This window comes from Bacillus sp. FSL K6-3200, assembly GCF_038630485.1.
Taxonomy (GTDB): Bacteria; Bacillota; Bacilli; order Bacillales; family Bacillaceae; genus Bacillus; species Bacillus safensis.
This window is the reverse complement of sequence record NZ_CP152032.1, coordinates 3226230-3283900: the sequence shown is the minus strand read 5'-3', so window position 1 is coordinate 3283900 and position 57671 is coordinate 3226230. Positions and strand designations below refer to the sequence as shown.

Sequence of the window (57671 nt, the reverse complement as noted above, 5' to 3'; positions counted from 1 at the left end):
GCACGATTTCATCTTGTAACAAGTCACTCTTACGTGCGAGTTCATCTGATGCATAATTCACAACGCCAAGCCCTATTTCTCTTCCATCTTGATCTAAAATACGGACAACATCGCCTTTTTTAAACGAACCTTTCACATTGACAATCCCATCAGAATCAAGGCTTCCCTCACGGTGCATGAGGAATTCCTGTGTTTTCTCTTGAACCACGATCTCACCCTTTGGTCCAGAATGAAAGGCAATCCACTGCTTCTTATAGTTGAGCGGCGCTACATTTTCGTCAGCGGTAAAATAAGTGCCGTCCTCTGTCCCATTGATCGCTTTGTCTAAAATGTGAGGCGTATCGGCTTTTCCTAAAAAGCCGTTAATACCTGCGGCCATTGATATTTTAAACGCATCGAGCTTTGATTTCATTCCGCCTGTACCTACGCTGCTGCCTGCGTCTCCAGCAGCTGCTTCGATGTCTTCTGTGATGTCTGCCACTTCGAGAATTCTCTTCGCATTTGGATTAGTATGAGGATTATCTTCATACAAGCCATCGATATCAGATAAAATAACAAGGAAATCCGCATCAATGAGTCCAGCTACTTTTGCAGACAATGTATCGTTGTCTCCAAACTTCAACCGATCGATCGTCACTGTATCATTTTCATTAATAATTGGGATGATGCCTCGATCCAATAACACGTTCATTGTGTTACGCACATTTTGATAGCGCGTTTCATCAGAAAAATCACTTCTTGTGATTAAGAGCTGTGAGGCAATATAACCGTGTGATAAAAATAAAGTAGAATATGATTCCATTAAAAGCCCTTGCCCAATTGAGGCAGATGCCTGCTTTTCCGGCAGTGTTTTGGGTCTATCGATAAATCCTAGTTTTCGGTAACCAGCTGCAACCGCACCAGATGAAACCAAAATGACTTCGTGTCCTTCATCTTTAAGTTTCACAATTTGATTGACGAGGTTTTCTAGTTTTTTCAAACTAATCTCACCTTGAAAGCTAGTAAGAGAGCTGCTTCCAATTTTCACAACAATTCGTTTTCTCTCTTTATCTGCGTACACCTTATCACTCCTGTACCTGAGCTCTATTTATATAGATACTTTTTGTTTTTGCTGATTGCTTATCTCTTTTGATCGATTGGCAGCATGTTTGACAGCTTGCTTGATCGCTTCTCCCCCGCCAAAATCATCTAATGCATTCAGTCCTGCAGCAGTTGTTCCATTTGGTGACGTAATTTTCTCTCTTAAGACTGAAGGATTTTCCTCTGTTTCTTGCAACATTTTTGCCGCACCGAGGAGTGTCTGCGCGCCAATTTGGCGAGACAATTCCTTTGATAAACCTGCCTCTTCTCCTGCTTCTTCGATTCTTTCCATTAAGAAATAAAAGTAGGCAGGCCCGCTTCCAGCTATTCCAGTGAAGATATCCATTTGCTCTTCCTGAATGGTATAGACTTCGCCCATTTCAGATAAAAGAGACTGACTTATGCTCATATGATCGTTTTTCACATAACGTCCAGCAGATAAAGCAGTCGCTGACGCCCCGATCGTACTTGATGTATTTGGCATGACCCTCATAACAGGCTGGCCTTCGTGCAGCATGTCTTCAATATACGATAGCTTCACACCTGCAAGGACAGACATGATGAGCTGATCTGGCCGAATATGAGGTTTTAATGATTCAAGTGCTGCTTCAGCATCCTTTGGCTTCATGGCCAGGATCAACATATCCATTTCTTCAAAAGGAAATGAATCCATTGCGGCTGTTTGGATTCCGTATCGTTTCGTTAGTTCATTCAATCGAAGTTGATTTTGTCTGTTTGTTGCGTAAATTTGGCCTAGCGGCATCTGTCCTGATCGTACAATCCCTGCGATCATTCCTTCCGCCATAGAACCTGCTCCAATGAAAGCAACTTTCTTTTGATCAATGATATTGATCCTCTCCCTTGTTCGCTTTTTGTTCGTGTTTTTCACACGTTAGTTATCGTAACATGATGAGAAATCGTGTCAAGAAAGAGCCAGCGCTTTTCAAAAGTCCCGAATGCATGGCGGACAGCTTGCTGCAAGTATGTTAGCCGTGTTTTTCAAATACAGTAATTTAGATCAAAAGAACTATGATCATTTGAATCATAGGACCCTTTCGTTCGACTGAATTCACCATTTTATTTTTGGTTTCGGTGACTTCAATTCTATTTTTTAGAAAGCGCTCTCATTTTAATGACTTTCTATTTTCCTATATGGTGAATGTGCTTGAATCTTTCGATTAGACTATTGACATATTTTAGAAAACATGTCCGTTGAAATGATATTTTTCTGGTGATACCGTGAAAGAGAAATCATGTGAAAAAGGAGCGTTCATAATGAAAGTGAAAGAAAACTATGTCAATGTGATTCCAATGAAAGAAATCCGTTCTACCAATGACCTTCTTTTCCCATTCTCTATTTACAATGAGCTGCGTGCAGAGAGTGATATTAGATATGATGAGACAAGAAAGTGCTGGGATCTCTTTCGATATGCAGATATCCAGTCTGTTCTAAAGCAGCCTAAAGTGTTTTCTTCACAGCGAGGAAGAAGCACGTCTAAAACAAGTATTTTAACGATGGATCCTCCAAAACATACAAAGATGAGAGCGCTTGTGAATAAGGCATTTACCCCAAAAGCGATCAAGCAATTAGAAGATAAGATCAAAGACCTGACACATGATCTATTAAATCAAGTCAAGGATCAACGTACGTTTGATATTGTGCAAGATTTAGCAGCTCCCCTGCCAGTGATGATCATCGCTGAGCTTCTCGGTGCAGAGGTGCAGGACAGAGAGCTGATTAAAAAACATTCTGATGCTCTTGTGGCTGGTGCTAAGGATGAATCAAAAGAAGCCATTCAGGCTGTTGTAGATATGCAGAAACGCGCTGAAGAGGAGCTGTCCGTTTATTTTGCTCATTTGATCAAAAAACGAAAAGAAACGCCTGCCGATGACTTGATCTCACTTCTCATTCAAGCGGAAATCGATGGAGAGCGTTTAACCGAGAATGAACTGCTTGGCTTTTGTATTCTATTACTCGTTGCAGGCAATGAGACAACAACTAATTTAATAACCAATGCCGTACGACTGCTGACAGAGCAGCCGCATATCGCTGAAACAGTTCGACAGGACCCCTCTCTTATTCCTCAATTGACTGAGGAAACGCTGCGGTATTATCCGCCTGTCCAAGCCATTGGCCGAATCGCCGCAGAGGATGTTGAAATTGCAGGCGCACGCATTGAAAAAGGAGACTACCTCATCAGCTGGGTTGCTTCAGCAAATCGGGATGAACTGAAGTTTGAAGATCCAGATACGTTCCGGCTTGACCGGAAATCAAATCCGCATATGAGTTTTGGATTTGGCATTCATTTTTGTCTCGGTGCACCGCTTGCCCGGCTTGAAAGCAACATTGCGCTTGACGTTTTACTCCATACGTTTCAAGACATCACCTGTATTGCAGATCAGCTAAAACCTATTCAAAGCACGTTTGTTTTTGGGGTAAAAGAATTTCCTGTACAAGTCACCCGTTTTTAAAAGTCCCTTTTCAGGGGCTTTTTTTTCATTTTCTTCAATTCATCATCTCTTTCTTACCTTCCTCCTCCGAACATGCTAAAATAAAGTCCATACAAAGTGATAACGGAATGCAGAAAGGAAGCCGAAAACCCATGACCGATTATACAGCGATGAAAGACGGAATATTCAAATCAGTTTGTTCGTTAGATTGCCCGGATCAGTGCGGTCTTTTAATACATAAAGAAAATGGAAAGATCGTGAAAGTGCAAGGAGATCCGGATCACCCTGTCACACAAGGAAACATATGTAACAAAGTGCGTAATGTCACAGCCCGTTTATATGATGAAAAAAGGCTGACCACTCCTTTAAAACGTGTTGGGCAAAAAGGCGAAGGTCAGTTTGCGCCGATTACGTGGGAAGAAGCCATTGAAACCATTCGTCAAAAATGGACAAAGCTGATCGAAGAAAAAGGGTCAGAAAGCATTCTGCCTTACAGCTTCTATGGAAACATGGGCAACCTCAACGCAGAAGGTATGGACCGCCGCTTTTTTTACCGTCTTGGTTCAAGTCAGTTAGACCGGACGATCTGTCAGTCAGCGGGAACGACTGGCTATAAATATACAATGGGTGCGAGCATTGGGACAGATCCTGAAGACACCATTCATACGAAACTATTTATCTTTTGGGGCATCAACGCCGTGTCGACAAATATGCACCAAATTACCTTGGCACAAAAAGCGCGAAAACAAGGAGCGAAGATTGTCGTAATTGATGTTCACAAGAACCAAACCGGCCGGATGGCAGATTGGTTTATTCCGCTTCGGCCTGGTACTGACAGTGCGCTTGCCCTTGGCATCATGCATGTCCTTTTTAAAGAGGAACGTATAAATGAAGCATTTTTAGAGACTTACACGGTCGGCCATAAAGAGCTGCGCGAGCATGTAAAGCAGTATGATCCAGACACAGTTGAGCGCATCACGGGTGTGCCTAAGGATGACATCATCACACTTGCGAGAATGTACGCTGAGACATCACCCTCTCTTATTCGCATTGGGAATGGTTTACAGCATCATGATAATGGCGGGATGAGTATTAGAACCATTTCCTGCCTCCCTGCCCTGACTGGTCAATGGCTGCACAAGGGCGGCGGAGCGATGAAATCAAACTCTTCTTTTCTCAGCTATAATGAAACAGCTCTTCAGCGGCCGGATTTATTAAAAGAACGCACGCCTAGATCATTTAATATGAATCAGCTGGGCAGCGTGCTGACAAGCGCAGAGCCTTCCGTTGATTCTCTCTTTATCTATTCGTGCAACCCAGCGGTTGTAACACCAGAAGCGAATAAAGTAAGAGAAGGCTTGCTGAGAGAGGATTTATTTACAGTGGTTCATGATTTATTCCTGACAGAAACAGCGGCGTATGCAGACATTGTCCTGCCGGCGACATCAGCCTTTGAAAACGAGGATTTCTATACGTCATACTGGCATCATTATATTCAAATTCAGGAGCCCGTAATTGAACGCTACGGAGAAAGCAAATCCAATACTGAAGTATTCCGCCTGTTAGCCCATGCGATGGGCTTTGAAGATGAAGCCTTCCGCGAGACAGATGCTGAACTGATGGAACAAGCCCTTCATCATCCAGAAAATCCGCATTATGAGGACATTTCATACGAGGCATTAAAAGAAAAGAAATGGATCAAAGCGAAACGTGGACCTTTCGAGGAATTAAAGCTTCAAACCCCAAGCGGGAAAATTGAGCTTTATTCTGAACAAATGAAGAAAGACGGGTATCCAGCACTTCCAACCTATGTGCCCCTTTATCAGGAAAGCGATTATCCGCTTACCTTTATACCGGGACCGAACCATAACTTTCTGAATTCTACCTTCTCACTTCATGAAAAGCATCAAAAGCTTGAGAAATTTCCGAAGCTTCACATGAATGAACAAGATGCAAAGGAAAGAAAGATTGAAGATGGTGACATGGTGCGTGTGCTGAACGATCGAGGAGAGTGTGAGCTTGTCGTGTCAGTCGGTCAAAATGTATTATCTGGTGTTGTGGTCAGTCAAGGATTATGGGCAGATCAAAAAGGCAAAAAGCATTTAGTGAATGGGTTAACGCCTGATCGATTGGCAGATATGGGCGGCGGCGCGACGTTCTTTTCTGGCAGAGTGGAAGTTGAAAAATTATCATAGAAAAAGTAAAAGCCAGCAAAAAACTGCTGGCTTTTTTATAAGCTTTTATCGTCCAATAAACAGCTGATTGGTCATCACATTCGCACTTCCGCTGCTTTGGTAGCCTTCTACAGTAAATGCCGTTTCATACATTTTACCCATTGGCATGCCTAAGCTTTCCCATTTATTAAAATGCGCACTGACGGAGACCGTTCCGCTTGTACGTTTTGTTTGCCGTACACTCCAGTATTGCTTGAAGGTCGCGATCCCGATAATGGAAGGCTGATTGACGCGGGTCGTTTCATAAATGTCATATGTGCCTCCATCAGCATAAAATGATCCTTTATACGCTCCTGTTGGACGATACGTGCCCCATGAATCAACAATGTAGTATTCTGCTAGTGGAGATTGTGTCCAGCCATAGACACATAAGTAGGAATTCCCACCTGGGTTAAAGGCTGCGTTGTAATTGATGGAGATGTTGCCAAGCTGATGATGAGTTTTAGTGGAATCAAACTTCTTTCCTTTCCGAAATAAAGCATTTCCGATATTGTTCCAGCCTGCACTAAATGCGCCGCCGTTATTGAGTGTCATCGAGGTGTTTCCGTGATCCTTCCATAATTCATAATCGTACCCGCTATGTGTACCCATTTCATTATTATAAATCGTTCTCGCATGAGCTGGCACAGCAGTCAATATCATCACAAATCCAATACACATCACAAACAACAGCCTCAATCTTTTCAAATTCATTTTCCATCCCTCTCCTTTTTTCATCCATATTGTTCTGTCATCCCTAAGGTGAAAAACCCATCACCTCCTTTCATGCAGACCTTTCTGCTAGATGGAACGATACTGCTTTAACCCGGCATGGATGTCTCTTGTTTGTGTATAAATCCTTTGATACAAATGAAATAGATCGGCATATACTTCCGCATGCTGCTGCTCTGGCTCATAAACAGCAGCTTGATGAATCAACTGATTAGCACATGCTTCAAGTGACGGATACCATCCGCAGCCAACCGCGGCAAGCATAGCTGCACCTAAAGCAGGCCCTTGTTCGTTGTCTAACTGGATGACTTCAGCCTGAAAAATGTCTGCTTGCATTTGAAGCCATGTCCGGCTTCTCGCACCGCCGCCAATGGACACAATAGAATCTATGTTTTTTCCTGCCTGCCGGAATAATGCGATAGATTCATTCAGCGAAAAGGTAATTCCCTCTAACACAGCCCTGACAACATGTGCCCTTTCATGCCTGCTGTCTAATCCAATCAAACTGCCGCGAATGGTCGAATCCGCATGAGGTGTTCTTTCCCCGACTAAATAGGGTGTAAAGAGCAATCCTTTCGCTCCTGGCGCTACATGAGCCGCACCTTCTAAAAGTGATTGAAACGATTCCTCAGGAGCCAGTAAGTGTTTTGCCCAGTTAAGGCTATATCCTGCTGAAAGAGTGACACCCATTGTGTAAAAAGCGTCTTTTTTTGCATGATGAAACAAATGCAAATTCCCTTGAAGCTCCCTTTCATGATCCTCTTCGTAGGAGAGGATGACTCCAGATGTGCCGATACTGCATAATGTGCGGTCAGAGGATAAAATACCAGCACCAATTGCTCCGCAGGCATTATCTGCCCCGCCGGCAAAAACCTTCGCGCCTTCTTTCATCCCAACATCACGTGCAATGTGCGGCAGAAGTGTACCAACCTCCGCCTCTGATGTGACAAGCGGCGGGCAAATATGAAGAGGAATATCAAATGCCTGACAAATCTCCTCACTCCACGTCTGTTCACCGATATTTAACAGCAAGGTGCCAGCCGCATCAGAATAATCGATATGGACAGCGCCTGTTAAACGAAATCTGACATAATCTTTTGGAAGTAAAAACATGTCGATTTGCTGATCAATATGTGGTTCATGTTCCTTTACCCATAATAATTTAGGCAGTGTGAATCCTTCTAACGCCTGGTTTTTTGTGATCTTTTGCAGCCGGTCTCCCAGCTTTTTTGTGATATGCGTACATTGTGCTGTCGTTCGTGTATCATTCCATAAAATTGCAGGGCGGAGCACTTCGCGAGATTCATTTAATAGAACTAAACCATGCATCTGTCCGGAAAAACTGATGCCTTCGACTTGTCTTGAATGGACAGGCTGCTTTGCCAACAGTTCTTTCATCACAGCGATTGTCTGCTCTACCCAATCCTCCGGGTGCTGCTCACAATACCCTGGTTTTTCTTGAATGAGGCGGTAAGGCATAGAGGCTTCGCAGCACACCTTTCCGCTCTCATCGACTAATATCGCTTTAACCCCGCTCGTTCCAAGATCAATTCCCATTACATACTTCATGTTTTCACTCCTTCAAAACAGGGCCGCCCCTTCAATTAATCTTCTAACAAGTATTGATTTAAACGAGCTTTCAGCTGTTCCTCTCTTCCCGATTCGTTTCTGATCAAAGGATGTTTCAGCGCATATTCTTCTAATGTATGAAAGTTTGCCTTCCCTTCTGAAATGTCACGTCCAATTCCTTCAGAAAAGCTGCGATACCGGTGCTTTATAACATCCTCAAACACACGATCTTCTATGAGTCTATGAGCGACCCGCAGTCCTTTTGCGAATGCATCCATCCCAGCAATATGGGCATATAAAATATCTTCAAGTTCAAAGGAAGCTCTTCTCACTTTTGCATCAAAATTGAGACCGCCAGCCCCTAGCCCGCCATTTTGCAAAATTTCATACATGGCAAGAGTTGTAGCATACAGATCGGTTGGAAATTCATCTGTATCCCACCCAAGAAGCGAATTTCCTTGGTTCGCATCAACAGAACCAAGTAGCCCATGAATTCTTGCGACACGTAATTCATGCTCAAACGTATGACCTGCCAGCGTCGCATGATTGGCCTCGATATTTAATTTAAAATGTGTATCTAATCCGTATTGCTTTAAAAAGGCGATAGATGTCGCTGCATCTGTGTCGTATTGATGAGTTGTTGGCTCCTTTGGCTTTGGCTCGATTAAAAATTGGCCAGTGTACCCAATTTCTTTTGCATAATCAACAGCCATGTGCAAGAAAGACGCCATGTGATCAAGCTCTCTTTTCATATCTGTATTGAGCAGCGTATCGTACCCTTCTCGTCCACCCCAGAAAACATAATTTTCTGCACCGAGTTCTTTGGCGGTTTCGATGCCTTTTTTAACCTGTGCGGCTGCATAGGCAAAGACATCTGCATGACAAGATGTCGCAGCGCCGTGTACAAATCTAGGGTGCTTGAACATATTGGCCGTGTTCCACAGCAGCTTTACTCCGCTTTGCTTCATGTATTCTTTCATTCTTTCTAAAATGATGTCTAATTGTTGATTGGTTTCTTGAAGCGTCTCTCCCTCTGGCGCGATGTCACGATCATGGAATGAAAAATACGGAACATCCAATAGGTCAAAAAGCTGAAAAGCGACTTCCAATCTAGCTTTTGCTAAATCCATTCCGCTATAGGAGTCCCATGCTCTTTGCATCGTCCCAGTTCCAAACATGTCTGTTCCATCAGCAGTCAATGTATGCCAATAAGCAACTGAAAAGCGCAGGTGGTCTTTCATTGTTTTTCCGCCAATCACTTCGCTTGGATTATAGTATTGAAAAGCGAGTGGATTTTTTGATTGTTTCCCTTCATATTGAATTTTGCCGATTCCTTCTAGACTGTATAATGTCTTCATATTTGATTTAGCCATTCTTCATTCCTCCTGAGTACACTTTGTAAGTTGATACAACAAACTAATGATCAATCTATGAAAAAATCACTTTGAATTTTCCATATTTTTTAGTTTTTTAGAAATATTTTCGTTATAATAAAGTTAAAATCATCTTTCTTATCGAATACATGCGAAAAAAGCAGCTCTTCTCAACTTAATCTAAAGACGAAACAAATGGAGTGGATAACGTGGATATCGCTGATCAGAACTTTGTCAAAAAAATAAATCAAAAACTTTTATTAAAAGAAATTCTCCAGCATGCGCCCATTTCGAGAGCAAAATTATCTGAACGCACTGGATTAAATAAATCGACTGTTTCTTCTCAAGTAAGTACGTTAATGAAAGAACATCTCGTCTATGAGATCGGTCAAGGTGAGTCTAGCGGCGGAAGAAGACCGGTTTTATTAATGTTTAATAAACGTGCTGGCTGCTCTATTGGGATTGATGTCGGCGTTGATTATGTCAATGGCATATTAACAGACCTTGAAGGGTCCATTCTTTACGAAGAACAGATCATGCTCCCATCCAGCTCTCCTGATGTGACGATACGTAAATTAATTGAATTAATACAGCAGCTCATCACACAAATGCCCTCTTCCCCATACGGGCTCGTTGGCATTGGCCTATGCATACATGGGTTAGTGGATGCAGATGAACAAATCGTGTTTACACCCCATTCTAAATGGAAAAATGTTGATCTGAAAAAGACGCTCCAAGACAAGTTCCAAGTACCGATCTTCATTGAAAATGAAGCAAATGCCGGTGCATATGGTGAAAAAATCTTTGGTGCCGCTAAACATTATGACCATTTGATCTATGCAAGCATTGGCACTGGCATCGGGATCGGAATCATCATCAATCATCATTTATACAGAGGGGCGTACGGCTTTTCTGGTGAAATGGGACATATGACGATCGATTTTAATGGCCCAACATGCAGCTGTGGGAACCGTGGGTGCTGGGAATTGTATGCTTCTGAAAAAGCTTTGTTTCAGTCTCTTCAAACAGATGATCAGCACATCTCCCATCAAGATCTGGAACAGCTGGCCAAGTTAAATGATATGAAAACGCTCAATGCCCTGCGCAACTTTGGTTTTTACCTTGGCGTTGGTCTCACAAACGTCCTGCACACTTTTAACCCGCAAGCCATTATTTTAAGAAACAAAGTGATCGAATCACATCAGACAGTTCTACGCGTGATTGGGGAGGAAGTATCCTCGCGAATGGATACGCAATTCAGCTCACATGTAGAGCTGCTCCCTTCATCATTAGGACACAATGCACCAGTATTGGGGATGACATCTCTTGTCATAGAAGCTTTTCTGCAAGATGCCACCCTCACAACATGATCTATAGAATTTTCAAAAAGAGGCAGCCCGTAGCGAGTTGTCTTTTTTATTCGTCTGTTTCTTCATAGCGAAAATAGTGAAAATCAGCAGGAAGACGCTCGCCGCTTGTATCTTGGCACTGCATACCGACAAATGCCCCTGTAAAAAACCCTCCACCTCGAATGAAATCATCGGATAAATGGATGGATTCAAGCGGTACATCAATTTCCTTCCACTCTTTCTGATCAAATGAATAAGAATATTTATATGTCTCTTTCCGAACGGTCACTTTTAAATAGACATAAGTGACCTCGTCAGGAATGATGATTTTATGTGCCAATGGCTGAGAAAAGGCAAGATTTTTACAGACAGATAGTTCAAGCGTGCGGCCAAGTTCCTCATCATATGTCACCTGGAGTGCTGTCCAGTTTTCCGTATTATAATAATTCACAAGACCTGCGGCTTGCTGAAAGTTTTCTGGGAAGAACGAAACAGCAGTCTCTGCCTCAAAATAAAAGCTTTGCCAGCGCCTTGCAACGAAAGCTTGGGTGAATTTAGACGTTAAGGATTCGTGACCGAATAACCTTAAATGCTGTGGTTTCTCCGTTAACGAACCAATCTGATCGGTAAACGGAATTCTTAATGTTTGAAAGTGTCTATTTAGTGTTGATTCTTTAAATTCATCGACTGTATGATAAGTTGGTGCAAAAACCTTTTCGTCGATCTCTGGCGCTTCAACCTCAAGCGTCCCCTCTTTTCCGCCTACAACATAAGGCCAGCCATCCTTCCATTCAAGCTTTTGAATCGCTGTTTCTCTTCCTAAAGGACACCACCCTCTCTGTTGAAAAATAGATTCCTTGCTTGATTGAATCGGGCGGCCAGTGAGATGAGCGAGATACCATTCATTTGTATGCGTTTGAACGATTGAAGCATGCCCGCATTTTTGAAGCGGATGTTCAGGCGTATGGAAGGCACTTAAAATCGGGTTATCAGGATGAACCTCATAAGGCCCTTCAATATGCGGGGACCGGGCGATTGTTGCTGCATGCTCATACCTAGTACCTCCTTCTGCCGTTAATAAGTAGTAGTAGTCACCGATATGATACAGATGCGGCGCTTCTGTCAGTTTAATCGGTGTGCCTTTAAAAATAACCTTCCGTTGACCGATGAGCTTCTTTTCAGCCACACTATATTCCTGCAAGGCAATACCTGCAAAGGAATGATGCTTTTCCCTATGATCCCACAGCATATTTAAAACGTATTTCTTTCCGCTGTGATCATGGAATAAAGATGGATCAAAGCCGGAGCTGTTGAGCCGGATCGGTTCACTCCAATCGCCGTCCACTTCGCTTGCCGTGACCAAATAATTATGACCGTCTTTAAATGGACCATCCACGACTTTGATATCTGAATAAATAAGCCAAAACTGCCCATCCGCATAGCTTAAACACGGCGCCCATACTCCGCCAGAATCAGGATTTCCCTTCATATCCAGCTGCGACGTTTTTTGCAAAGGACGCGCAGCAAGTCGCCAATGGACGAGATCCTTTGAATGGTAAATTTGCACCCCTGGAAACCATTCAAATGTAGAGACGGCCATAAAATAATCTTCTCCTACACGGCAAATACTTGGGTCGGGGTTAAACCCTTTGAGCACTGGATTGGTAATCTTCATTGAACTTCCTCCTCTTTCAGAGACCTACATTTTAAAATCGTCCATATGATCGATATATACCTTGTCTCTATTCTCAAGCTCCCGTACGACTTTTTTATGTTTTTCTTCATCTAGGTTATAAAAATTAATATCAATCATCGCTAAAATCAGTAAGCATACAGGAATCACCGTTGTCGTGATTAAAATGCCCAGTAATGCTTCTGGTGTTTGCATTTGATTCGCAATGTAGCCAAAGCGATCGAGTACAAGCCCTGGCACAATCCCGCCTAATGCCATCCCAAATTTAAAGAAGAATCCGATGATGGCATAGATGAGTCCGCCCATCCTTTTCCCTGTTTTATATTCGCCATATTCAACGGTTTCAGGAATGAGCGCCCACATGTAAGCACCGGCTGTAATACTCCCTGCAGCTGCGACGAGCCTGAAAACAAGTATTAAAGTGATTTGACTCGGCGGTATCACAAGTAATGCAAGAAGACCTACTATATTCAGCAATAATGAATAATTCAGCAGCTTTTTCTTTCCTAACAGCTTGTGCAGTTTTGGAATAAACGGCAGCACCATTAAAGCTGGCAGACTGCCAATGAGTCCGTACCATTTCACTAAATCTTCTCTGCCAAGGTTATACGTCACATAATAGATCCCGACAGAGTTACTGATCGAGTTCACGCCAAAAATAATAATAAAGAAAATGCTTAATACAACAAGCGGACGATTGACACGTAACTGAACAAAGATATCACTGAACTTAATTTTTTCCTCCGGCTTTTGAAGCGTGACACGTTCATTTGTGCTTTTAAAACAGAAAATAAGTAATGCACCGCCAAGAACGCCGAGTAAAGCCATCGTCATCTGCCAGCCGAGTGCTGTATTTCCTGTTGTATCACTCAAAAAAGTCGCAAGAAAAGGAACAAAAAAAGCAACAACTAGACCTCCGAGATTAGCAAAAAGCATACGAACCGACGTAATACTGACAACCTCTTGGTTATTTCTTGTCATCGCGGAAGTTAAAGCACCATAAGGAACATTGATAAATGTGTATGTAAGCGATAAACCAACATACGTGATGTAGGCATAAACGAGTTTACCCATTTCAGAAAAATCAGGTGTTGTAAAGCAAAGGATGGCGAGTACCACAAAAGGAAACGCACCGAATAGCAAGTAAGGTCTGAACCTGCCAAAACGGCTGTTCGTTCGATCCACCATTGCACCAATAAACGGATCTGCAAGCGCATCAATGGCGCGAACAACTAAAAACATCGTCCCTGCTGCCGCCGCTGATAAACCATACACATCTGTATAAAAAAATAATAGATACGTAGAGACAGTTGCATAAATCAAATTACATGCGAAATCTCCTGAAGCATATCCCACTTTTTCAGACATACGAATCTTTTTTAAATTCTCACTTACCATGAGCTTTCTCCCTTCTTCTCTTAGCCTCTTCTAACGAACAGATGATGGAGGGCAGCAGCAGTCAATGCAAAGAATATAAAGCGCTTTCAATTTGTTGTAAAAATGAAGCTGAATATCTAATCTTTTCAGCTTAGCCCACATACGCAGCAAATGATTTGAATGACAGAATCATCCCCTTTAATGGTCGGATCATCACTTGGAAACCATCTTAGTTTATCGACTAAACAAACTAAGATGAATTCATTTTATAAAATCTGATCTGACTTTTCAATATTTTTTGAAAAAATAATCCAAATAATTGATTTCTTGTCATTTTTCCGGCTGAAATGACGTGAAAAACTGAAGTGAATCATTTAATGGTTGCAATTCAGCTCACCCCATGCTATATTTATCAAGCGATGAGCTGAATTGTGTAAGTCGGGTAACATGTCTCCTTGAGACACACACGAATGTGGCGTGTGGTTATTCCGCCTCAATACGCAAAAGACATCTTCTCAGGAAGATGTCTTTTTTCTTATCCTATTTTTGTCCCATTTTCAACAGGCTCATCTGTGGCTAGTAAAACCACGTCTTCTTTTGACGGCATGCCCCCTAAGACAAGCACTTCTGATTTGAACCCTGCAATTCTTCTAGGCGGAAAATTGACGACTGCTACGATTTGTCTGCCAGTGAGACTCTCAGCCGTATAACGTTTTGTGAGCTGAGCACTGGATTGCTTTAGACCAATCTCTTCACCAAAATCAATCTTGAGTTTTAATGCAGGTACTCTTGCCTCTGCAAAAAATTCTGCTTCTATGATCGTCCCAACACGTATATCTAACGCCAAAAACTGTTCAATATCTGCCATCTGATTCTCTCCTCTTCTTTCAAGGGTAAGTTTATTTACTAGAGTCATCTATTGTTTTTTCATTGTAGCACATTCATCTCGTAAAAAAGTGAGTCAAAAAGCCGATTCATTGCAAAAGCTTTTTAGTTTACATAATAAATTTATTGTCGTGTATTAAATGTTTGCATCCTGAAAATGAATTCAGTAAAATGGCAAATAATCCTACTGCTTCCTCCCAAATATATCAGGGAGGGGTTAACACTTGTTTACATTATCGGATATGTGGACGTTTTGCTGGTCGTTTTTCGTCATTCTTCCTATCGTTGCCATCCTGCATCAGCTTGGCCATATTATGGTCGCATGGATGTTTGGCGCAAAGGTTTCTTTTGCTCTTGGCAGAGGCAAAAAAGTATTGAAAGTAGGCGTTGTTGAAATTAGACGAATCTATTTTCTAGATGCATTTTGCCACTATGAAGAAATGAGGAAAAATAACCGGTTCTCGCACATTCTTGTCTACCTAGGCGGATCATTATGCAACCTGCTCAGTGTTCTCATACTGAATACAATGATCGCCAATGATATCCTGCCAGAACATCAATTTTTCTATCAGTTTGCTTACTTCTCAGTCTACTATGTATTTTTTGCACTGCTGCCAGTCCAGTATGCAGATCATCATCCGAGTGATGGGCAAGCGATTGTGAACATCATTCGGCACGGTGAACCATGTGACATCATTGACTAACAGGATGGCTTCCCGCTGTCAATTTGATAACGAATCGTTAAAAAGAGAATACCGAATAGCTTCATTTGATGAACGGCTGTGAGACTTTTATCTGTCTCCGGCTTCATATGAAAGCTTTCTTCCATTGGCAGTTTCATGGTGATAAAAGGCGTATGCAAATACAATCCTTCGTCACCGGTACTGCCTTTTGGACATGCACTTTTTAATAGAAAGTCCTCCTTTTCATTAAAAGGTTTTAAAATGGCGGTCATCTGAGAATATGGCAGCGGCAGTGCAATATTCATATAGCCCTCAGCTGCATCGTGATGATGAGCATAAAGTGCAAAAAAGACCTGCTCCCCTTTTTCGTTGTGACGAATCCACGCCCTGACATTATTTCGCTCTTCTTTCGGATGTTGAAATGTAGTCAGACGTCCCTTCATTTCATACGGCATACGAGATGTTCCCAAATAGAGCTGCCCTATTTTCTTAAAAATTGGCTGAAGTAAAAAAACAAACGGCCTCACCCACCAATGAAAACAGATTGCTGCTTTTAACGTAAATGCAGTCGGATTTTCATAAAACCTTCGAATCACAGGTGACACCCTTTCAGCTGAAAACGTCGTTCCATTTAAATCATCAAGTGAATCGACTAAACCGAGCTTCTCTTGATCATACATTCTTTCCTTTTGAAAAGAGATCAAATGAAAACGGCCATGCACTCTTGATATCGGAAAATCCTTCTGCTTCAATTGATCCTTTGGCGCTTCGATCAGCCATCCAATCAGACCTGGTAAAATAACAAAAAAGGCATTGATACTGCCATGAAACCAAATCATCTGATCAATGCTGATGTAGGTCACGCGCATAAGCATGCCAGCGGAATAAAGAAGAGATAGCACGATCGTCCCCATTAACACGCAGCTAGAAAACACAATCAGCACTTTTGCCACTTTCGTTCGAAACCTTGTTTTCATACAAAGAATACCGTACAAATAGAGGGCAATGACATATAGCGTGACGCTGAACGTATCAAACAGACGGGAGAAGCTAATCCCAACAGCAATCATCAAAGGCGACAGCAAAATCACCCAGCCTGCCGCTTTGTATAAAGCTGTCTCTTTTTCTCTCTGTCTCCCTAAAAATCCATAGAAAAGCGGGATAAAAAAAGCAGAGTAATGAAAATGAATAGCGGTCAAAAGCACGATGATTGGTGAAAAGGTCATGACCTGTATATCTGCTGTGTACAGCCAAAACCAAAGCCCTCCTAAAGCGATATACATCCATGCACCATCGATCATCAATTCATGAAGCGGAAAGATACCCCTTTTCAGCAAACGAGTAAAACCGTATAACGCCAAAATGATCGTATACAAAAACCAGCCCGATGCAAACAAGGCAGAATGATAGATGAATGCAGCCGTTGCACAAAGAGCAGCTAATGGAAAGGCTTTCATTAAAATGCCGATCAGTACTCCCGGCTTTCTCTCCCGCTCTTCCTTCGCAAAAAAGAATAAAACTGCAGGAAGGAAAAACAGAATCGCTATCAGTACAAACAACTCTGCTACCGGACCTGTCATTAAACGGGTGGCGATAAACCAGCACATGAAGAGGAGGCTTGATATCAAATGCCATTTATTCATCAAAAGACACCACCCTTTCAGTAAACCGGCCTTTATATGTAAAAAGGGTCCCAAACAGTTGATTTTTCACATGCACATGAATGGTATACTCACCTGTATGCTCCTCGTAGCCTTCTACGACATCTGACACACCATAAAGCCATGAAGGCAGCGGCCATTCACGTCCTAACATGAGCAGCTTCTGCCGGCCGGATTGAATGTGAAGGAACCCATGCTTTGTTACTGTAAAATGAAGCTCTGACATAAGAAGTCTAGGCTTTCCAAAATAATCTAGTACTTTATGACTCTTCTGATCAATGATCATATCTGCATCAAAGTGCCGTTCCTTCTTTGGGAAATAAAACGTACGAAACCAGTGCATACCCTCCTCTCCCTTATTGGTCATAAAGGGTTTATTGACAATTCGAAAGGGAATGTTTTTTCCTCTCTCAGGGAAAAAACAGCGAAACAGTGGACCAATTTTGAATAAAAATCGAATGAGCCACGTCCCGCCGCCTATTTCCTCCATGGTGCCTTCAGCGGTAAACGCACGGTTGTATCTCTCTTTTAATTTTGGGTGCAGCTTATCGTAATCCTTTACTTGATGACGATGAACGACCATGTCTACCTCCCCTTTTTCGTTTGATCGAAAATACATCTAGACAATCTTTTAAATTAATCATCCCTGCAATAGATAGAATCAAAAATGCACTCATCACAAGCGGCTCATGAAGTGTGGTTTGTGGGGATAAGATCCCGATACAAAGCATCATCAGCAGAAACACGCTTTGAAGAATGAACAGATATTTCTTTGATAGCTTAGGTATGAGCCATGATACGCCTATAAGGGCATAAAACAATCGGAATCCGGTGCTATGATCAAAAGCAGAATGTGAAAAAGGGATGATCGCTTGGCATAACCAGACGATGGCAAACAGCAAACAAATTCCATAATGGGCAAGTGTTCTCTCCAGTAACAACCGAGGGTGCGTACCCTTTTCAAGCCACGTCTTTAGTGCGCCAAAACTAAAGGCTGTCATAAACCCTATCATCGGGCGAAAAAGAAATCGATCTGCCCACGCCCATCCTTTTCCTTCTTTCGGTTCATAATCAAATTGCGTTTGAAACACAATATGATCGTTCGTTTTCACATATTTCCAATAGCCGCCGCCTTCTTTGATAAAAGACAACGGGTGTGACGATTTGAATTTTAGCGAGGATGCCCGTTCATTCCGTTCATCCATCATTCTAGTTCGATATGCTCCTGTCCCTGTGACACTTACACCAAATCCAAGATGCTTTTCATACAAAAAGGTTTGGGGCTGTTTATCTTGAGGTTCATTTAATGAAATGGTTGAAAAACGCAAATCCCACTGTTCATGAAGCTTTGGATTTTGCGTATATTCCCATACTTTCTCTAAAGGTGCATGAATGGTTGTTTCCACATAAACAGGCTTTCTTTTCATCTGCCTCTACTCCTCTATGTGAATTATTTCACATAATAAGCATACCATGTTTCACAAAACTGTCAAATCTTTATTCGTTTTCTCTCAAAAAAATTATTCCAGAAGGATTCTTCTCAATGATATCGGTTCGCTGTAAAAAAAAGACCTGTCAAATAGACAGATCTTCTTTTTGCAATACACCCGTGATATAGAGCCGGACCGCATAGCTCACACTTTCTTCAAGCTGTTCTTTTCGTTGAAATCCCTTTTTATTAGAAATATCACCGAAGCCGTGCAGTAAGCTTCTCAGTCCTCTGACGACATGCGTCATTTCCTCTTCTTTTACACCAAAGCGTGACATAATGGATTGAACAAACTGAACAAGGCGCTCTGCTGCAATACGTACTTCTTTTTCATTCATATGTGAAAAGGCAGCTTCATAAAGACCGGGGTGTGTTCGGACAAATTGCACATATTGTCTGGCAAAGGCCAAAACAGCTTCTTCTTTTTCTAGCCCCTCTGTGACTTGCATCCCTTCCTCACAAAGCATGGACAGCCCCTTTACTGCGAGCGCTGCCTGAATCTCATGAAGGCCGGATACGTGATTGTAAAGAGAAGGCGGCCTGATATTCAGCCTTTTAGACAATGTAGCAATGCTCAAAGCGGAGAAGCCCTCTTCATCAACAAATGCAGCCGCTGTATCCATAATTTTTTCTTGTGTAATTCCCATTCTTGGAGACACGGTTTACTGCCCTCCTTTTTTTAGCTGGTGCTGTCTTTTTTTAACGGCAGCTTGAAGCTTTTCATGAGGCTCTATGATAAGGTCACCATGTCCTGCAGCAAGACAGGATATGCGCAGCGCTAGTAATTTTTCAGCGCTTTTTAATGCGGTTTCTGCATCCCATGTGGCAAATGCCGGGAACGGGAAGCTCCACCGAAACTCACCCGTAACCGATAAGCCGCCTTTTGTCACAAGTGCATCCCCTGCAATGACAACTCCTGACCTTTCATCGTATAAAGAAATGCTGCCGGGTGTATGCCCTGGTGTTGCAATCACTTTGAGCGGCCCAATCTCATCTCCTTCTTCGACAAGTACATCTGGTTTTGTATGAATATTTTTAATAAAACTGCCTTTAATTTTTTGCTGAGGTTCATCAGGGAGCAAGGAAAAGTCACCTTCAAAAAGACGTGCATCACGTTTTGATAAATAGACGACTGCCTCTGGAAAAGCCTTCTTCACCTCATCTAATGCGCCGATATGATCCATATGACTATGAGTGAGAATAATCTTATGAATTGGTTTGTTCTTTTTACGGGCAAATTCGATGATCGAGTTCGCCGCCATTTTTAAAGCAGCATCAATTAAGATGAGTCCTTCTTCTTCCTCAAATACATAGCAATTTACCGGAAATAATCGCGGCATCAATGTAAGCTGATGCAGACGGTCAAAAGTTGTCATTCTCATGATTGTCCTCCTAAAACTAATGTCGTTAGTTTTATATTAACTAATACCATTAGTTTTAGCAATCATTTTTTCATCAACCGCAATATAAATGTCAATTTGCGCTTCTTTTGGATCAATAGATCTTTCATCATACCATTCAAAATCACCTGTATAAGTGCGGTATTGACGCTGATCCCACGTCCAAATCTTGTGCCATGTTTCAAGCACGACCTCTTCAATCGGTCCCTTTCTCGTTCGAAATCTTGCATAGGTAGACGCAGGAATCTCTTTTACATGTTCGATCTGCTGATCCGCGAACTGCCCTGCTGTAAATAAATAAGAACCATGTTCATCTTTTTCATAATCTGAATACAGCCCTATGACTGGGGCTTGTCCTCCATGAAGCTGCTGCGTAAAAAATTCCTGCCAGAGCGGTGCAATCTTCCGCTCTTTTGTTTGCTCTATTTCGTTTGTTGTTCGAACAGACAACCCTTTGATCCATTGTTTCTCTAATGTGACGATATCGTACATACATTCTCATCTCCTTTTTTCCCATCATATAAAAAGAAACCTGACAACTGTGTGTCAAGTTCCTAATCGCTTCATAAATTGTTTTAATTGGAGATTAAATGCTTCCTTGATATGCTGCGGTGAAAGAATGTCAACATCCGGTCCTAAATGAAATAGGAAACTATGCAGCCAATCGTCTTGCGGCACGGTCATTGCTGCAAGATACGTTCCATCTGAACAGACAATCAATTCGTTCTCATCCACCCATTCCTTCACTTTACCAACTGATGCTTCCGTTAACCTAAGCGTGAGTGTTGTGACTGATGGTTCTTCATGCCAAGAATCATTCCAGGGCTTCTCTTCATTTTTAATTTTTTTCGGCCTGAAATATCCCGAAATGGTGATGAGGTCTGTCATTCTTGTCAGCTTGAACAGACGAAAAGCTTTTTTCACACAACAAAACGCATATAAATACCAATGCCTTCCTTTTAAGACAAGCGTATAAGGCTCCACTTTACGTGGAAGTGTTTCACCTTTTGCGTTGCGATAAGTAAACTGAATGAATTGATGCGCGGAGGCAGCTGTATGGATCAGCTGAAGCTTCTTTTCTGCCTGGCTGTCTTTCCCCCATGAGCTTAAATCAATAAAGACATGGTGCTGTTTCTCGCTTTCATCGCTTTGTGGCGGAATGAGAGATTTGATTTTTTTCAGTACATGTTCACTTTCTTTAAAGGAGTATGCACTTGTCATGCTTTCTAGGGCTGCTAAAATAAGCTCAATGTCATCATCGGTAAATAATTTTTTCTCTAAACGATAGTCGTCAACAAGTGAAATGCCCCCGCCTGCTCCTTGTGTTGTCACAACAGGAATCCCGGCTTGATTGATGGTCTCAATATCGCGATAAATCGTCCTCACACTCACTTCGTGAAGTTCAGCGAGGTCCTTCGCTTGCACTTGCTTCTTGCTAATGAGCAGCATCACAATAGACAAAATACGATCGATTTTCATGCCTTTTCCTCTTTTTCATAAATGTAGGTTTTGATTTGATAAAAAAAGAAAGAATGGTAAAGATAAGGAACAGCCAGCATCGTTTACATCCCTGCACATGCAGGAGGAGGTTGCATCATGACACATCACGTGTGGCAGTTATTCATAATTGGGAGCATTATGCTGATCTGCATCATCTTTCGAATGAATCGAATGAGACGCTATCAGCGTGTACGCCCGATCAGTCTTTTGATGAGAATGTATGTATTTGGACTCACTGCCCTTATTCTTCTATCAGAAGGCTGGCAAAACCACAGTATTTTCATCTATGCCGCTATTGGTATGCTCTTTGGAAGCAGTCTGGCCGTTCATGCCTATGAGACGATCCGTATGAAAGAAGAAAATGGCCGTCTTTATGTGAAAACGAGTAAATGGATTGAAAGCTTCATTTTATGCTTATTTTTATCTAGACTTAGTTTTAAGCTGAGTGAGCTGACGAACCATTCGCTCACAAAAATTGGTGTCGTTGAACTGTATCAGCATATTGTGAGTGATGATGCCCTGACCATGCTCAGCTTTTTTCTGTTAGCTGCTTACTATGTTGTGTTTTCTTATCAAATGATGAAAGCAGGTAAACGATCAGCACATATGCATCATGCGTAAAAACCTTCCTATATGAGTAGGAAGGTTTTTATTAGTCATGCTGCGCATGATGAATCATTTGTTCAAGTACTTCCATCACATGCTGATCTTCAGGGCTGTAAAAAATCGATGTCCCTGCTCGTCTAGATTTCACGAGACGAAGGTTTTTTAAAAAACGCAGCTGATGAGAAACTGTTGATTGCATGAGATTCAGCGTTTCCGCGATATCATTTACCGAGTATTCACCTTGAGACAACAGGTGCAGAATACGAATACGTGTCGGATCAGATAAGGCTTTAAAAGTTTGGGAGACAAGAAATAAACTTTCTTCATCCAGCTCCATCCGTTCCTGTTCTTGATTTGTATTCAGTTCTTCCTTCATTTCGCTTCACCTTTCTTGTTAGTCAAATCACGACTTATTCTATGTATCATCATATACTAAAACGTGCGGCGTGCAAAGCGGGCACACTTTAGAAAAAAGATTTATTCAAATAGCATTGACACTTGGTAGCATTCTTTTTAAAATGAGCATTATTTATTCATTTTTTTAGAGGAGCTGATAGGCAAATTGACTGAAGAGCCAAGACTAAAACGCAGCCTGACTGTCTTTCCACTTGTTGTGATCGGGCTTGCTTATATGGATCCACTTGTCGTATTTGATTCATACGGCATTGTTGCTCAGCTGACGAAAGGACACGTAGCTGCAGCTTATATATTTACGCTACTTGCATTACTATTGACAGCGCTTAGCTATGGGAATATGGTGAAGGCTTTTCCAAAAGCAGGATCTGCTTATACATATGCGCAAAAAAGTATTCATCCTCATGTCGGCTTCCTTGTGGGCTGGACACTTTTACTGGATTATTTATTTCTGCCTATGGTGAATTTTGCGATCGGAAGTGCTTATTTAACCGCAGCCTTTCCTGATGTACCTCATTACATTTGGATCATCATACTTGCTATCGCCATAACGACTGTCAATGTAATCGGTATTCGGCTTACAGCCAACATTACGGCGCTATTTGTGACGTTTCAGGTCATTGTCGCCGTCACCTTTGTTGGGTTTGTTATTTATGGACTCACGCAAAACGCTGGCAGTGGAGAATTATTGTCAGCCCGGCCTTTTTATTCAGCGAGCTTAGATCCAGCGCTTATTTTTTCAGGAGCGACCATTTTATGTTTCTCCTTTCTAGGATTTGATGCGATTTCGACGATGTCTGAGGAAACCATTAAACCCAAAAAGACGATTCCGCTTGCCATTTTCTTAACAGTTGCGATTGGAGGCGTACTGTTTACTTTGACGTCTTATTTTTTGCAGCAGGTGTTTCCAAATTTTCAGCAGTTCAAACATCCTGATGCAGCCTCACTTGAAATTGCAGAATTTGTGGGCGGCGCATTTCTCCACTCGTTCTTTTTAGCTGGCACAATGGTCGCTGTCATTTCTTCCTCCTTATCGTCACATGCGAGTGCAGCAAGGCTTTTATATGCAATGGGAAGAGATCAATCGTTACCGAAGCGTTTCTTCGGGTATATTCATCCGAGATTAAAAACCCCTGTTTTTAATATTTTATTAATCGGAGCTTTCTCCTTAACCGCAGTCGTTGGCGAACTTGAAGTCATTTATTCCTTTATCAGCTTCGGCGCGTTAATTGGATTTACCTTTGTGAATTTGTCTGTTTTTGCATACTTTTTCGTCAGACAAAAACAAAGAGGTGTACTGAATACATTGAGATATGCAGTGATCCCTCTATGCGGGACGGCGTTTTGTATTTGGCTGTTAACAAGCATTAGTACAAATGCATTAATCATTGGCATGATTTGGCTGATTATCGGTTTTGTTTATTTTTGCTTCAGGCTGAAAACACGACCTGAATTTACGTTTGGGTATGATAGATTATAAGGTTTTCACTTGGTATCCTGCACAGGATATGGCATAATAAAAAGGCTGTACTTCCCTTTTAAAAGCGGGGCAAAACAGGGGTGAACTGACCTTGAAAAAGAAAAAAACAGGATGTTTTGCCATTTCAGGCTGTTTCACGATTTTTCTCTTTGTTTTCGTATTAGCAGCCATTGCCATCTCCTTTAATCAAAAGGAGTTAAAAAAGCTGCCGATTGATACGGAATCAATTGTTTTGTCGAGATTGGATGATTACAAACCGCTTGTAGAAACAGAGTTAAGAGATCAAGATTTAGATCAGTATACCGCGTTAATCCTCGGTATGATGTATCAAGAATCAAAAGGCAGAGGCGGAGATCCAATGCAGTCCTCTGAATCTCTTGGTTTGAAACGAAATGAAATCAATGACCCTCAGAAAAGCATTAAACAAGGAGTCCATCATTTTTCGACTATGTACAAGCATGGAAAGAAAAAAGGCGTTGATTTGGAAACCATTATTCAAAGCTATAACATGGGAATCGGCTATATTGATTTTGTTGCAAAAAACGGGGGAAAACATTCCGAGAAATTGGCAAAGCAATACTCCAAAAAGCAAGTGAAACGAAACCCCAAGGTCTATACGTGCGGTGGCAACAAAGATAACTTCCGCTATCCGTATTGCTTCGGTGATTTCACTTACGCTGAAAAAGTAAAAGAAAAAACGAAAACAGTTGAAGAAAAGATGAAATTGGCTTCATCATCCTCACCATCATCGTAAAAAAAGCACTTCCGTAAAGGAAGTGCTTTTCATTTTATCGCTGTTCTTTCCCAATTTCCGGGAGGATCGTTTTTGCTAAATGCTGGTCCATTTCCTCATATTCATCATAATGAATCGTTTCATAGAGCTCTTTTCTCGTTTGCATATCCCCAAGTATCCCCTGCTGTGTTCCCTTTTCCTTGATTTCTGTAAATAAACGCTCATACGCTTTTGCAGCGACTCTAAGTGATGACACAGGGTAAATGACCATTTGAAAACCAAACATAGAAAATTCGTCTGCATGATAATAAGGCGTCTTGCCAAACTCCGTCATGTTTGCAAGGAGCGGACCATTAATATGGTTTGACGCATGCGTGAAGTCCTCTGCTGTGATGAGTGCCTCAGGAAAAATAGCATCAGCTCCTGCTTCCACGTAAAGATTGGCGCGGCGCGTGACATCCTCCATCCCATTTACGGACTTTGCATCAGTTCTCGCAATGACCAAAAGCGTTGGTGCCGCTTGTTTAATGGCTTTAATTTTTGCGACCATTTCTTCTACTGGGACAAGTGATTTTCCGTTTAAATGCCCGCATTTTTTCGGCATTTGCTGATCTTCAATTTGAACAGCTGCCACCTTGCTCTCAACCATTTCTTTTGCCGCTCTTGCTGCATTTAAAACCCCGCCATAACCTGTGTCCATATCCACCAAAAGCGGCAGCTGGGAAGCTCGAATAATCTCCTTCGCTTTTTCAGCCATTTCTGTTGAATGGATCATGCCGAGGTCTGGCAGTCCTTTGCTGGCACAAAAAGCGGCACCTGATAAATAGAGCCCTTGAAAGCCCATTTTTTTCGCATAGAGCGCAGACATTCCATCGTGAACGCCTGGAATTTGAAATAAAGCTGATTTGTTCATTTGTTCTTTAAAGGCTGCGGCTAAATCAGCCTGACTTCTTTCTTCATTCACGATCCACACGCTAGCTCCCCCTTATATGACGAATAAGTCCATAAATGCTGGCACTGTTGTTGTTTTTAATTGATTTGGATTTTGGCAGAGTGACACAATTTGATCCACTTGCTTTTCTGGAAATCTTGTCTTTAAATGATAGACCCATTTCTTTTCAAGCAGCGGAATGCCTTCCTCTCTTCTTCTGCGGTGACCGAGCGGGTATTCAATTTCAATTCGGTCTGTCATCGTCCCGTCTTTAAAGAAAATTTGTACACAGTTGGCAATCGATCTCTTTTTCGGATCTAAATAATCCTCTGTGTAACGTTTATCCTCTTTCACAATCATTCGATCACGAAGACGATCAATGGCTGGATTTTGCGCCGTTTCTTCTTCATAATGGTCAGCTGTTAGTTCACCATAGATCAGTCCAATGGCTGTAATATACTGCAAGCAATGATCACGGTCTGCCGGATTATAAAGCGGCCCTTTCTTATCAATAATCCGAATCGCTGACTCATGTGTCGTAATCTCTACCCGGTCAATGTCATCTAAACGATCTTTTACAGCGTCATGCAGCATCACAGCCGCCTCTGCAGCTGTCTGCGCATGAAACTCAGCAGGGTAAGCAATTTTGAAAAGAACATTTTCTATGACGTATGATCCAAGGGGCTGAGCGAGCGTAAGCGATTTTCCTTTCATGAGAACATCTTCAAATCCCCACTTCTCTGCACTAAGCGGCGTTTGATAGCCCATTTCTCCTTTACGAGTCATCATTGCCAGTCTCACTCCGCGGCTTGTTGCATCCCCTGCTGCCCATGATTTCCTCGACCCTGTGTTTGGGGCGTGGCGATATGTCCTAAGCGGGGAATTATCAACAAACGCTTGGGATAAAACATGCTGGACCTCTTCCTTTGTTCCGCCAAGCATTGCACATACAACTGCACTTGTTGCCACTTTGACAAATAACACATGATCCAATCCATTTCGATTCAGACAATTTTCTAAAGCGAGCACACCTTGAATTTCATGTGCCTTGACGATTGCATGCAGTACGTCATTCATCGTTAGCGGCTCTTCTCCGTTTGCAAGGCGTGTTCTGCTGATATAATCACTTACAGCTAATATTCCGCCTAAGTTATCTGACGGATGCCCCCACTCCTGTGCAAGCCACGTGTCATTATAATCTAACCAGCGGATCATACAGCCAATATCAAAAGCCGCTTGAACAGGATCTAGCACAAACGAAGTACCGGGAACTCTTGCTCCGTTTGGCACGACTGTTCCAGGTACGATGGGTCCAAGGTGCTTCGTACATTCTGGAAAATTGAGCGCCAGCATTCCGCACCCAAGTGTGTCTATGAGCACATACCGCGCCGTTTCAATGGCTTCTTTACTCGTAATTTCTCCGTCTACTGCATAGGCTGCGATTTCTTCTAATAGCTGATCTGTTTGATTGGCGACTGCTGTTTTGTTCATGTTCATTCCCCCGTTTTTCCATCATCATTTGAAACCTTTAATCCTCTTGGCCCTAAATACCGGACTCTCGGTCTAAAAATGCGATTATGCAAATGCTGTTCAATAACATGTGCGGCTAATCCGCTAGCTCTTGCAGCAAAGAAAATGGGTGTATAAAGTGAAATAGGAATTCCGAGCACGTAATAAATCGGTGCGGCGTAATAATCAAGATTCGGATAGAGGTTTTTCTGCTCTTTCATGTATGCCTCTCCTGCTACACACATGTCATATAGTGTTGTATCGCCTTTTGATTCCGTAAGCGTTTTCAATGAACGTTTTAAAAGAGCCGCTCGCGGGTCCATTTTTCTCATGTATACCCTATGTCCAAAGCCCATCATTTTTTCTTTTGCGGCTAATTTTCGTTCAATGAGCGCAAGAAATCCTTCTGTTGTTTTTCCTTCTAGAAGCATGTGCATGACAGCTTCATTCGCTCCTCCGTGCAGGTCACCTTTTAATGAAGAGATCGCTCCAGTAAAAGCACCATACATGTCAGAATGCGTGGATGCAATGACTCTAGCCGCAAACGTTGAGTTCGGCAGCTCATGTTCACTATATAATGTAAGTGTTTGGTCAAAAGCGGTGATTTCGTCTTGTGTCGGGGTGCGTCCAGTTAGCATGGATAAAAAGTTTTCAGTGTAGGATTTGGTCTGATCTGGAGAAATAGCGGCGTCTTTTGTGAGAATATAATAGCTCCCAGCAACAATGGCCGGCAGCTGGCCTAGTAATCGAACTGCACGCCTCTTTTGGCACGCTTCAGATCGATCATGTAATGCGTCATCATACCCTGCAAGAGCAGATAAGCACGTTCTCATCGCATCCATAGGGTGAGTGGATTTTGGCAGCTTGGTTAAAATGGTTTGAATGGTTGGATGTAAGCTGGTTTGTGAGGATATATCTTGCTGAAATTGATGATATTCCATCTTATCTGGTAATCTTCCATAAATAAGCAGATAGGCTGTTTCTAAATATGTCTTGTTTTGTGCTAGTTCAATGAGGTCGTACCCGCGAATCACAATTTCCTCTTGCTCCACATCTAAGTATGATATGGACGTTTCGCTTGCCACAATGTCTTCAAGCCCCGGTTTATACTGCAATTGTTCAGTCATCATATAACCCCCGTTTCGTCCAATTGTTGATCTCCAAACGAGCAAACGGCCAGAAATGATGCGAATCTATAGATGGGAAGATACCGTGCAAGTCGGATACCCAATTCCCATTTTATCCAAAGCACTTCATCTTGTAAATAAAAGAACGTATGTCCAGTTGGACATACGTTAGCTGTAATATGGAGAAATCATGATATATACAATGACACCAGTGAGACTAACATAGAGCCAAAGCGGCATCGTCCAGCGGGCAATTTTACGGTGACGCTCGACCTGCATCTGTGCGCCTCTAAATAGTGTAATCAGTGCAAGCGGTACAATAATAGCTGAGAGCACAATATGTGTAATCAAAATAAAGAAGTAAATTGGACGGATGATCCCTTCTCCTCCGAAGTGTGTATCAGCTGCCATTGAATGATACGTCACATACGAAATTAAAAAGACAAGTGTTGTTGAAAATGCAGCAAAGATAAATCGTCTATGCGCTTTAATGTTCTTTTGTTTAATCATAATGAGTGCTGAAAGTAAGAAGATAAACGTAAAGCTGTTCATCACGGCATTCAGTAACGGCAGAAATGTAATATCCAGATGACTAAATTTATCTGTTTTTGGCATTAAAAATAATAAAGCGATTAATCCGTTTATGGCAATTGTTAAAATGACAACAATGCCGGTGAAATTTTTCGGTTTTTGATTCTGTTCGTTCATGTTTGAAAACCTCTCTTTATTAGTTCCGACTAAGAGTATGTTATTTAACTTTCTCTATAAAGTCAATGAATTCGCTGTCTTCGTCGAATTTTAGACAAACTTGCCGAAGATCGGCATTCTAACGGCTTGAAAGATCCATCCACTTCCTTTAAAATTGGAATTTATGTGATTTTTATCATTTCTTATATGAAAGGAGTAATGGACTTGTCAATCTTACAGGAAACACCCAAAGATGTGAAGACGTTAGAGCAAGAATTACAGCAATTGCAGTTCCAAATGTATCGAATGCAAGAAAATATGAAAGATATTTCGAAAAAGGCAAAGATCATTGGCATTGATCAGGCGAAAGAAGATGAATGGATGATTGTCTCTGCCATTGAAAATGCTGATACATGTAAAATCATGCTGACCGATTGTGAAAAAGCTTTTCGCGGACAATCTGATTTTTCCTTAATTGCTGAATATCCTGAAGAAGGAAAGATTCATATTGCTGATATTAAAGGCCCTCCCGATAATGGATACGGCTCAATCTGTATGAAGCATTTAAAAGAAATCGCAAGAGAGCAGAACATTCCAGTTATTACAGGTGATCTCGTCAAAAGAGATTGGAATCACGTGGACCGCTTGATTCACTTTTATGAAAAGCACCAATTTGATGTCCAAATTAATTGGAAAGAACAAAGCGGAGAAATTTATTGGGTGGACAGCTAACGACAAAAAACCAGCGTGTATGACGGAATATACGCTGGTTTTTGTCGAAAATGCAAATTTTTCTGAAAAATATGTGTTTTTTTGACCAAAAAAAGGGTACAATAAAAGCATCAGGCCGCCACCTGATGCTTTCTTCCAAAAAACAATAAGTTACTAGTTAAGTACTTTCACTTTGACTGATTTTACGCCCCAATTTTTTGCTTGGGATTTGCTTGGTACATGTACATCAATTTTGTTACCTTTAATTGCGCCGCCAGTATCTGCTGCGATGGCTTCACCGTAGCCTTCAACATAAACCTTACTTCCTAATGGAATGACACTTGGATCTACTGCAATTACTTTTGCATTTGGGTTTTTGTTTAAGTTTACCCCTGTTGCAGTGATACCTGAGATGCCACCATCATTTGCTGTATAAGCCGTAGCCGTTACAGTCATTTCTTTTTGTACACTTTGACTAGCAGAAGATGATTCTGCTTTAGCTGTTTCCTTTTTAGGAGCAACTTTTTTCGTTGTTTCCTGCTTAGGAGCAGCTTTTTGTGTTGTTTGCTCTTTTTGGACAGGCTCCTGTTTTTGTACAGGCTCTGAGCTTACCGGAGCTGAGCTTTGACCAGCAACACTTAGTGTTGAACCAATCATAATTATATCTGAGTTTAAGTTATTCCAAGACTTAATATCGCTAATTGACACATTGAATTTTTGAGCGATTTTCCAGAGGCTGTCCCCCTTCTGGACTTTATACTGCTCCTGAGTTTTCTCTTTTGAAGAGATTGTCAATTTATCACCTACATAAATCATGTCAGTAGATAAATTGTTCCAACCCTTTAGGTCCTTTAGAGACACATCATTTTTTTGAGAGATTCCCCAAAGTGTATCACCTTTCTTCACAGTGATTTCCTTTGCAGAAGCTTGCTGTGCTCCAAATGCTGTTGTTGAGATTGCTGCAACAGCAACCAAGGACATAATAGTCTTCTTCATAAAGTAAATCCTCCCTTGTTAGCTTTTTATGGCGGCTAACGAGTGCTATCGTAACATATGTAAATGTCAATTCAATAACAAAACGATATGTTTTAGATTACAGTTCCTTTACATGAAACATCTCTCTCCATTGGTAAATCAGACCACAAAACAGCTCAATTACCCGCCATATCAAGGTTTTGAAAGGATCAGAAATGTCCTGATGAAAACGTGTCCAAACGCAGCGAAAAAAATTTATTTTTCTTCTTCAATCTCTTTATTTTTCTCTTTTTCTATAAATAAACGGATTTCTTCTAAAAAAACATCCCCGTATTTCTCTCTTTTTTGAGCGCCTATTCCCTTAATATGGAGAAGTTCTTCTTCTGTTTTAGGCTGAACGGCTGACATTTCCTTCAAGGTTTGATCAGAAAATACAACAAATGGCGGAACGCCCTGCTCTCTCGCCAGCTTCATTCTCACCGCTCTCAGCTGTTCAAATAATGCATCGTTTTCTTGAAGCGCCTCTCTTTTAACTGCCTGCTTTTTATACACAGCCTCTTGTCCGACTAACACTTTCTTTCCTTTATGTGTCACTTTTAATGTTGGATAAGCTCCTTCAGACATGTGCAAATACTCTTCTGTAATTAAAAATTCGATGAAATCACTGATTTGCTGGGCTGATTGCTGCTTCATTAAAGCATATGTAGGAAGACGGTCGAAACCGAGGTCAAGCACTTTTTTATTTTTAGAGCCTGCCAGTACTTGCGCAATCATCATTTTTCCAAATCGCTCATTCATTCTAACCGTACACGATAAAACCATTTGTGCTTCTCGAGTGACCTCTTCACGCTCTCTCTCATCAAGGCAATTGCTGCATTTTTGGCAAGGGGTACTTGCTGTTTGATCAAAGTAGTCCATCACAAATTGCTGCAGGCATTGCTCAGTGTGACAGTAATCGACCATTTGTCTAAGTTTAAGCAGTTCATGCTGATAACGCACTTCATCCTCTGTTGACTGTTCAATGAGGAAGCGCTGCATTCGTACGCCCTGCGGCGAAAACAGTAAAATGCATTCACTTTGGAGCCCGTCTCTGCCGGCGCGTCCAGCTTCTTGATAGTAGCTTTCAATATCCCTCGGTATTTGATGATGAATCACAAAACGGACATTTGACTTATTAATTCCCATGCCAAATGCAGAGGTAGCGACCATAACCTGGATGTCATCGTTTAAAAACAGGTTTTGCTGCTCTTCTCTCACATCATCATCTAACCCGCCATGATAAATGCCCGCTTTGATCTTTTGTTTCTTGAGCCGATTGTAAATATTTTCAGCTTCTTTTCTTGTAGCAGTATAAATAATGCCGGACTCAAGCTTATTTTTCTTCATATAATGTGTGATAAAGCGGTCACTATTTTCTCCTTTGACCACCTGAAAAGATAAATTCTCTCTAGCAAACCCAGTAAAAATGGTTTCTTCTTCGTTCATGCCAAGTTGTTCACATATATCCCGGTGGACCTTTTTCGTGGCTGTAGCCGTTAATGCGACAATCACTGGCCTTTTTGTCAGCTGATTTAAGCATTCTTGAATAAAGCGATAGCTTGGCCTAAAATCATGCCCCCACTCAGATATACAGTGTGCTTCATCAATTGCAATTAAAGGGATCGTTAACCGATCAAGCAGCTGAAAAAAGCGTTCATTTTGTAAACGTTCAGGTGTAATATAAAGCAGCTGATATTCCCCATTTTCACATTTTTTCAGCCTTTTATTCATTTCAGCTGCGGAAAGTGTGCTGTTTAAGAAGGACGATCGTATGCCCATCTCATTTAGCGCATCGACTTGATCTTTCATTAGAGAAATTAGCGGGGATACTACGATTGTTGTTCCTTCCATCATCAAGGCAGGAATCTGGTAGCAAACCGATTTCCCTCCGCCTGTCGGCATAATGCAGACGGTATCCTTCTGTTTGTTTACAATCGATTCAATGGCTTGCTTCTGTCCCTCTCTAAAGGCGTCAAAGCCAAAGTATTGTTTCAGGAGTGCTTCTGCTTGTTCTAACATCCAATTCCCTCTCCGTCTTTTGTTTTGTCTATTTTAACATACATTCATGCCTCTTCCGGCTGTCTATTCAATTTCGTTTTTTCACAAAATAAAAAGCCATTTTCCAAAATGGAAAATGGCTTGAATGATCATAGGAAAAGCTGCGGATGCCGTAATCTAAGTAAGAAAGTTTTAAACCACCACTCCTCAAAGTGGGTGTTTGCAGAAACGTTCCTGTCTTCCTCGCTAAGGAGGCATGACATTCCGGCTTCAATATAAAACTCCCTATTACAGCTTAAAGGTTAAAACTTAATTAACATTACGCACATCGCAGCCTTTAAACTATATTACACGAAAGTTTATTAAATTTCAAGAGATCTTTTTTCTACGAAAGACTCATGTATACAAGTTATTTGTTTATGTGTACATAAGAAAAAATTATTCTGAAAAAATGTAACCTTCACTTATGATCCTATTTTTCCTCATCTACATCCACATCTTGCTCTTCCTCTAATCTTTCATACGTATCTGAATGCATCTGATCCATTGTTTCTCTATTCGTTAAATCGCGCATTTGATCGGAGAATGAACGGTCAAACTCGTTTGGATCTTGAGTGTTTTCTTCATTTTTCTCTGCATCGATTGAATAACGTGTATATGGAACTGCTTTTAAACGCTCGTATGGGATCTCTTTCCCTGTTTTCTCACATATCCCATATGTTCCGTCTTCCATTCGTTTCAATGCTGCATCGATTTCACCTTCAAGCTGATCATCAACTTGATCCAGCGTTTGTTCTGTCATGCGGTCTAAATAGATGCTCCCATGATCAGCGATATGATTCCCAACACCATTTGAAATCTCACTCGATTCAACGAGCATCGATTCTTCTTTCTTTTTTGATCCCTTCACATCTTCTTTTAACTGAATCAATCTTTCGTATAAATCAGCTTGTTGTTCTTTCGTTAAGCCCACGGTCAATCACTCCTTTCTCATTACCTTCCCGCTGAATGGGAAAAGAAAACATCAAAAAAGCCGCCGCCTATTTGGCAGCAGCTTTCTTCTCTTACAGATGGCGAAGTGCTTCTTCTACTGATTTATCGCCTTTCATCAAGTCAAAGGACTTATTTTTCACATTGGATTCTGTTAAGCTTTCCACAAGAACAATGGCTACGTCCTCTCTTGAAATCTCAATGTTTTGATCATCTGGAATATGTTCGGCAGCTTCAATCTTTCCTGTCTTCCCCTCATGCAGCAAGGCACCTGGACGGACAATCGTATAGGAAAGACCAGACTGTTTTAAGTGCTCGTCTGCTTTTCTTTTCGCTTCATAATAAGTTTCCATACTTCCTTGCCCTTTTCCTTGGTTCGGATCATCAGCATTATAAGCACTAAGCATAACAAAATGCTGGATGTTTTCTTTTTTCGCTGTATCAACGAGGCGTTTTGCACCTTCTTGATCCACCGCAATGGTCTTATCTGCGCCTGTTTTTGAGCCTGAACCAGCTGCAAAGATGACAGCGTCTGCTTGTTTCACAGCATCTGTCACATCGTTTTCAAGATCACCGATGACAGGTGCTGCACCAAGTTCTTTTAGCGCATCAGCTTGTTTTTCATCTCGAATGAGAGCAAGCGGCTCATGTCCTTTTTCTTTTAAATAACGAATGACAAGTCTACCTGTATGTCCATTTGCTCCTGCAACCAACACTTTCATTGTTCATTCTCCTTTCTGTATCTGTTTCATCTTTATCCTTTTTTTCTATCATTCAAACACTTAAGCAGAAAAAAGCCCTTCCCATCAGATGGGAAAGGCTTAGCAATGTGCGATCTATAAAAATAAGAACGAAGAATGAGAAAAGTGCATATGATCTATGTAATCGCAAGATTGATCAGCAAAGATGTTTTGTCAAAATGGCTTGCACATCACTCAAATCCGTCTCTTTAGAAAAGTCGAGTTCAAATACTTTTGAGCTTGTGACAATCAGCATACCTGTGTCCTGATCAAACACGCCAGCTTCTTGTATGGCAAAACTTTCAATTGATCGATACGGCAAGGAGACCCTGACTTTCTTCTTAGAAAATACGCGGTTATCGCCAAAGATCAGTCGTTTATTAGTAAAGCAAATTTGGTCGTGACGCAGTCTGTAAACAGCCTCAATTCTTTCCCCTTCAATCAATAAGGATTCGAATTTCTTATCATTTTGTTTACTGACAGAAAAAATACCCACGTAAACCCCCTCTTCCTGCATCAAATTCCTTTATGACAAAACGGCCACACGGCTCTGTGGGTACGTTTTATTCTCACTTATAGAATACGCTATAAATGGTTGTTATTCCATTACGAATAGATTAAATTTCATTTAACTTTTACTTTTTGATCCGATGCTCTTTCCTCTACTTATTTAGACAGTTAAACCAGGAAAAAAGTTTCAGTGGTTTTCGAGAAAAATGATGAATCATTCCAATAAAAAAACAGTGATTATGCCAAATCACTGTTTTTAAATGACTATTCGTCTTTTGGTGTATCAATCGTTCCCTCGGCATACACATCGGAAATCTGTTCAAGCGTAATCGCCATATCAGCGTCCTCGTGTTCATGCCATGCATTTTGATTTTTCTGCTCGTCATTTTGCTGCTTTTTCATCATCATCACCCTTTACTGTTTTTCTTAGTATGAGTGATGACCCTCAAAATCATTCAGCCGAAATATCTTCGAAATACTCCTTGTAATACCCGCCTACTTTACCCGTATTGTCCACGACAAACAGGAATTCCTCTGTTTCATTTTTCACTTCATATGTGCTTCCAACCGTTAATGCCCGGTCAACCATATATTTTTTCGCGTTAGTATGTACACATTTTACTTGTTTTAACGTTTGAGCCGTTTGCCAGTTTTGATGGATCATGATTTAAAAACTCCTTTGTTCATCTATACATTTATTGTAGCCAAATTTTTGCGAAATGCAATGAGTGTTATGGATTGCTTTCAAACATGTCGTGTAATATGATAATTGTATACGTTTACATCTGTGTGCGTATACAAATTCGTTGCATGTCCGCTTTCCCACCTAGAACTCGCAGAAAACAATCCATATCTTTAAGGAGGTTTGTTTATTTATGAGCTCTACAACACTTCAAATTAGTTCAAAACTCGAATCTTTTCTCCAAGGGACGAAAAAACTCTACATTAATGGTCAGTTTGTCACAAGTCACGATAACAAAACCTTTTCTACTCCTAACCCAGCCACAGGTGAAACCCTTATTGATGTATATGAAGCAGGTGCAAAAGATATTGATGAGGCCGTAAAAGCAGCAAAAAAAGCCTTTCATGGTCCTTGGCGCTCAATGTCTGCCGCTGAACGCGCCCGCCTCATGTTCAAGCTTGCTGATTTAATGGAAGAAAATCAAGAAGAGCTTGCACAGCTTGAAACTTTAGATAACGGAAAACCAATTAATGAGACAACAAATGCAGATATCCCCCTCGCTATTGAGCACATGCGCTATTATGCGGGCTGGACGACAAAAATGAATGGACAAACCATTCCTGTCAGTCAAGGATATTTTAATTATACCCGCCATGAGCCGGTTGGCGTTGTAGGACAAATCATCCCATGGAACTTCCCGCTACTTATGGCCATGTGGAAAATGGGCGCCGCACTTGCAACAGGGTGCACCATCGTTTTAAAGCCAGCAGAACAAACTCCGCTCTCTGCTCTTTATTTAGCAGAATTAGTGGACAAGGCCGGCTTCCCAGAAGGCGTGATTAACATCGTTCCTGGATTTGGTGAAACAGCCGGAGATGCCTTAACTGATCATCCTGACGTGAATAAGCTTGCCTTCACAGGGTCAACAAGTGTTGGGAAATTAATTATGGAGAAAGCGGCTAAAACCATTAAGAGAGTCACATTAGAGCTTGGCGGAAAATCGCCGAATATTATTTTGCCAGATGCAGATTTAAAGAAAGCCATTCCAGGTGCTTTAAATGGCGTCATGTTTAACCAAGGCCAAGTATGCTGTGCGGGCTCCAGAGTCTTTGTTCACCGGAGCCAATATGATGAAGTGGTCGATCAAATGGCCAAATATGCAGGATCACTCAGACAAGGCGCTGGTCTTCATCAAGATACGCAAATTGGACCTCTTGTAAGTAAAGAACAGCACGAACGCGTGTTAGGCTATATTGAAAAAGGTAAATCCGAAGGGGCAACAGCCGTTGTCGGTGGCGATTGTCCTTATGAGGCTGGTTATTTTGTCTCCCCTACTATTTTTAAAGATGTAGAAGATGAAATGACCATTGCCAAAGAAGAAATCTTCGGACCTGTCTTATCTGCAATTCCTTACGATTCCATTGATGAAGTGGTTGAACGAGCCAACCAGTCTGAATATGGATTAGCAGCAGGACTTTGGACAGAAAACTTAAAGCATGCCCATGATATCGCTGCACGTCTTGAAGCAGGAACGATTTGGGTCAACTGCTATAATGTTTTTGATGCCGCCTCCCCGTTTGGAGGATATAAGCAATCAGGTCTTGGCAGAGAGATGGGATCATATGCCCTTAACAACTATACAGAAGTCAAAAGTGTATGGATTAATCTCCAAGACTAATGACGTTAAGAAAGTCGGTGACCCTGTCATCGGCTCAGATCGTTGACAAAGTGCTAAAATGATTTTTATTTTAGCACTTTGTCTTCTTTTCAGCGTGATAGAAAACCTTTGCAGTCTAGGAAGGACGAGCACTGGCGCGGAGCGAATTGACATTCGTGAGCACCAGCGCACAGACCTGACACCGAATGCGAGGGTTTGTCTACACGCTGAGCCGGTGACCCTGTCATCGGCTTTTTTTGTGTTTGCATGTGACAGGCAGGCTCCTGAATATAGTATGAAAGGAAAGGAGCATGGCCGCATATGCAAGATTTTAATACAAAAGTAAACGAATTTATCGAAGAATTGCACATGCAAATGCAGCGTAGACAACGAGAAGATGGCGCCTTTGTTTTCTGCTTTGAAGGTCCAATGATGACAAATGCTTTTTTAATTATGCTGTTAAAGGCTGTTGGTGATACGGATCAGACTTTGGTTGATCAATTAGCAGAAGCGATACGCGAAAAGCAAAATGAGGATGGGTCTTTTTCTTTGTATCATGATCAAACGGGACATGTAACAGCGACTGTGCAAGGCTATTGCGGAATGCTCGTTTCAGGCAGGTTTCAACAAGATGAGCCTCATATGGAAAAAGCAGCGCAATTTATTCGATCAAAAGGCGGATTAAAGAATGTTCACTTTATGACAAAGTGGATGCTCGCCGTCAACGGCATGCACCCTTGGCCGTACTTCTATGCACCACTTTCCTTTTTACTCATCCCTACATACTTTCCGCTACACTTCTATCACCTTAGTGCATATGCAAGAATTCACTTTGTGCCAATGGTGATTGCACTCAACAAACGATATACCTCTCAAGAGAAATTCCCAAGCCTAGCACACCTTGATGCAAACATGACTAAAAATCCATTTGACTGGTTTATGGCAAGAGAAGAACGTTCCACTCATCACTTTCTGTCTTACATGCGATCGTATACAGCACTTGACAGCCGACTGGACTTTTTCGGATATGAAGCAGCAAAGCGATATATGTTTGACCGCCTTGAAAAAGATGGCACGCTGTACAGCTATTTAAGTGCAAGTATTTTTATGGTCTATGCACTGATGAGCCTTGGCTACTCACCGGGACACCATCTCATTTTAAAAGCAGTCAAAGGGATGAAAAAGCTAGTCACAAACTGTCAGGGCAGAATGTATGCAGAAAATTCCACATCCACAGTTTGGGATACAGCACTTGTCAGTTATGCTTCTCAAAAAGCTGGCAAAAAACAAGAAGACCCAGTCATCACAAAGTCTTTCTCATACTTACTGAATCGGCAGCAAATGAAGAAAGCAGATTGGGCGATCCATAACCGGCATGCTGCTCCGGGAGGCTTTGGTTTTTCAGATATCAACACGAATAATCCTGATTGTGATGATACACAAATTGTCTTAAAAGCCATTCCTCGAACGTACGCACCAATTCAGTGGCAACGAGGATTTCATTGGCTTCTTTCCATGCAAAACCGTGATGGCGGGTTTTCTGCTTTTGAAAAAAATCAAGATCACTTCCTGCTTCGACATCTGCCGCTTGAATCTGCGGAGGATGCAGCTATCGATCCATCGACTCCCGATATTACAGGCCGCGTGCTTCATCTCATTGGTCTTGAAGAGAAAAACATGTCACCACCTATTCAGAGGCAAAAAGATCAATGTGTTAAGTGGCTCCTAGATCATCAAGAGAAAAATGGATCATGGTTTGGCAGATGGGGTGTTTGCTATATTTATGGAACGTGGGCAGCATTAACAGGGCTAAAAGCTGCCGGCATCCCCTCCACCCATCCTGCTGTTCAAAAAGCGTGCCGATTTTTAAAGCAGATTCAACGAGAAGATGGCAGCTTCGGAGAATCGTGTAAAAGTGCAGAGGTAAAAACGTACATCCCTCTCCCGTTTGGTACAGTGGTTCAGACGGCTTGGGCAGCAGAGGCACTTTTACAATATGAGAAGCCAGATGACAAAACGATTTTAAAAGCCATCTCATTTTTGATCCATCATCAGCACACGAGTGAAGCCTTGCACTATCCAGTAGGCATTGGCCTGCCAAAGCAATTTTACATCACCTATCATAGCTACCCTTTTGTTTTTCCCATGATGGCTTGTTCTACATTTTTAGAAGAAATGAGGCGTAAGAATGAATAAGGAAGAGTATCGAATGCAGCTCAAAGAGTGGCTTAGCTCCATTCAACCCGCGATTCAAGATGACAACATCCGTCAGAAAGTAGACCATTTATGGTTCTCAATGGATGATGAACATTCCAGTGAACAAGAGTGGTACGAACTGGCAGAACGTATTGCTGAGAATATGAAACCACAAGAAGACATGCGAGAGGTAGCAGCTGGAAGTCACAAGTTACCTCCTCTCCCTTACCGGTATGATGCACTAGAACCGTTTATTTCAAAAGAAATTATGTATTTGCATCATCAGAAGCATCATCAATCATATGTAGATGGTTTGAACCAAGCTGAGCTTGCATTAAAAAATGCAAGAAGAACCAATGACTTTAAGATGATCAAGCATTGGGAACGGGAGCTTGCTTTCAATGGTGCGGGGCACTATTTACATTGTATTTTTTGGTTTTCCATGAGTCCTTCAGGAAAACGAAAGCCCACTGGACAAATGCTTCGTCTCATTGAACAATCGTTTGACAGCTATGATGCATTTAAATCTCAATTTTCAGCAGCGGCCAAACAAGTAGAGGGTGTTGGCTGGGCTATTCTCGTATGGGCGCCAAGATCCCAGCGATTAGAGATTTTACAAGCAGAACGCCATCAATTTTTGTCACAATGGGACGTAATCCCCCTCCTAGCCCTTGATGTATGGGAGCACGCCTACTATCTTCAATATCTGAATGAAAAACCGAAATACGTAGATCGTTGGTGGAATGTAGTCAACTGGCATGAGCCAGAAGCAAGGCTTAAGCAAGCACAGCAAGTGAAATGGACCCCTTTTTAAGACGATGCTCCATATAGGCAAATGCTTATATGGGGTATTTTTAGTTTACATAATTTTATTATTAACACCTTTATAAAGAATGGGTTGTTTTTTCAGAAAATTCGTTTAAAATAGGAAAGATATGTGAGGAAAGTGAGATGAAGCAATGAATGAACATTCTTTTAACCATTAGTCAATTTGCAGGAAGAACCTTTGCAATCTGGGTCATTATCTTTGCATGTCTTGGATTTGCTTTTCCTGACGTATTTTCTCAGATTGGACCGTATATCCCTTTTTTACTAGGCGTCATTATGTTTGGGATGGGGCTTACGTTATCTGGTGAAGATTTTAAGGAACTTTTTCGTAAACCTCTCTATGTGCTCATCGGGGTTTTGGCGCAGTACACACTCATGCCGCTGATCGCCTTTCTATTAGCTTACGGATTACGGCTGCCGTCTGAAATTGCAGTAGGCGTTATTCTTGTGGGCTGCTGCCCAGGTGGTACAGCATCCAATGTCATGACTTTCTTGGCAAAAGGCAATATGGCATTATCCGTAGCGGTCACAACTATATCAACCCTTCTTGCTCCCTTTTTGACGCCTCTCTTTATCTATATTTTTGCAAGATCATGGTTACCTGTATCACCGGAGGCATTATTTTTGTCGATTGTCCAAGTTGTGCTAATTCCTATTATCTTAGGTGTTATCGTTAAGGTGTTTTTCAAAAAACAAGTAAACTATGCGGTTCAAGCATTGCCGCTTGTATCTGTTGCTGGAATTGTGTTGATCATTGCAGCAGTTGTCAGTGCAAATAAAGAGCAGATTCTTCAATCTGGATTGCTGATATTTGCCGTTGTTATATTACATAATGGACTTGGTCTCTTATTTGGTTACCTGATCGCAAAGTGGTGCAAAATGGATATCCCTTCTCGAAGAGCGATCTCGATCGAAGTAGGCATGCAAAACTCCGGGCTCGGTGCAGCCCTTGCGACAGCACACTTCTCACCGCTCTCAGCCGTACCAAGTGCGATTTTTAGTGTATGGCATAACTTATCTGGTTCCTGGCTTGCGACGTATTGGTCAAAACGAGGACAACATAACAGCGAAAAGAAAAAAAGCTAGTACCTGTTAAGGTGCTAGCTTTTTATAATTGAAGATTATCCTTCAAGTAATAACTGCTCAGGATCTTCAAGCAGATTTTTAATCGTAACGAGGAATCCAACTGCTTCTTTACCATCGACAATACGGTGGTCATAAGAAAGAGCTAAATACATCATTGGACGGTTCTCAAAACGTTCTTCATCAATTGCCACCGGACGAAGCTGAATTTTATGCATACCTAAAATTCCAACTTGCGGGCTGTTTAAAATCGGAGTTGAAAGCAGAGAACCAAATGTTCCGCCGTTTGTGATCGTGAATGATCCACCTTGTAACTCATTAAGAGACAATTTGTTATCTCTTGCCTTTTTCGCAAGATGACCAATTTCTTTTTCAATCCCCGCAAATGACAATCTGTCTGCATCACGGACAACCGGTACGACAAGTCCTTCGTTTGCAGCAACAGCGATGCCGATGTCATAGAATTTCTTCAAGACAAGCTCATCACCTTGAATTTCTGCATTAAGCAGCGGATATTTCTTCAGTGCTGCTACAACTGCTTTTGTAAAGAAGGACATGAAGCCAAGCTTGACATCATTTTGTTCTAGGAAGGCATCTTTACGACGCTTTCTTAAATCCATCACAGCTGTCATATCGACTTCATTAAATGTCGTCAGCATCGCTGCCGTTTGTTGAACTTCAACTAAACGTTTTGCAATTGTTTGTCTGCGGCGTGACATTCTTTCACGTTCAACTGGCTTTCCTGGTTGTTCAGTTTGCACCGCAGCATTTGCTTTTGGCGCGGCTTTCGGTGCACTTGCAGGTGCTTCATTCTTTTGATAAGAAGCGACATCCTGCTTTCGTACCCTGCCCAGCGGATCTACGGTTGGAATCTCAGATAAGTCTAATCCCTTCTCTCTTGCTAGTTTTCTAGCTGCAGGAGAAGCGATGGTTCTGCCATTACCAGCTTTCGGCTCTTCTTTCACTGCATCTTCTTTTTGAGCAGCTGCCGGTTCTTCTTTCGAAGCTGGTGCAGAAGCTTGTTCAGGTGCTGGAGCTGCGGACTCGCTTCCGCCAGCTTCACCTGCTGCAATCGTTCCGATGACCTCTCCAACTTGTACTGTGTCACCAGAATCTTTCAGCACTTCTTTTAGTACACCAGATTCTTCAGCAGTCAGTTCGACATTGACTTTATCTGTTTCAAGTTCTAGCAGATACTCCCCCTGCTCCACATAATCGCCCGGCTGCTTTAGCCATTGAGCAATCGTTCCTTCCGAGATTGATTCCGCTAATTCAGGTACTTTAATTTCCGCCATTTTTCATTTCCCCCTTAGTTTTTGCGAGTCAAGCTATCAGATACAATTCGTTCTTGTTCTTTTTTATGCACAGTTGGATCACCCTCAGCCGTACTTGAACGTCTTCTTCGGCCGATGTAACGTACTTTTACTTTTTCAGGCGCAATTTCACGTAAATATGGCTCAATGTATCCCCAAGCTCCCATATTTTGTGGTTCTTCTTGCACCCATACGATTTCTTCTAAGTTTGTCAGCTTTGTTAAAATTCCTTTAATATCTTTGGCTGGGAACGGATATAGCTGTTCCACTCTTGCAACGTGAAGCCAATCTTTCGGCTCTTCCATTTGAGTAAAACGATCACTAATATCAATGGATACCTTCCCGCTAGATAGCACGAGACGCGATACTTTTTCGTGATCATGTACAAGACCTGGCTGTTCAAGAACTGGACAGAACTGTCCATCCGTTAATTCTTGGACTTCAGACAATGTGTTCGGGTTACGAAGCAGACTCTTCGGTGTCATAATGACAAGCGGACGAATCTCTTCACGAAGCAGCATTTTCGCCTGTCTTCTAAGAATATGGAAATATTGCGCTGCACTTGTCAGGTTCGCAACTGTCCAGTTATTCTCAGCAGCTGATTGCAGGAAGCGCTCTGTTCTTCCACTTGAATGCTCAGGACCTTGTCCTTCATATCCATGCGGCAGCAGCATGACTAAACCTGATTTTTGTCCCCATTTTGCACGGCCTGCTGAGATAAATTGATCGAAATACACTTGAGCCGCATTTGCGAAGTCTCCGAATTGAGCTTCCCAAATCACTAACGTTTCAGGAGAATAGACATTATAACCATATTCAAACCCGATGACTGAGCCTTCTGACAGTGGACTATTATGAACAGTAAACGATGCATTTGCATCACTCAGTTCATGAAGAGCAATAAATTCATCACCCGTTTGACTGTCGTGAAGAACAAGGTTTCTTTGAGCAAAAGTACCACGCTCTGAATCCTGTCCGGTCATTCGAATTGGCGTACCGTCTTTTAATATAGATGCAAATGCGAGTGCTTCCCCAAGTGACCATTCTACTTTACGGTCATCTGTAAACACTTTTGCACGTTTTTCAAGGATCCGCTTCAGCTTGCCAAATACTTGGAAATCATTCGGCCAGCTGATCAATTCTTCATTCAGCTTTCGCAATACATCAAATTCTACTGATGTATCCACTGCTGGGAAGCCGTTTGATACAGGTTCTGGCAGTTCGATTTCTTGAATCGTATGCTCTTTCTTCGAAGGCACCTTTTTATAGGCTTCTTCTATTTTAGACGTCACAGCCTGCTCGATTTCTTCACGCTGTTCTTTTGTCAAAAGACCTTCTTCGACAAGTTTATCTGCAAAGATATTCTTGACCGTTTTGTGCTTTCTGACCGCATCGTACAGCATTGGCTGAGTTGTAGAAGGTTCATCCATTTCGTTATGACCGTATCTGCGGTAGCCGATCAAGTCAATAAGGAAATCCTTCTTGAAACGTTTGCGGTATTCTACAGCTAGCTGAACAGCCGCTAAACACGCTTCTGGATCATCTGCATTGACGTGAACAATAGGAATCTCAAACCCTTTTGCAAGGTCACTTGCATATTTCGTCGAGCGAGATTCATTGCTTTCCGTCGTAAACCCGATCATATTGTTGGCAATAATATGGATGGTTCCGCCTACTTGGTAGCCTACAAGTTGGCTTAAATTTAATGTTTCTGCCACAATTCCTTCACCAGGGAATGCTGCATCCCCATGAATTAAGATGGCTAACGCTTTTTCAACGTCTTGAACTGGATAGCCTTTTTGAGTGCGTGATTCCTGAGCGGCACGCGTGCTTCCTTCAATGATTGGATCAATGAATTCCAAGTGACTTGGGTTATTAGCAAGCGTGACTCTTGCACTCTTTGTATCTTCGTCTTTGATTTGACGGTCAGCTCCAAGATGGTACTTAACATCCCCTGTCCATCCGTAGCTGATGCCAATAGAACCTTCTGATGGAACGAGCTCTTTATTTGGCGCATGCTGGAATTCTGAGAAAATAATCTCATATGGCTTTCCTAGCACATGTGCTAATACATTTAAACGGCCTCTGTGTGCCATTCCAATGTTAATATTTGAAGTCCCTTGTGTAACAGACTCTGAAATAATTTCATCAAGTACTGGAACAAGTGCGTCTAAACCTTCTATAGAAAAGCGCTTTTGCCCAACAAATGTTTTATGAAGAAACTGCTCGAACTGCTCAACTTCTGTTAATCTCTTGAATACAGAAACTAATTTATCTGCTGGTTTTTTCTTAAATAGTTCACCAGACTCGATTGATTTTGAGAGCCAGTTTCGCTCTTCGAAGTCATGCACGTGATCAAACTCAAATGAAATGGTACGCTTATACGTATTTCTCAAATGGTTAATGGCTTCTATGCCGTTTGAAATGTGTTTTGGTGCATCCGGACTAATAATAGAAATCGGAATATTCTTGACATCTTCTTCTGTTAAACCGTACTCCTTTAAAGGAAACAGCTCTTGTAATTCCTTTTCTTTGCGAAGAGGATTGACGGAAGCATTTAAATGGCCATACGTTCTGATGTCTTCTGCCAGTTTAACGACTGATGCTATCTTTTGGATTTGTTCAGAAGTAACTACGCTATTTTCTTTTTTCCCAATTTCCTCCTTCATTTCACTCGGTGGTGCACCAAGTTCATCAAATATGCCTCTTAGATCTTCATCAACACTAGTAGGATCCTGGACATACTGATCGTAGAGCTCGAGCACATAGCCGAGGTTCGGACCATGAAATTCTTCCCAACTCAACGGTTGTTTCACATCATTTTGAAACATTTTGAACACTACCCCCAACTTTGATCATCAAGTGATTGAACACTATCTCGATATAACTTCCAGAACACAATGACCAAATTTATGTAATAAAACGCTTCCAATAATATTCTACCACTGTTTTGGATTACTTTCTACATTCTTTGTTCAATTAAAGATAAAAAATTCACAGAAAAACAAAAAATTTAAATCATTCCGAAAAATAATTTGAAGAAAGGGGCAAAACCTTATGCCCCAATGCTTTTATGCAGCAGTTTCTTCAGTAATGGATATAAAACATCTGGCAATGTATCGACATCTGGTACAAAAATGCTGAACTTGCCATACATATCTTGAATGGTTTTCATCTGCGATTCTTCTATCGGCGAATTGGATAAAAACACATTGATTACCTCAATGCCCTTTTTCCTCGCCTCAAGAACTGCTTCATGCGTATCGACAATCCCATTTTGTTCGTAGCTGAACGCAGCTGGCTCTCCGTCTGAAAAGACAATCAGAAACTTTTGCTCTTCTCTTCGTTTTAAAATCATCTTAGTCATTTGGCGGATCGCATAGCCATCCCGGTTATCCTCTTCTGGCTCAAGAGACATAATGGAAGGACCTGCATCAAATAGAGAATCTTTGAACGACACGACTGTGTTGAAGTAGTTTGGCTGACTTGTCTCAGTCGCGTCGTTTGTATCTTCCCAAAACCCAACAATTTGATGTGGAACTTGCACGGATTTTAACGCTTCATGAAATAGAACAATGCCCTTTTTCGTCTCATCCATCTTGTCAAACATGCTCGCTGAACAGTCAACTAATAAGGTGAAAACAGCATCAATCTGCGAAGATGGTGCCTGTTTTTTATAGAAAAGACGCGGATTAGATTCTGTAAAATAGCGAATCAGCTTTTTGCTGAGACGTCCTGCATGAAGGTCTGTTTTAGGCCATGATTTTTTATGTTCAAGAGTTTTTTGGATCATTTGTTTTAAGCGTTTCTGGTAAGGCTCAATTTCCTTCGCATGCTGCTTGTATACATCGATTTGTTCTGGCCTAGGAGGATCTGGTGAAATCATGACTGGAAACGCATATTTGTTCTCTTTTCCATTTTCATGACCGTCTGCTCCGCTTTCTTCACCTTCAGCCTCTTCCAGCGCCTCAAGCTTTGAATAATCTTTTCGGTGTGTTTGCTTTGCAGAGCCTTGGACAGTTCCGAGTGCCTGATCTCCGTCATCACCTTCTCTTGCTGCATCCTTACCAAGATCACTTTTACCGCCGTGCTCTAAATCAAATTGAAGGAAGCTTTTGGATGGCGCTTCGGTTTCTCGATGCCACACTTCCATATACTCTTGGTGAATGTCTTCATCGCCTTCTTTTTCTCTGTCGACTTTGATGTCCTCACTTAATTTAGGTTTTCTTTTTAAGTCATGGAACAGCGGTTCTTTTGCCGCTTGTTCATAGTCCAATTCAGGGAAGAAAAAGTACGTATTCAGCATGTCCTTTTCAAGAAGCTCATCGAAGCCTTCCATTAATTCTTTTACAATAACTGCGATGTCTGCTGTTGAACCCGCATCATATACACGTTCAAGACTTGACTCAATAAACGGAATCATCGGGTTGATCTCCTCATGAAGAGGCGGGATCTCTTCGAGCGGAGAATCAGCTGTCAGCTTCACATAAATCGCACAAAAGAGTGCATCCGTTAAAATGCTTCGTTCTTGGTTAATTGTTAATTGCGTCTTAAAGTGACGTCGGTATAACTCTCTTCTTCGTTTAAATACCTTTTTTGTTCCAGGGCGGCTTCGTTTAATCCGCTCTTCAATCCGGATATCTTCAAACAGCATAAACAATTGTTTACATACATCAGGAATGGATAATGTATGGGCATAGCGAATGATCTCCTGAAATACAGTAAGATCGCTATAAACCGTCCCTACTGCACGAAGGAACACATCGCTTTTCAGCCCTGCTATCATATCTTCTTGTTTACGATCATCCCAAAAATGACTGATGAAAATTTTCTTTTCAAACGGTTCATAGTAGGACTGCACACCGTATTCAAGCTCGACATCATCACTTTTTGCTAACGTTTTGGCTAAATCCGTTAATTCCATAAATAGAAATGAATCGATTCTGCTGTCATTAAATTTGATGAATTTCAAAAGTCAGAACCTCACTCGAATAATGTTTGGGCGATATTTCTTACCGCTGCTTTTTCCCGGTCATCTTCCAGCTTTTCAACAATCCCTCGTTCAACGGCACGAAGCGGCGGGATGTATTGCGCAAGATCACAAGTATCTAAGAGCGCGCGGATGGATGCTGCTTCTTCACTCACCTGTCCGTTATGAGCTTGTGTAATCAGGTCTGATGAGAGCTGTACGAATTGATCGATTAACCGCTCATCTTTTAAAACAGATTGAGATTGCAGTACATCTTTCAGGATACCGCCGCCGATATATGGAACGTCAATGACAACAAAACGATTTTTTAACGCTTCATTTAGAGGCACTGTGCCGACATATCCTTCATTGATTGCTGCAATGACGCCAAAGCCTTCTTCTGCTTTAACTACCTCACCTGTAAATGGGTTTGTCATCATTTTTCTGTAGTCGAGTACACCGTTTAAAATAGGCAATGTTTCTGGCTTTGCCATGTTGATTTCATCAATATATAAAAGATGGCCTTTTTTCATTGCTTTCGTCACAGGTCCTTCAATAAATTCAATCGAAGCCACCTGACCATCATTGTGGATGGTTTTATAGCCAATCAAGCTTTCAGCATCAAGATCTACCGAGCAGTTCACACTGTGCATCGGCTGCTGAAAGAAAGCGGATAATGTTTCTGCTAGTTTTGTTTTACCTGAGCCGGTCGGTCCCTTTAAAAGAACGTTTTTTCCTAGTGCTAATGCAATCATGGCATCTTGAATGATAGAAGTATCCTGTGATTCATAGCCGCCTGTTCCAATAAGGGGACGAAATTCTTCTTCCAGCATTTTTGCTTTTGCTTCAATCATTGCTTGAATTTCTTCTGGGAGTGATTGTTCGTTAAACATGTATGATTAATTCCTCTCTTCGATCATTTTCCTCACCAAGTATACTAAAAAAACCTTTATGCACTCAATACATAAAGGTTAGACTTCTGTTATTTTACCATTTCTTTTGTCATCGCTCCGCAAGCGATCCGTTTCCCTGAGTTCCCAGAAGGGTTACTTAAGTAATCATCTGCTTCTGCATGAATGATAAAACTTCGCCCATTTTGATCGATTAATTGATTTGGGCCTCCCTTTAACGTCACATCTGGTACATTCACGACAACATCAATTTGTCCATCTGCCCCTACCTCTAAATTAGGCATATCTCCAGCATGGTGCCCCTTTGGATTGTCAAAACCATGCTCTCTATGGGTTGGATTAAAGTGAGCCCCTGCCGTTTCAAAATCTGGCGCTTCACATATTCCTGTTTCATGAATATGAAAACCGTGAGGACCTGGCGGCAGTCCTTTCGCTTTCACATGCAGATCCAGCCCATTTTCTGAGGACTCTCTTATTTCAATGCTTCCTATTTTTTGTCCGCTTTCGTTTATGAGTGACGTCGTGACTGGTGCTTGTTTAGGTGCGGCAACTTCGCTTGTTTCTTCTGTCGTTTCTTTTTTCGGCGGTGCATGACATGCTGATGTGGTAAAGATCAAACATATCATGATCATCCACACTGACTTTTTCATTTGTGACTGCCCCCTTTTGTTATCAGTATGGACAATCACAGCAGCGGGCAAACAAAAAAAGCCGAAAATCGGCTTTTTTTAGAAGAAACGTTTTGCACCTAAGTAGGCTTTTTTCCAATATGGGTTGCTTAAGTTCGAGATTCCTACTCCATTGTCACTTGCATGAAGGAAATCTCCCCCTCCAAGGTATAGTCCCATATGAGAAGGGCCCGCTTTGTACGTTGTAAAATAAACAAAATCTCCAACTTGAGGTGTGCTTACAGAAGTCATCATATTCCAGTAGCCTGCTGTGCTTAATCTGGATACAGATGAAACCTTGTTAATGAGATAGTAAACAAAGCCGCTGCAGTCAAATCCTGCGGGTGTATTACCGCCCCATCTGTAAGGAACGCCTGTCAGCTTTTTCCCTTCTTGGATCATTGTCGTGATCTTTGCATTCATTGGTACATCATTTTTGTTATTATCGACTGGCTTTGTTGAACCGTTAGACGTAGAGCCATTCGTTCCAGTTGAACCGGAAGCTGCACCATTGATTTTTAATACTTGTCCAATTCTAAGCACATCACTTTTCAAGCTGTTGGCTGTACGGATCGATTGAACCTGTACTTTGAATTGATTCGCAATTTTCCATAAGGAATCGCCTGATTTTACAGTATAAGATGTTGTTTTCCCGCTAGAAGACTGGTTACTGTTTGAATTGTTTGGTTTAGTAGGTTTCGGCTGACTTGGTTTTGATGCAGCCGTCCCTTTTACTTTCAATACTTGATTCGGATAAATCATATCAGATTTTAATCCGTTCAATGTTTTGATTTCACCAATCGACATATTTAGCGAATTCGCAATTTTCCAAAGTGAATCCCCTAATTTGACCTTGTATGTACTTGATGATGATGAACTATTTGAGTTCGTTGGCTTATTGCTTGAGCTGGAATTTGAAGATGAGTTTGAATTTGATGACTGGCTTCCGCTCGTCTTCGTGCTTCCAGATACCTTTAGCTTTTGACCTGGTCGAATCAGGTCGCTGTTTAAGCTGTTTAGGCTTTTTAAGCTCGCAACTGACATTTTATGATTTTTTGCAATCAGCCATAAAGAATCTCCAAGTTTCACAGTATAGCTGGAAGTCGTAGAAGCACTTGACTTCGTTGCTTTTGATCCTGTTGATGAACTGGATTTCTTGCTTTTTTCGCCAGGAATTTTCAAGCTTTGTCCTGCAAAAATCATTGTCGTTTTTAATTGATTAAGAGATTGAAGCTCCGAAATACTTGTATTGTACTGTTCGGCAATCTTCCAAAGTGAGTCCCCGCTTTTCACCTTGATCGTCTGTGCTTCTGCCGGTGCTGCGAACACAGCTGAGCCAGCGATCGCTGAAACTGTGAGGCCGGTTACTACTTTTTTCTTCATAGAGGAATCTCCGCCTTTCATGATTTTGTCCAATAAGACTTATGTACTAGTTTTGAGTTTAGCATTTAATGGTTCTGCTTCTCTTGCACTATTTTATCTTTATTTCTATTATATTACTCGACATGAAGACGTTGGGCAATAACAAATAGGCTAAAGCAGCCAACTCAAAATGCTAAAACAAAGCCATATCGTTTCTATCGGCTGTTTGTTTTATTTATAAACATTTTTTAAGGAATTTTTAAGTTGACGTTTAGAAATTTGTCAAAACAAGCACGCTGCTAGTTTCATAGTTCTATTCTACATGACAAATTTTTCTGTATCAAATGACTTTTTACTTAATTGGCTGTTTTTTCTCCGCAAATAAAAAAAGCATCCTTCGGAATGAAGAATGCAGCGTTCGTTTTTATTTTCTTATTTCCGGATCTTTTACGGTAAGCGGATAAAGCACGCCTTCTTTTGCAAACGACATTTTTCCCGTTTCTTCTGACACGACAAGAACAAGTGCATCAGTCATACCAGAGAGACCGATCGCTGCCCTATGCCTTGTGCCGAGCGAAGGGCTCACTTTTTTTGATGTGAGCGGCAGCACATTTGCAGCAGAAACAAGTGTATTTTCTTTGACTAAAAGAGCACCATCATGCAGTGGATTTCCCGGGTAGAAAATGCTTTCTATTAAGGAAGCACTAATTTTCGCATGCAGGTTTGTCCCTTTTTGAATAAAATCCTCAACCTCATCCCGTCTTTGAATCACAATGAGTGCGCCATGCTTTTGTTTTGATAAATTCTCAATGGCTAAAGAAAATTGAGCAAATCCTGGTGTGAATTCTTCCATATACGCTTGTAAATAAAACGACGAAGCCTCTGCATGCATTTCATTAAACTGATCATGCAATGATTCGAGATCACAAAGTAAGCACTGCTCTGTCTCATCAAGAGAATCAATGATGTCACTTGCACCTTTCATAATGTTCATCAAATGTGTTCTCATTCCTGCTTTAAAGATCACTTCTTCGTTCGTCCGATGGATCATCTGACCTTTTCCCTCCTTCTTTCGCTTGTTGTTATAAAATAGCAAATTGTGCACATTCTATTTGTATGGAGGTGAACTTAATATGACCATTCAGAAAATCATCCAATATGCTTGCAGCATTTTAGGTGTTGTCAGTCTTTCTTTTATTTATGCCCAAATGTTTAAAAAAACGAAGCCATCTAAGAAAAATAATCCGACGGAGAATTGATTTTTTTACATAGCATGATATAATTCCTCTCGTTATTTCTGTTCAGAGAGGAACTTATGATGAGAGAAACGAATAGCATTCGAGCAAAGCTGACACTATTTTTAACCATTTTGATTCCGATTTTAATTACCCAAGCAGGTCTTTCGCTTATTACCTTTTTAGATACGGTGATGTCTGGAAAAGTGAGTGCAGAAGACCTTGCGGGTGTTGCGATCGGTTCTAGTATTTGGACACCTGTTTATACCGGACTTGCCGGTATATTGATGGCTGTTACTCCGATTGTGGCTCAGCTGATGGGGGCTGGGCATAAAGAAGATGTTCCCCGAGCTGTCTTTCAGGCGATCTATTTGTCCTTTCTTTTAAGTATCGCTGTGATTGTTATTGGTACGATCAGCGTTCCTTACATACTCGGAGGACTTGGACTAGAGCACTCCGTAGAGGATATTGCCCGGCATTTTCTCAGTTTTCTTGCTTTTGGCATCATCCCGCTGTTTGGTTATTCGGTACTGAGGTCATTTATTGATGCATTGGGGAAAACACGTGTGACAATGTTCATCACTCTCACAGCACTTCCAATTAACTTTGTTTTAAATTATGTATTGATTTTTGGAAATTTTGGTTTTCCAAAGCTTGGCGGTGCGGGTGCCGGCCTTGCATCTGCAATGACGTATTGGGCGATTTTCATCATGAGTATTTGTATTGTTTTCAAAGCAGAACCATTTGCCTCATTTCGTTTGTTTCAAAAACTGCCTCGATTGAATATCTCCCGTATAGGGCAAATTCTGAAAATTGGTCTTCCTATCGGGTTTGCAATCTTTTTTGAAACGAGTATCTTTGCAGCAGTGACGCTATTAATGGGGCACTTTGATACCATTACTATCGCCAGTCACCAAGCAGCGATGAACTTTGCTTCTATCCTCTATATTTTACCGCTTAGTATTTCAATGGCGTTAACAATCGTTGTTGGCTTTGAAGCGGGGGCAAAGAGGTATAAAGACGCGCAAAGCTACAGCTATATCGGCATTGGAACGGCGGTTTTATTCTCGTTATGTACGGCCGCACTCATCTTGTTATTCAGACCAGAGATCGCTGGTTTATATACAACTGAATCAACTGTTTTACAAATGACACAGCACTTTTTGATTTACGCGATCTTTTTCCAGCTGTCAGATGCGATTGCTGCACCCATTCAAGGTGCTCTGCGCGGCTATAAAGATGTGAATTATACGCTGATTGCTGCTTTTGTCTCTTACTGGGTGATCGGTCTTCCTGCCGGTTATCTGATTGGCACATATACATCATTTGGGGCGTTTGGTTATTGGATCGGACTAATTGCCGGGCTTGCCGCCGGTGCCATCGTCCTCTTTATCCGTCTTAGGTTGATTGAGAAACGTCACCTTCGATATGATATGACAACACAAAAAAGCAGCTGATCTATGTCAGCTGCTCAGCGTGTAGACAAACCCTCGCATTCGTTGTCAGGTCTGTGCGCCAGTGCTCACGAATGTTAAATTCGCTCCGCTCTGATGCTCGCCCTTTCTAGACTGCAAAGGTTTTCTATCACGCTGAAAAAAAGTTACAAAAAAGCAGCTGATCTATGTCAGCTGCTTTTTTGTTTAATCATTCCATTGGTACGTCCAGAAAATTTCTTCATCGAACCATTTTTGGACGACTGGTTCTTTGTTTTTCAGCTTTTGTTCAAGCTCTCTCAGCATGCCTTCTGTTTGCGTTCTATGCGCTCTCAGTGCATTTAATTTGATATCTGCAACATCTGTAATATCAATTACAATATCGGCATTTCCAAGCACTTCTTCTCTATTTTTCGTAATGGCCATGCAGTATGTGACAGGACGGTCTTCTTTTTTCTTGCGGTATAGAGCACGAATCACAGCTTCGCCTGTCGCATCATGATCAGGGTGGACACCGTGTCCTGGATAAAACGTCACAATGAGTGTCGGTTTGACTTCATCAATAATGGTTTCCATCACATCTGCCAAATACTCGTCGTCTTCAAATTCCAATGTTTTATCACGCAGGCCAAGCATACGTAAGTCTGTGATATCCATTTCTTTGCAGGCATTGATTAATTCCTGTTTTCTTAATTCAGGAAGTGTTTCACGGTTAGCATATGTTGGGCTGCCCATATTTCTGCCCATTTCCCCAAGTGTCCCGCATGCATACGTGACGGGAATTCCGCGTTTTCTGCTTTGTGCAATGAGACCTGCAACCCCAAAGGATTCATCATCGGGGTGAGGCAGCATCACTAGTACATGTTCGTTCATGACTTGTCACCCTTTCTTCTACACCTGAAATGGTGTTTCACTAATTTGTAATGAGATCGCTAGTTTCCCGTCTGGCAAGTGCCCAGCTAAAAGCAGTCGGCCTTTGTCATCAAACACATAATCGGTTAATCCTTCTGCGTAAATCCAGCCATCTTCTGTTTTCATTCCAACACGGTATGGACCTTGTCCTTTTATTTTCGCCTGTGAATAGACGACTTTCGCGTTGCGGATATACGCCACAACCGTCATATTTTGTTCATTTACATGAGCTGAATAAGAACCAGTTGTCGTTTCAAGATGAACGAAGACTGGACGATTTAAAAACGATTCGAGATGTGCTGTGACATCTTCCGTTTGAATTGGTTTCATGAGTGGTTCCTTCCTTCATTTTGAATTAATTCTCGCAGCTTTTTCGTATGTAAGCTGATCAGCTGCAGCTGATGATCATGCTTAAGCTCACTATCTAAAATTCTTTCCACAGCAAGCACATACTTTTGGTGCAATGATTTTCTCGCCCGTGGGTGTGTTCGTGCATCCAGTAAATCATCACAGATGGCCTCGTGTAAAGAAGACATATCATCAACATCAAGCTGACGATTTTTCCATAAAGATTGATAGGCGGCTGCAAGCTCATGAGCTGACGACATATGATCACCTCTACAGTTTTGGTAACAACTTATTATGACATGATCCGCCTGCAAAAAAAAGCAAACTGCTCGTTTAGCTTAATGAGAATTCGCTGTTTTTTTCATGCGTAATTGAGAGGTGGTAAACAGTAAAATCGCCACCCAAATACAAAGAAACGTCACAATTTTAGCTGCGGATAAGTGTTCGTGATAGACAAACAGCCCTAAAAACAGCGTAATCGTCGGTGCAATGTATTGCAGAATGCCCACTTGATAAAGAGGTATTCTTTTTGCGCCTTCTGAAAATAAAAGAAGCGGCACGGCTGTAAAAACGCCTGCAAAAAATAAGAGACCGAGCGACCCGAAGCTGTTAGGATTCATAGTCACCACAGGTTCTTTTAAGAAAAATAATAAGTACACAAGTGCAGCCGGTGCGAGAAGCAGCGTTTCAATCGTCAAACCAATCGCGCTCGTGAAGCTCATCCTTTTTTTAATCAAACCATAAAAACCGAAGCTAAGGGCCAATAAGAAAGCAACGACAGGAAATGACCCGTATTGAACTGTTGAAAGGATCACCCCAAATGCAGCAATGAAGATGGCAATGGTTTGCAATTTATTTAGTCGTTCTTTTAAGAAAATAATACCTAATAGAACGGATACAAGCGGATTAATATAGTACCCTAAACTTGCTTCTAGCATAAGACCATGATTGACTGCCCAAATGTATACATACCAGTTAACTGAAATTAAAATAGCAGATAAAAGTAATGAAAAAAATGCTTTACCATCCAGTAGGAGACCCTTTACTGTCTGCATCGCTGGGCGGACTTGTTTTAAATACAAAAGAATACCGCACATAAACACAAATGACCATAAAATTCTGTGCGCTAAAATTTCGCCTGACGAAATATGCTCCATCAGCTTCCAATATAATGGGAATAAACCCCAGAGTGTAAAAGATGCTGCCGTGTAGAGAACACCTTTTGATTGCTGTTCGTTCAATGTAACCATTCCTTTCTAAATCTAACGTATATTATAGCACGCACGCAGGCGAATGGGCATATACTAATTCAGGGCATTTAGAAAGGATGATTCGCATGTTCGACTGGAACCGATTATTCCCTTTTCAAAAGCAGTTCTCAAAAGAAGCCTTAAAGAATTCAGATCCTAAAGACGTTGAGCAGTATGTCAATCAAGTCATGGAAAGTGTATTCGGCTCCAATTATCCTGCTCAGTTCCCATTTCAGGACCCCCTTTCTCAAAATCAAAAAACGAGAGAAACTGATGTCGAAAAAGAAAAAGAGCCAGAAGTCGAAGTGTTCGAGACGACTGATCATGTGTTTGTCAAAATTGAACTTGCTCGTCCGAAAACAGAAAAAGTCAAAATCAAACATACAGCCAATCTGCTGTTTATTGATCATTTTCCTGAAGAAGGGGCGCAAAAAAAAGTCGTCCTCCCTGCTGCTGTGAAACGAAAAGGAACAAAGGCATCGTATCAAGACGGCATTTTGGAAATAATGTTTTTAAAGCATGATGACCCAGGAATTTCTGAAATTGATATTCCATTATAAAAAGCCTGCTTTGGAATGGAAGCAGGCTTACTCTTTTTTCTTAATAATATGGTGGATATCCGCCGCCATATGGTGGTGGAGCAGGTGGTGGCGGTGGCGGGTAATAAGGACGGGGATAATTAAAAATCGCACTTCCTAGAAATCCGCCAAGCAGTCCGCCGACTAAAGGAGCGCCAAAACCAAAAAACAAAGGGACTCTGGATTCATATGGCGGAATGCCAGGGGCGCCGCCTCGAAAATACGGAGTATGAGGGTACATGCATTTCTCCTCCTTTGTCATGTGCCTAACATCAGCATATTCATCAGGAGTCAAAACGTTTGGGCAAACCTGAAACTAGGCTTGCTCCTTTTTCTCGTGAGGTCCCGTATACTCCCCTGCCCACCGAGATACCTCATGAAACACATCATGTAACGCATTCCCTTTTTCAGTTAAACTGTAAATGACTTTGACAGGCGTCTCAGGCAGGACAGTCCGCTCTATAATTCCTTCTTGCTCAAGCTCTTTTAAACGCTCTGCGAGCATTTTTTGACTGATAGATGGGATCGTGTCTGTGAGGTCTTTAAAGCGCTTTGGACCATCAAGCAATACATGAATAATGAGCCCATTCCACCTTTTGCCTAGGAGTAAAAAAGCTTGCTGAATGTGTGGACATAATTGGAATTCCATAAATTTCAGCCTTTCTTTTCATGATTGTTTGACAAACTAACGGTGTACAATTTAAAATATCTCTAGTTACAATAAGTAAGTTTCTCACTTTTTAGTTATTGTACCATACTATTTGTAAAAACGGGAGGAAATATCCATATGGCGACCGATCAAAAAACGATTGACATCTTAAAACAAAGAGCTTCAGTAAAAGAGTATGATACTACTCATGAAATGACAAAAGAAGAGTTAACAGAGCTTCTTGAAATCACAACGAAAGCACCATCTGCTTGGAACCTTCAGCATTGGCATTTCACTGTATTCCATAGTGCTGAAGCAAAAGCAAAGTTACTTCCAATCGCGTACAACCAAAAGCAAGTATCACAAGCATCAGCTGTTATTGCAGTTCTAGGTGACCTTGAAGCGAACCAAAATGGCGAAAAAATCTACAGTGAGCTGGCTGAACAAGGCTTTATTACTGAAGACATTAAAGAAACATTGATGACTCAAATCAATGGCGCATACCAAAGCAAGCAATATGCACGTGAAGCAGCGTATTCAAATGCTTCATTAGCTGCTATGCAATTAATGATTGCGGCAAAAGCAATGGGCTATGATACGTGTGCAATGGGTGGCTTCAGTAAAGAAGCGTACATCAAAGAATTCAATGTAAGCGGCCGTTACGAGCCAGTTATGCTGATTTCAGTTGGTAA

The 57671-nt window shown here is 41.5% G+C and carries 56 protein-coding genes and 1 other RNA gene (2 of these 57 cut by a window edge); 16 read left to right on the top strand and 41 right to left on the bottom strand.

The features are described from left to right. Both proB and proC read right to left on the bottom strand, forming a co-directional pair. Positions 1-1060 carry the 5' portion of a glutamate 5-kinase gene (gene proB, locus MHI60_RS16915; protein WP_144470809.1) on the bottom strand. 59 nt of this gene lie to the left of the window's left edge, so 1060 of the gene's 1119 nt are visible here — the first part of the coding sequence; it begins with the start codon at positions 1058-1060; its stop codon lies off the left edge, out of view. Positions 1061-1087: 27 nt separating this feature from the next. After that, the gene (gene proC / locus MHI60_RS16910) at positions 1088-1885 is read right to left on the bottom strand and encodes a pyrroline-5-carboxylate reductase (RefSeq protein ID WP_342502625.1); all 798 of its coding nucleotides are present in this window, start codon (positions 1883-1885) and stop codon (positions 1088-1090) included. A 470-nt stretch (positions 1886-2355) separates the two neighbouring features. On the opposite strand from proC, the gene MHI60_RS16905 reads away from it, so the two are divergent. After that, entirely contained in the window at positions 2356-3552 is a 1197-nt protein-coding gene (locus MHI60_RS16905) for a cytochrome P450 (protein ID WP_144470813.1), read from the top strand. Positions 3553-3683: 131 nt separating this feature from the next. Continuing rightward, positions 3684-5726 carry a molybdopterin oxidoreductase family protein gene (locus MHI60_RS16900; RefSeq protein ID WP_144471520.1) on the top strand — a complete coding sequence of 681 codons (2043 nt, stop codon included), beginning with the start codon at positions 3684-3686 and terminating at the stop codon, positions 5724-5726. A gap of 45 nt (positions 5727-5771) precedes the next feature. Here MHI60_RS16900 and MHI60_RS16895 read toward each other — a convergent pair whose 3' ends face one another. From MHI60_RS16895 to xylA, 3 genes are all read right to left on the bottom strand, one after another. Further along, complete coding sequence (locus tag MHI60_RS16895) at positions 5772-6458, bottom strand: glycoside hydrolase family 11 protein (RefSeq protein ID WP_095408758.1); 687 nt, start codon at positions 6456-6458, stop codon at positions 5772-5774. Between the two features lie 87 nt (positions 6459-6545). Continuing rightward, positions 6546-8045 (bottom strand): xylulokinase, encoded by a 1500-nt coding sequence (xylB, locus tag MHI60_RS16890; RefSeq protein WP_144470815.1) that lies wholly within the window; start codon positions 8043-8045, stop codon positions 6546-6548. A 35-nt stretch (positions 8046-8080) separates the two neighbouring features. Continuing rightward, positions 8081-9418: a xylose isomerase gene (xylA, locus tag MHI60_RS16885; RefSeq protein ID WP_144484346.1), complete on the bottom strand. Its 1338-nt coding sequence runs from the start codon at positions 9416-9418 to the stop codon at positions 8081-8083. Between the two features lie 209 nt (positions 9419-9627). Between xylA and MHI60_RS16880 the strand changes: the two genes are divergently transcribed. Continuing rightward, a complete protein-coding gene (locus MHI60_RS16880; RefSeq protein WP_111292554.1) occupies positions 9628-10788 on the top strand; it encodes an ROK family transcriptional regulator in 1161 nt (386 codons plus the stop codon). 46 nt (positions 10789-10834) lie between these two features. Here MHI60_RS16880 and MHI60_RS16875 read toward each other — a convergent pair whose 3' ends face one another. The 3 genes from MHI60_RS16875 to csaA form a co-directional block, all read right to left on the bottom strand. After that, complete coding sequence (locus tag MHI60_RS16875; protein ID WP_144484348.1) at positions 10835-12442, bottom strand: glycoside hydrolase family 43 protein; 1608 nt, start codon at positions 12440-12442, stop codon at positions 10835-10837. Between the two features lie 24 nt (positions 12443-12466). Next, a complete protein-coding gene (locus MHI60_RS16870; protein ID WP_095408763.1) occupies positions 12467-13858 on the bottom strand; it encodes an MFS transporter in 1392 nt (463 codons plus the stop codon). 514 nt (positions 13859-14372) lie between these two features. Further along, positions 14373-14705 carry a chaperone CsaA gene (csaA, locus tag MHI60_RS16865; protein WP_041109443.1) on the bottom strand — a complete coding sequence of 111 codons (333 nt, stop codon included), beginning with the start codon at positions 14703-14705 and terminating at the stop codon, positions 14373-14375. A gap of 241 nt (positions 14706-14946) precedes the next feature. Here csaA and MHI60_RS16860 point away from each other — a divergent pair, with 241 nt between their 5' ends. Continuing rightward, positions 14947-15426 carry a site-2 protease family protein gene (locus tag MHI60_RS16860; protein WP_041109445.1) on the top strand — a complete coding sequence of 160 codons (480 nt, stop codon included), beginning with the start codon at positions 14947-14949 and terminating at the stop codon, positions 15424-15426. Here MHI60_RS16860 and MHI60_RS16855 read toward each other — a convergent pair. The 7 genes from MHI60_RS16855 to MHI60_RS16825 all read right to left on the bottom strand — a co-directional run bounded on the left by MHI60_RS16855 (position 15423) and on the right by MHI60_RS16825 (position 21434). Beyond that, entirely contained in the window at positions 15423-17048 is a 1626-nt protein-coding gene (locus MHI60_RS16855; protein WP_144470822.1) for a YndJ family protein, read from the bottom strand. The genes MHI60_RS16860 and MHI60_RS16855 overlap by 4 nt on opposite strands. Beyond that, entirely contained in the window at positions 17041-17649 is a 609-nt protein-coding gene (locus tag MHI60_RS16850) for a DUF4166 domain-containing protein (protein ID WP_144484350.1), read from the bottom strand. The genes MHI60_RS16855 and MHI60_RS16850 overlap by 8 nt, the downstream gene beginning before the upstream one ends. Further along, complete coding sequence (locus tag MHI60_RS16845; protein ID WP_144484352.1) at positions 17612-18493, bottom strand: hypothetical protein; 882 nt, start codon at positions 18491-18493, stop codon at positions 17612-17614. Before MHI60_RS16845 ends, MHI60_RS16850 begins: the two co-directional genes overlap by 38 nt. 148 nt (positions 18494-18641) lie before the next feature. Then, positions 18642-19214 carry a TetR-like C-terminal domain-containing protein gene (locus MHI60_RS16840; RefSeq protein WP_111292944.1) on the bottom strand — a complete coding sequence of 191 codons (573 nt, stop codon included), beginning with the start codon at positions 19212-19214 and terminating at the stop codon, positions 18642-18644. A gap of 3 nt (positions 19215-19217) precedes the next feature. Beyond that, on the bottom strand, positions 19218-19937 hold the full coding sequence (locus tag MHI60_RS16835; protein WP_144484356.1) for an MBL fold metallo-hydrolase: 720 nt from the start codon (positions 19935-19937) through the stop codon (positions 19218-19220). Positions 19938-19973: 36 nt separating this feature from the next. Further along, positions 19974-20447 carry a GyrI-like domain-containing protein gene (locus MHI60_RS16830; protein WP_144484359.1) on the bottom strand — a complete coding sequence of 158 codons (474 nt, stop codon included), beginning with the start codon at positions 20445-20447 and terminating at the stop codon, positions 19974-19976. Positions 20448-20501: 54 nt separating this feature from the next. Further along, on the bottom strand, positions 20502-21434 hold the full coding sequence (locus tag MHI60_RS16825; protein WP_144484362.1) for a YafY family protein: 933 nt from the start codon (positions 21432-21434) through the stop codon (positions 20502-20504). Positions 21435-21551: 117 nt separating this feature from the next. Here MHI60_RS16825 and MHI60_RS16820 point away from each other — a divergent pair, with 117 nt between their 5' ends. After that, the gene (locus tag MHI60_RS16820; RefSeq protein ID WP_144484365.1) at positions 21552-22076 is read left to right on the top strand and encodes a mother cell-specific membrane sporulation protein; all 525 of its coding nucleotides are present in this window, start codon (positions 21552-21554) and stop codon (positions 22074-22076) included. 31 nt (positions 22077-22107) lie between these two features. Here the strand turns inward: MHI60_RS16820 and czrA are convergent, their stop codons facing one another. Beyond that, positions 22108-22437 carry a Zn(II)-responsive metalloregulatory transcriptional repressor CzrA gene (gene czrA, locus MHI60_RS16815; protein WP_024422670.1) on the bottom strand — a complete coding sequence of 110 codons (330 nt, stop codon included), beginning with the start codon at positions 22435-22437 and terminating at the stop codon, positions 22108-22110. 186 nt (positions 22438-22623) lie between these two features. On the opposite strand from czrA, the gene MHI60_RS16810 reads away from it, so the two are divergent. Together MHI60_RS16810 and MHI60_RS16805 are read left to right on the top strand one after the other, a co-directional pair. After that, positions 22624-23955: an APC family permease gene (locus MHI60_RS16810; protein WP_144470839.1), complete on the top strand. Its 1332-nt coding sequence runs from the start codon at positions 22624-22626 to the stop codon at positions 23953-23955. A gap of 91 nt (positions 23956-24046) precedes the next feature. Beyond that, positions 24047-24709, top strand: a complete 663-nt coding sequence (locus MHI60_RS16805; protein WP_095408773.1) for a lysozyme family protein — start codon at positions 24047-24049, stop codon at positions 24707-24709. Positions 24710-24743: 34 nt separating this feature from the next. On the opposite strand, the gene prpB is transcribed toward MHI60_RS16805, so the two are convergent. The 4 genes from prpB to MHI60_RS16785 form a co-directional block, all read right to left on the bottom strand. Then, positions 24744-25661, bottom strand: a complete 918-nt coding sequence (prpB, locus tag MHI60_RS16800; RefSeq protein ID WP_144484368.1) for a methylisocitrate lyase — start codon at positions 25659-25661, stop codon at positions 24744-24746. 12 nt (positions 25662-25673) lie between these two features. Beyond that, complete coding sequence (locus MHI60_RS16795; protein ID WP_144484371.1) at positions 25674-27110, bottom strand: bifunctional 2-methylcitrate dehydratase/aconitate hydratase; 1437 nt, start codon at positions 27108-27110, stop codon at positions 25674-25676. 2 nt (positions 27111-27112) lie between these two features. After that, positions 27113-28255, bottom strand: coding sequence for a citrate synthase (gene mmgD, locus MHI60_RS16790; RefSeq protein WP_073205944.1), 1143 nt, complete (start codon positions 28253-28255; stop codon positions 27113-27115). 168 nt (positions 28256-28423) lie between these two features. Then, positions 28424-28963, bottom strand: a complete 540-nt coding sequence (locus MHI60_RS16785; RefSeq protein WP_024422676.1) for a DUF420 domain-containing protein — start codon at positions 28961-28963, stop codon at positions 28424-28426. A gap of 198 nt (positions 28964-29161) precedes the next feature. Here MHI60_RS16785 and MHI60_RS16780 point away from each other — a divergent pair, with 198 nt between their 5' ends. Beyond that, complete coding sequence (locus MHI60_RS16780; RefSeq protein ID WP_223250994.1) at positions 29162-29674, top strand: GNAT family N-acetyltransferase; 513 nt, start codon at positions 29162-29164, stop codon at positions 29672-29674. A 153-nt stretch (positions 29675-29827) separates the two neighbouring features. Here the strand turns inward: MHI60_RS16780 and MHI60_RS16775 are convergent, their stop codons facing one another. From MHI60_RS16775 to MHI60_RS16740, 8 genes are all read right to left on the bottom strand, one after another. Continuing rightward, positions 29828-30649, bottom strand: coding sequence for a 3D domain-containing protein (locus tag MHI60_RS16775; RefSeq protein WP_111292953.1), 822 nt, complete (start codon positions 30647-30649; stop codon positions 29828-29830). 234 nt (positions 30650-30883) lie between these two features. Continuing rightward, entirely contained in the window at positions 30884-32686 is a 1803-nt protein-coding gene (gene recQ / locus MHI60_RS16770) for a DNA helicase RecQ (protein WP_144484374.1), read from the bottom strand. A 133-nt stretch (positions 32687-32819) separates the two neighbouring features. Continuing rightward, positions 32820-33005, bottom strand: a non-coding RNA gene (ssrS, locus tag MHI60_RS16765) — 6S RNA. A gap of 132 nt (positions 33006-33137) precedes the next feature. Continuing rightward, the gene (locus MHI60_RS16760) at positions 33138-33638 is read right to left on the bottom strand and encodes a TraR/DksA family transcriptional regulator (RefSeq protein ID WP_144484377.1); all 501 of its coding nucleotides are present in this window, start codon (positions 33636-33638) and stop codon (positions 33138-33140) included. Positions 33639-33729: 91 nt separating this feature from the next. Continuing rightward, the gene (locus tag MHI60_RS16755; RefSeq protein WP_111292994.1) at positions 33730-34377 is read right to left on the bottom strand and encodes an SDR family oxidoreductase; all 648 of its coding nucleotides are present in this window, start codon (positions 34375-34377) and stop codon (positions 33730-33732) included. 175 nt (positions 34378-34552) lie between these two features. After that, positions 34553-34891 (bottom strand): PH domain-containing protein, encoded by a 339-nt coding sequence (locus MHI60_RS16750; protein WP_095408782.1) that lies wholly within the window; start codon positions 34889-34891, stop codon positions 34553-34555. Between the two features lie 278 nt (positions 34892-35169). Next, positions 35170-35307 carry a DUF4025 domain-containing protein gene (locus tag MHI60_RS16745; RefSeq protein WP_075611524.1) on the bottom strand — a complete coding sequence of 46 codons (138 nt, stop codon included), beginning with the start codon at positions 35305-35307 and terminating at the stop codon, positions 35170-35172. A 49-nt stretch (positions 35308-35356) separates the two neighbouring features. Beyond that, a complete protein-coding gene (locus MHI60_RS16740) occupies positions 35357-35569 on the bottom strand; it encodes a DUF6501 family protein (RefSeq protein ID WP_024422683.1) in 213 nt (70 codons plus the stop codon). 211 nt (positions 35570-35780) lie between these two features. On the opposite strand from MHI60_RS16740, the gene MHI60_RS16735 reads away from it, so the two are divergent. From MHI60_RS16735 to MHI60_RS16720, 4 genes are all read left to right on the top strand, one after another. Then, positions 35781-37265 carry an aldehyde dehydrogenase family protein gene (locus MHI60_RS16735; RefSeq protein WP_095408783.1) on the top strand — a complete coding sequence of 495 codons (1485 nt, stop codon included), beginning with the start codon at positions 35781-35783 and terminating at the stop codon, positions 37263-37265. A 300-nt stretch (positions 37266-37565) separates the two neighbouring features. Then, positions 37566-39440 carry a prenyltransferase/squalene oxidase repeat-containing protein gene (locus tag MHI60_RS16730; RefSeq protein ID WP_144484380.1) on the top strand — a complete coding sequence of 625 codons (1875 nt, stop codon included), beginning with the start codon at positions 37566-37568 and terminating at the stop codon, positions 39438-39440. Continuing rightward, the gene (locus MHI60_RS16725) at positions 39433-40254 is read left to right on the top strand and encodes a superoxide dismutase (RefSeq protein WP_095408785.1); all 822 of its coding nucleotides are present in this window, start codon (positions 39433-39435) and stop codon (positions 40252-40254) included. The genes MHI60_RS16730 and MHI60_RS16725 overlap by 8 nt, the downstream gene beginning before the upstream one ends. A gap of 149 nt (positions 40255-40403) precedes the next feature. Then, on the top strand, positions 40404-41354 hold the full coding sequence (locus MHI60_RS16720) for a bile acid:sodium symporter family protein (RefSeq protein WP_144484383.1): 951 nt from the start codon (positions 40404-40406) through the stop codon (positions 41352-41354). Positions 41355-41389: 35 nt separating this feature from the next. Here MHI60_RS16720 and odhB read toward each other — a convergent pair whose 3' ends face one another. From odhB to cdaS, 7 genes are all read right to left on the bottom strand, one after another. Further along, positions 41390-42646 (bottom strand): 2-oxoglutarate dehydrogenase complex dihydrolipoyllysine-residue succinyltransferase, encoded by a 1257-nt coding sequence (odhB, locus tag MHI60_RS16715; RefSeq protein WP_144484386.1) that lies wholly within the window; start codon positions 42644-42646, stop codon positions 41390-41392. 14 nt (positions 42647-42660) lie between these two features. Next, positions 42661-45495, bottom strand: coding sequence for a 2-oxoglutarate dehydrogenase E1 component (gene sucA / locus MHI60_RS16710; RefSeq protein ID WP_144470861.1), 2835 nt, complete (start codon positions 45493-45495; stop codon positions 42661-42663). A 224-nt stretch (positions 45496-45719) separates the two neighbouring features. Further along, positions 45720-47636, bottom strand: a complete 1917-nt coding sequence (locus MHI60_RS16705; RefSeq protein WP_095408788.1) for a VWA domain-containing protein — start codon at positions 47634-47636, stop codon at positions 45720-45722. 11 nt (positions 47637-47647) lie between these two features. Continuing rightward, positions 47648-48526, bottom strand: coding sequence for a MoxR family ATPase (locus tag MHI60_RS16700; protein ID WP_095408789.1), 879 nt, complete (start codon positions 48524-48526; stop codon positions 47648-47650). Positions 48527-48615: 89 nt separating this feature from the next. After that, entirely contained in the window at positions 48616-49194 is a 579-nt protein-coding gene (locus MHI60_RS16695) for a superoxide dismutase family protein (RefSeq protein WP_095408790.1), read from the bottom strand. Positions 49195-49272: 78 nt separating this feature from the next. Then, positions 49273-50595 (bottom strand): peptidoglycan endopeptidase, encoded by a 1323-nt coding sequence (locus tag MHI60_RS16690; RefSeq protein ID WP_144484389.1) that lies wholly within the window; start codon positions 50593-50595, stop codon positions 49273-49275. Between the two features lie 403 nt (positions 50596-50998). Next, positions 50999-51625, bottom strand: a complete 627-nt coding sequence (gene cdaS, locus MHI60_RS16685) for a sporulation-specific diadenylate cyclase CdaS (RefSeq protein WP_144484392.1) — start codon at positions 51623-51625, stop codon at positions 50999-51001. Between the two features lie 82 nt (positions 51626-51707). On the opposite strand from cdaS, the gene MHI60_RS16680 reads away from it, so the two are divergent. Together MHI60_RS16680 and MHI60_RS16675 are read left to right on the top strand one after the other, a co-directional pair. Beyond that, positions 51708-51833, top strand: a complete 126-nt coding sequence (locus MHI60_RS16680; protein ID WP_008359993.1) for a hypothetical protein — start codon at positions 51708-51710, stop codon at positions 51831-51833. A gap of 59 nt (positions 51834-51892) precedes the next feature. Then, positions 51893-53266: an MATE family efflux transporter gene (locus tag MHI60_RS16675; protein WP_144484396.1), complete on the top strand. Its 1374-nt coding sequence runs from the start codon at positions 51893-51895 to the stop codon at positions 53264-53266. Between the two features lie 183 nt (positions 53267-53449). Here the strand turns inward: MHI60_RS16675 and bshB2 are convergent, their stop codons facing one another. From bshB2 to rarD, 4 genes are all read right to left on the bottom strand, one after another. Continuing rightward, positions 53450-54115, bottom strand: coding sequence for a bacillithiol biosynthesis deacetylase BshB2 (gene bshB2 / locus MHI60_RS16670; RefSeq protein ID WP_048239423.1), 666 nt, complete (start codon positions 54113-54115; stop codon positions 53450-53452). 18 nt (positions 54116-54133) lie between these two features. After that, positions 54134-54484: a YojF family protein gene (locus MHI60_RS16665; RefSeq protein WP_095408795.1), complete on the bottom strand. Its 351-nt coding sequence runs from the start codon at positions 54482-54484 to the stop codon at positions 54134-54136. Beyond that, positions 54481-54762 (bottom strand): hypothetical protein, encoded by a 282-nt coding sequence (locus MHI60_RS16660; protein ID WP_095408796.1) that lies wholly within the window; start codon positions 54760-54762, stop codon positions 54481-54483. The genes MHI60_RS16665 and MHI60_RS16660 overlap by 4 nt, the downstream gene beginning before the upstream one ends. Positions 54763-54840: 78 nt before the next feature. After that, complete coding sequence (gene rarD / locus MHI60_RS16655; protein ID WP_240193798.1) at positions 54841-55752, bottom strand: EamA family transporter RarD; 912 nt, start codon at positions 55750-55752, stop codon at positions 54841-54843. An 86-nt stretch (positions 55753-55838) separates the two neighbouring features. On the opposite strand from rarD, the gene MHI60_RS16650 reads away from it, so the two are divergent. Continuing rightward, entirely contained in the window at positions 55839-56312 is a 474-nt protein-coding gene (locus tag MHI60_RS16650) for an Hsp20/alpha crystallin family protein (protein ID WP_144484398.1), read from the top strand. Positions 56313-56352: 40 nt separating this feature from the next. Here the strand turns inward: MHI60_RS16650 and MHI60_RS16645 are convergent, their stop codons facing one another. Beyond that, entirely contained in the window at positions 56353-56571 is a 219-nt protein-coding gene (locus MHI60_RS16645) for a hypothetical protein (RefSeq protein ID WP_024422697.1), read from the bottom strand. Between the two features lie 75 nt (positions 56572-56646). Then, the gene (locus tag MHI60_RS16640) at positions 56647-56979 is read right to left on the bottom strand and encodes a winged helix-turn-helix transcriptional regulator (protein WP_095408799.1); all 333 of its coding nucleotides are present in this window, start codon (positions 56977-56979) and stop codon (positions 56647-56649) included. Positions 56980-57117: 138 nt separating this feature from the next. Here MHI60_RS16640 and MHI60_RS16635 point away from each other — a divergent pair, with 138 nt between their 5' ends. After that, a protein-coding gene (locus tag MHI60_RS16635; protein ID WP_144484401.1) for a nitroreductase family protein crosses the window boundary here: on the top strand, positions 57118-57671 show its 5' portion. Its footprint extends 64 nt past the window's final position; the window shows 554 of its 618 coding nt (coding positions 1-554); its start codon is at positions 57118-57120; the stop codon falls past the right edge of the window.

Excerpts from the sequence above, each read along its gene's own strand:
- recQ (WP_144484374.1), bottom strand. The coding sequence starts at position 32,686 with ATGTTAGAACAAGCAGAAGCACTCCTGAAACAATACTTTGGCTTTGAC.
- MHI60_RS16690 (WP_144484389.1), bottom strand. The coding sequence starts at position 50,595 with ATGAAGAAAAAAGTAGTAACCGGCCTCACAGTTTCAGCGATCGCTGGC.
- MHI60_RS16660 (WP_095408796.1), bottom strand. The coding sequence starts at position 54,762 with ATGTCGTCAGCTCATGAGCTTGCAGCCGCCTATCAATCTTTATGGAAA.
- MHI60_RS16735 (WP_095408783.1), top strand. The coding sequence starts at position 35,781 with ATGAGCTCTACAACACTTCAAATTAGTTCAAAACTCGAATCTTTTCTC.
- MHI60_RS16645 (WP_024422697.1), bottom strand. The coding sequence starts at position 56,571 with ATGTACCCTCATACTCCGTATTTTCGAGGCGGCGCCCCTGGCATTCCG.
- MHI60_RS16835 (WP_144484356.1), bottom strand. The coding sequence starts at position 19,937 with ATGAGAATGACAACTTTTGACCGTCTGCATCAGCTTACATTGATGCCG.
- rarD (WP_240193798.1), bottom strand. The coding sequence starts at position 55,752 with ATGGTTACATTGAACGAACAGCAATCAAAAGGTGTTCTCTACACGGCA.
- MHI60_RS16825 (WP_144484362.1), bottom strand. The coding sequence starts at position 21,434 with ATGAAAATCGATCGTATTTTGTCTATTGTGATGCTGCTCATTAGCAAG.
- MHI60_RS16725 (WP_095408785.1), top strand. The coding sequence starts at position 39,433 with ATGAATAAGGAAGAGTATCGAATGCAGCTCAAAGAGTGGCTTAGCTCC.
- MHI60_RS16905 (WP_144470813.1), top strand. The coding sequence starts at position 2,356 with ATGAAAGTGAAAGAAAACTATGTCAATGTGATTCCAATGAAAGAAATC.
- csaA (WP_041109443.1), bottom strand. The coding sequence starts at position 14,705 with ATGGCAGATATTGAACAGTTTTTGGCGTTAGATATACGTGTTGGGACG.
- MHI60_RS16785 (WP_024422676.1), bottom strand. The coding sequence starts at position 28,963 with ATGAACGAACAGAATCAAAAACCGAAAAATTTCACCGGCATTGTTGTC.
- MHI60_RS16855 (WP_144470822.1), bottom strand. The coding sequence starts at position 17,048 with ATGAATAAATGGCATTTGATATCAAGCCTCCTCTTCATGTGCTGGTTT.
- MHI60_RS16875 (WP_144484348.1), bottom strand. The coding sequence starts at position 12,442 with ATGAAGATTACCAATCCAGTGCTCAAAGGGTTTAACCCCGACCCAAGT.
- odhB (WP_144484386.1), bottom strand. The coding sequence starts at position 42,646 with ATGGCGGAAATTAAAGTACCTGAATTAGCGGAATCAATCTCGGAAGGA.
- MHI60_RS16775 (WP_111292953.1), bottom strand. The coding sequence starts at position 30,649 with ATGAAGAAGACTATTATGTCCTTGGTTGCTGTTGCAGCAATCTCAACA.
- cdaS (WP_144484392.1), bottom strand. The coding sequence starts at position 51,625 with ATGATCCATCGGACGAACGAAGAAGTGATCTTTAAAGCAGGAATGAGA.
- MHI60_RS16680 (WP_008359993.1), top strand. The coding sequence starts at position 51,708 with ATGACCATTCAGAAAATCATCCAATATGCTTGCAGCATTTTAGGTGTT.
- MHI60_RS16850 (WP_144484350.1), bottom strand. The coding sequence starts at position 17,649 with ATGGTCGTTCATCGTCATCAAGTAAAGGATTACGATAAGCTGCACCCA.
- MHI60_RS16695 (WP_095408790.1), bottom strand. The coding sequence starts at position 49,194 with ATGAAAAAGTCAGTGTGGATGATCATGATATGTTTGATCTTTACCACA.
- MHI60_RS16845 (WP_144484352.1), bottom strand. The coding sequence starts at position 18,493 with ATGAAAAGAAAGCCTGTTTATGTGGAAACAACCATTCATGCACCTTTA.
- proC (WP_342502625.1), bottom strand. The coding sequence starts at position 1,885 with ATGGCGGAAGGAATGATCGCAGGGATTGTACGATCAGGACAGATGCCG.
- MHI60_RS16665 (WP_095408795.1), bottom strand. The coding sequence starts at position 54,484 with ATGAAACCAATTCAAACGGAAGATGTCACAGCACATCTCGAATCGTTT.
- MHI60_RS16820 (WP_144484365.1), top strand. The coding sequence starts at position 21,552 with ATGACACATCACGTGTGGCAGTTATTCATAATTGGGAGCATTATGCTG.
- MHI60_RS16675 (WP_144484396.1), top strand. The coding sequence starts at position 51,893 with ATGAGAGAAACGAATAGCATTCGAGCAAAGCTGACACTATTTTTAACC.
- xylA (WP_144484346.1), bottom strand. The coding sequence starts at position 9,418 with ATGGCTAAATCAAATATGAAGACATTATACAGTCTAGAAGGAATCGGC.
- xylB (WP_144470815.1), bottom strand. The coding sequence starts at position 8,045 with ATGAAGTATGTAATGGGAATTGATCTTGGAACGAGCGGGGTTAAAGCG.
- MHI60_RS16700 (WP_095408789.1), bottom strand. The coding sequence starts at position 48,526 with ATGTTTAACGAACAATCACTCCCAGAAGAAATTCAAGCAATGATTGAA.
- MHI60_RS16895 (WP_095408758.1), bottom strand. The coding sequence starts at position 6,458 with ATGAATTTGAAAAGATTGAGGCTGTTGTTTGTGATGTGTATTGGATTT.
- bshB2 (WP_048239423.1), bottom strand. The coding sequence starts at position 54,115 with ATGAACGAACATGTACTAGTGATGCTGCCTCACCCCGATGATGAATCC.
- MHI60_RS16870 (WP_095408763.1), bottom strand. The coding sequence starts at position 13,858 with ATGGTAAGTGAGAATTTAAAAAAGATTCGTATGTCTGAAAAAGTGGGA.
- MHI60_RS16795 (WP_144484371.1), bottom strand. The coding sequence starts at position 27,110 with ATGAACAAAACAGCAGTCGCCAATCAAACAGATCAGCTATTAGAAGAA.
- MHI60_RS16780 (WP_223250994.1), top strand. The coding sequence starts at position 29,162 with ATGGACTTGTCAATCTTACAGGAAACACCCAAAGATGTGAAGACGTTA.
- MHI60_RS16830 (WP_144484359.1), bottom strand. The coding sequence starts at position 20,447 with ATGTACGATATCGTCACATTAGAGAAACAATGGATCAAAGGGTTGTCT.
- czrA (WP_024422670.1), bottom strand. The coding sequence starts at position 22,437 with ATGAAGGAAGAACTGAATACAAATCAAGAACAGGAACGGATGGAGCTG.
- MHI60_RS16900 (WP_144471520.1), top strand. The coding sequence starts at position 3,684 with ATGACCGATTATACAGCGATGAAAGACGGAATATTCAAATCAGTTTGT.
- MHI60_RS16745 (WP_075611524.1), bottom strand. The coding sequence starts at position 35,307 with ATGAAAAAGCAGCAAAATGACGAGCAGAAAAATCAAAATGCATGGCAT.
- mmgD (WP_073205944.1), bottom strand. The coding sequence starts at position 28,255 with ATGACTGAACAATTGCAGTATAAACCGGGGCTTGAAGACATTGTGGCA.
- MHI60_RS16640 (WP_095408799.1), bottom strand. The coding sequence starts at position 56,979 with ATGGAATTCCAATTATGTCCACACATTCAGCAAGCTTTTTTACTCCTA.
- sucA (WP_144470861.1), bottom strand. The coding sequence starts at position 45,495 with ATGTTTCAAAATGATGTGAAACAACCGTTGAGTTGGGAAGAATTTCAT.
- MHI60_RS16740 (WP_024422683.1), bottom strand. The coding sequence starts at position 35,569 with ATGATCCATCAAAACTGGCAAACGGCTCAAACGTTAAAACAAGTAAAA.
- MHI60_RS16755 (WP_111292994.1), bottom strand. The coding sequence starts at position 34,377 with ATGAAAGTGTTGGTTGCAGGAGCAAATGGACATACAGGTAGACTTGTC.
- MHI60_RS16730 (WP_144484380.1), top strand. The coding sequence starts at position 37,566 with ATGCAAGATTTTAATACAAAAGTAAACGAATTTATCGAAGAATTGCAC.
- MHI60_RS16720 (WP_144484383.1), top strand. The coding sequence starts at position 40,404 with ATGAACATTCTTTTAACCATTAGTCAATTTGCAGGAAGAACCTTTGCA.
- MHI60_RS16650 (WP_144484398.1), top strand. The coding sequence starts at position 55,839 with ATGTTCGACTGGAACCGATTATTCCCTTTTCAAAAGCAGTTCTCAAAA.